Origin of the sequence: Burkholderia sp. RF4-BP95, assembly GCF_001521985.1 — a bacterium.
In the GTDB taxonomy this organism is placed as follows: domain Bacteria; phylum Pseudomonadota; class Gammaproteobacteria; order Burkholderiales; family Burkholderiaceae; genus Burkholderia; species Burkholderia diffusa.
In genome coordinates this window covers 1-46,175 of record NZ_LOSX01000002.1, presented here as the reverse complement: position 1 = coordinate 46,175, position 46,175 = coordinate 1, and the positions used below count along the sequence as shown (strand labels likewise).

At 65.0% G+C, this 46,175-nt stretch carries 38 protein-coding genes; 29 read left to right on the top strand and 9 right to left on the bottom strand.

All coding sequences use genetic code 11. From position 1 onward, the window contains the following. Positions 1-372 precede the first annotated feature (372 nt). Positions 373-2,448, top strand: coding sequence for a molybdopterin-dependent oxidoreductase (locus tag WS46_RS00195; protein ID WP_059535146.1), 2,076 nt, complete (start codon positions 373-375; stop codon positions 2,446-2,448). 136 nt (positions 2,449-2,584) lie between these two features. Next, positions 2,585-4,258: a long-chain fatty acid--CoA ligase gene (locus WS46_RS00190; protein ID WP_059535148.1), complete on the top strand. Its 1,674-nt coding sequence runs from the start codon at positions 2,585-2,587 to the stop codon at positions 4,256-4,258. A gap of 325 nt (positions 4,259-4,583) precedes the next feature. Here WS46_RS00190 and WS46_RS00185 read toward each other — a convergent pair whose 3' ends face one another. Continuing rightward, positions 4,584-5,741 (bottom strand): porin, encoded by a 1,158-nt coding sequence (locus WS46_RS00185; RefSeq protein ID WP_059535150.1) that lies wholly within the window; start codon positions 5,739-5,741, stop codon positions 4,584-4,586. A gap of 277 nt (positions 5,742-6,018) precedes the next feature. On the opposite strand from WS46_RS00185, the gene coq7 reads away from it, so the two are divergent. The 18 genes from coq7 to lpxC all read left to right on the top strand — a co-directional run bounded on the left by coq7 (position 6,019) and on the right by lpxC (position 26,193). Then, positions 6,019-6,645 (top strand): 2-polyprenyl-3-methyl-6-methoxy-1,4-benzoquinone monooxygenase, encoded by a 627-nt coding sequence (gene coq7 / locus WS46_RS00180; protein WP_059688962.1) that lies wholly within the window; start codon positions 6,019-6,021, stop codon positions 6,643-6,645. 387 nt (positions 6,646-7,032) lie between these two features. Further along, complete coding sequence (gene mraZ / locus WS46_RS00175) at positions 7,033-7,461, top strand: division/cell wall cluster transcriptional repressor MraZ (protein WP_006400450.1); 429 nt, start codon at positions 7,033-7,035, stop codon at positions 7,459-7,461. A gap of 23 nt (positions 7,462-7,484) precedes the next feature. Next, entirely contained in the window at positions 7,485-8,426 is a 942-nt protein-coding gene (rsmH, locus tag WS46_RS00170; RefSeq protein ID WP_059535156.1) for a 16S rRNA (cytosine(1402)-N(4))-methyltransferase RsmH, read from the top strand. Beyond that, complete coding sequence (gene ftsL, locus WS46_RS00165) at positions 8,423-8,764, top strand: cell division protein FtsL (RefSeq protein WP_059535158.1); 342 nt, start codon at positions 8,423-8,425, stop codon at positions 8,762-8,764. The genes rsmH and ftsL overlap by 4 nt, the downstream gene beginning before the upstream one ends. Next, positions 8,761-10,608: a penicillin-binding protein 2 gene (locus tag WS46_RS00160; RefSeq protein ID WP_059535159.1), complete on the top strand. Its 1,848-nt coding sequence runs from the start codon at positions 8,761-8,763 to the stop codon at positions 10,606-10,608. The genes ftsL and WS46_RS00160 overlap by 4 nt, the downstream gene beginning before the upstream one ends. Beyond that, entirely contained in the window at positions 10,605-12,143 is a 1,539-nt protein-coding gene (locus WS46_RS00155) for a UDP-N-acetylmuramoyl-L-alanyl-D-glutamate--2,6-diaminopimelate ligase (protein ID WP_059688961.1), read from the top strand. The genes WS46_RS00160 and WS46_RS00155 overlap by 4 nt, the downstream gene beginning before the upstream one ends. Further along, positions 12,140-13,546 (top strand): UDP-N-acetylmuramoyl-tripeptide--D-alanyl-D-alanine ligase, encoded by a 1,407-nt coding sequence (gene murF / locus WS46_RS00150; protein WP_059688960.1) that lies wholly within the window; start codon positions 12,140-12,142, stop codon positions 13,544-13,546. Before WS46_RS00155 ends, murF begins: the two co-directional genes overlap by 4 nt. A 16-nt stretch (positions 13,547-13,562) precedes the next feature. Beyond that, positions 13,563-14,732 (top strand): phospho-N-acetylmuramoyl-pentapeptide-transferase, encoded by a 1,170-nt coding sequence (mraY, locus tag WS46_RS00145; protein ID WP_059451891.1) that lies wholly within the window; start codon positions 13,563-13,565, stop codon positions 14,730-14,732. A 28-nt stretch (positions 14,733-14,760) separates the two neighbouring features. Then, a complete protein-coding gene (gene murD / locus WS46_RS00140; protein WP_059688959.1) occupies positions 14,761-16,272 on the top strand; it encodes a UDP-N-acetylmuramoyl-L-alanine--D-glutamate ligase in 1,512 nt (503 codons plus the stop codon). Then, the gene (gene ftsW / locus WS46_RS00135; RefSeq protein WP_059535166.1) at positions 16,269-17,552 is read left to right on the top strand and encodes a putative lipid II flippase FtsW; all 1,284 of its coding nucleotides are present in this window, start codon (positions 16,269-16,271) and stop codon (positions 17,550-17,552) included. Before murD ends, ftsW begins: the two co-directional genes overlap by 4 nt. Next, positions 17,549-18,652: an undecaprenyldiphospho-muramoylpentapeptide beta-N-acetylglucosaminyltransferase gene (gene murG, locus WS46_RS00130; protein WP_059535168.1), complete on the top strand. Its 1,104-nt coding sequence runs from the start codon at positions 17,549-17,551 to the stop codon at positions 18,650-18,652. Before ftsW ends, murG begins: the two co-directional genes overlap by 4 nt. Beyond that, entirely contained in the window at positions 18,649-20,046 is a 1,398-nt protein-coding gene (gene murC / locus WS46_RS00125; RefSeq protein WP_059688958.1) for a UDP-N-acetylmuramate--L-alanine ligase, read from the top strand. Before murG ends, murC begins: the two co-directional genes overlap by 4 nt. A gap of 1 nt (position 20,047) precedes the next feature. Next, positions 20,048-20,989, top strand: coding sequence for a D-alanine--D-alanine ligase (locus WS46_RS00120; protein WP_059688957.1), 942 nt, complete (start codon positions 20,048-20,050; stop codon positions 20,987-20,989). A 19-nt stretch (positions 20,990-21,008) separates the two neighbouring features. Continuing rightward, positions 21,009-21,761, top strand: a complete 753-nt coding sequence (locus tag WS46_RS00115) for a cell division protein FtsQ/DivIB (RefSeq protein ID WP_057926855.1) — start codon at positions 21,009-21,011, stop codon at positions 21,759-21,761. A 26-nt stretch (positions 21,762-21,787) separates the two neighbouring features. Further along, positions 21,788-23,020 (top strand): cell division protein FtsA, encoded by a 1,233-nt coding sequence (gene ftsA / locus WS46_RS00110; RefSeq protein ID WP_006752447.1) that lies wholly within the window; start codon positions 21,788-21,790, stop codon positions 23,018-23,020. 111 nt (positions 23,021-23,131) lie between these two features. Beyond that, the gene (gene ftsZ / locus WS46_RS00105) at positions 23,132-24,328 is read left to right on the top strand and encodes a cell division protein FtsZ (RefSeq protein WP_011883181.1); all 1,197 of its coding nucleotides are present in this window, start codon (positions 23,132-23,134) and stop codon (positions 24,326-24,328) included. A gap of 200 nt (positions 24,329-24,528) precedes the next feature. After that, positions 24,529-25,035 (top strand): peroxiredoxin, encoded by a 507-nt coding sequence (locus WS46_RS00100; protein ID WP_059535173.1) that lies wholly within the window; start codon positions 24,529-24,531, stop codon positions 25,033-25,035. A 240-nt stretch (positions 25,036-25,275) separates the two neighbouring features. Further along, positions 25,276-26,193: a UDP-3-O-acyl-N-acetylglucosamine deacetylase gene (gene lpxC, locus WS46_RS00095; RefSeq protein WP_059535496.1), complete on the top strand. Its 918-nt coding sequence runs from the start codon at positions 25,276-25,278 to the stop codon at positions 26,191-26,193. An 82-nt stretch (positions 26,194-26,275) separates the two neighbouring features. Here the strand turns inward: lpxC and WS46_RS00090 are convergent, their stop codons facing one another. Further along, positions 26,276-26,755 (bottom strand): DUF721 domain-containing protein, encoded by a 480-nt coding sequence (locus WS46_RS00090; RefSeq protein WP_059535175.1) that lies wholly within the window; start codon positions 26,753-26,755, stop codon positions 26,276-26,278. Positions 26,756-27,022: 267 nt separating this feature from the next. Between WS46_RS00090 and secA the strand changes: the two genes are divergently transcribed. The 4 genes from secA (at position 27,023) to WS46_RS00070 (ending at position 32,535) form a co-directional block, all read left to right on the top strand. Next, positions 27,023-29,821: a preprotein translocase subunit SecA gene (gene secA / locus WS46_RS00085; RefSeq protein ID WP_059535177.1), complete on the top strand. Its 2,799-nt coding sequence runs from the start codon at positions 27,023-27,025 to the stop codon at positions 29,819-29,821. 143 nt (positions 29,822-29,964) lie between these two features. Continuing rightward, a complete protein-coding gene (gene argJ / locus WS46_RS00080) occupies positions 29,965-31,206 on the top strand; it encodes a bifunctional glutamate N-acetyltransferase/amino-acid acetyltransferase ArgJ (protein WP_059688956.1) in 1,242 nt (413 codons plus the stop codon). A 19-nt stretch (positions 31,207-31,225) separates the two neighbouring features. Then, positions 31,226-32,095, top strand: a complete 870-nt coding sequence (locus WS46_RS00075; RefSeq protein WP_059688955.1) for an ATP-binding protein — start codon at positions 31,226-31,228, stop codon at positions 32,093-32,095. After that, the gene (locus WS46_RS00070) at positions 32,092-32,535 is read left to right on the top strand and encodes an NUDIX domain-containing protein (protein WP_059688954.1); all 444 of its coding nucleotides are present in this window, start codon (positions 32,092-32,094) and stop codon (positions 32,533-32,535) included. Before WS46_RS00075 ends, WS46_RS00070 begins: the two co-directional genes overlap by 4 nt. Positions 32,536-32,596: 61 nt before the next feature. Here the strand turns inward: WS46_RS00070 and WS46_RS00065 are convergent, their stop codons facing one another. The 7 genes from WS46_RS00065 to WS46_RS00035 form a co-directional block, all read right to left on the bottom strand. Next, a complete protein-coding gene (locus WS46_RS00065; protein ID WP_039317342.1) occupies positions 32,597-32,797 on the bottom strand; it encodes a DNA gyrase inhibitor YacG in 201 nt (66 codons plus the stop codon). 28 nt (positions 32,798-32,825) lie between these two features. Further along, positions 32,826-33,581, bottom strand: coding sequence for a cell division protein ZapD (zapD, locus tag WS46_RS00060; RefSeq protein ID WP_059535184.1), 756 nt, complete (start codon positions 33,579-33,581; stop codon positions 32,826-32,828). 107 nt (positions 33,582-33,688) lie between these two features. Next, a complete protein-coding gene (gene coaE / locus WS46_RS00055; RefSeq protein ID WP_059688953.1) occupies positions 33,689-34,297 on the bottom strand; it encodes a dephospho-CoA kinase in 609 nt (202 codons plus the stop codon). Between the two features lie 84 nt (positions 34,298-34,381). Next, positions 34,382-35,293: an A24 family peptidase gene (locus tag WS46_RS00050; protein ID WP_059688952.1), complete on the bottom strand. Its 912-nt coding sequence runs from the start codon at positions 35,291-35,293 to the stop codon at positions 34,382-34,384. Between the two features lie 45 nt (positions 35,294-35,338). After that, the gene (locus tag WS46_RS00045) at positions 35,339-36,553 is read right to left on the bottom strand and encodes a type II secretion system F family protein (RefSeq protein WP_059688951.1); all 1,215 of its coding nucleotides are present in this window, start codon (positions 36,551-36,553) and stop codon (positions 35,339-35,341) included. Then, complete coding sequence (locus tag WS46_RS00040; protein WP_059688950.1) at positions 36,550-37,827, bottom strand: GspE/PulE family protein; 1,278 nt, start codon at positions 37,825-37,827, stop codon at positions 36,550-36,552. The genes WS46_RS00045 and WS46_RS00040 overlap by 4 nt, the downstream gene beginning before the upstream one ends. A gap of 82 nt (positions 37,828-37,909) precedes the next feature. Next, a complete protein-coding gene (locus WS46_RS00035) occupies positions 37,910-39,196 on the bottom strand; it encodes an HlyC/CorC family transporter (RefSeq protein WP_081055055.1) in 1,287 nt (428 codons plus the stop codon). Positions 39,197-39,645: 449 nt separating this feature from the next. On the opposite strand from WS46_RS00035, the gene WS46_RS00030 reads away from it, so the two are divergent. The 5 genes from WS46_RS00030 (at position 39,646) to WS46_RS00010 (ending at position 46,102) form a co-directional block, all read left to right on the top strand. Next, positions 39,646-39,975 (top strand): AlpA family transcriptional regulator, encoded by a 330-nt coding sequence (locus WS46_RS00030; protein WP_059688949.1) that lies wholly within the window; start codon positions 39,646-39,648, stop codon positions 39,973-39,975. Positions 39,976-40,359: 384 nt separating this feature from the next. After that, positions 40,360-41,718 carry a DNA cytosine methyltransferase gene (locus tag WS46_RS00025; protein ID WP_059688948.1) on the top strand — a complete coding sequence of 453 codons (1,359 nt, stop codon included), beginning with the start codon at positions 40,360-40,362 and terminating at the stop codon, positions 41,716-41,718. Next, positions 41,715-43,304, top strand: a complete 1,590-nt coding sequence (locus WS46_RS00020; RefSeq protein ID WP_257129890.1) for an ATP-binding protein — start codon at positions 41,715-41,717, stop codon at positions 43,302-43,304. The genes WS46_RS00025 and WS46_RS00020 overlap by 4 nt, the downstream gene beginning before the upstream one ends. Further along, positions 43,301-45,541: a Z1 domain-containing protein gene (locus WS46_RS00015; RefSeq protein WP_059688946.1), complete on the top strand. Its 2,241-nt coding sequence runs from the start codon at positions 43,301-43,303 to the stop codon at positions 45,539-45,541. Before WS46_RS00020 ends, WS46_RS00015 begins: the two co-directional genes overlap by 4 nt. After that, positions 45,542-46,102, top strand: coding sequence for a PD-(D/E)XK motif protein (locus WS46_RS00010; protein WP_257129889.1), 561 nt, complete (start codon positions 45,542-45,544; stop codon positions 46,100-46,102). Positions 46,103-46,175 lie beyond the last annotated feature (73 nt).

Sequence of the window (46,175 nt, the reverse complement as noted above, 5' to 3'; positions counted from 1 at the left end):
CCCCGCCCGACAAGGCGGGGGTTTTTGCATTGGGGCGACGGAAACGCGAGTGCAGGCAATCGAACCTCTCCGTTTGCTGCCCAAGCGCGTCGCCGGAATCCGCCGCTTTCCATCACCCCGGACCCATCACCGGTCGATTCGCTGCGATCTCCAGCCAGGGAGGCGACTCGGGCCGGTTCGGCAAGGCACTTCTAACACCCGCTCCACGTCCGTATCGTCGCATCGGCAATTCGGAGCCGGTCCAGCGTCGATATTTTTCATCCGTCATCCCCGTTTTCTCACTGCACAGGCGGGAAATTCGCGCGAAATGAGTCCTTATTCGGCCCATCCACGTAAAATTTGCGAATCTCCACCCCAGTCGCATCCAGAACGATGAACGCCGCCATTCAGATAGCTCGGGCCGTTTGCCCTCACGATTGTCCGGATACGTGCGCAATGCGCGTGACCGTCGAAAACGGCCGGGCCATCAAGGTGACGGGTGATCCCGATCATCCGCCCACGCAGGGCGTGCTGTGTACGAAAGTCAGCCGATATGCCGACCGCGTTCATCATCCCGACCGGCTCACCGTTCCCCTCAAGCGCATCGGCGCGAAGGGGGAAGGGCGCTTCGTGCCGATCAGCTGGAGCGAAGCACTTGACGAGATCGGTCGTCGTCTCGGGGAAATCGCCGCGCGCGCGCCGGAGGCGATCGTGCCGTACAGCTACGCGGGAACGATGGGACTCGTGCAGGGCGAAGGCATTGCACAGCGGTTCTTCCATAAGCTCGGTGCGTCCCGGCTTGAGCGGACCATCTGCGCCGCAGCCGGTGCAGCGGGGCTGCGCTACACGTATGGTGGAAGCGTCGGCATGCATCTCGAGCATTTCGAGGAAAGCGAACTGATCCTGATCTGGGGCGCCAACCCGATCGCGTCCAGTCTGCATTTCTGGACCCGAGCGCAGGAAGCCAAGCGTCGAGGCGCCCGTCTGGTCGCGATCGATCCCTACCGCTCGCTGACGGCCGAGAAATGCCATCAGCACATCGCGTTGAAACCGGGCACCGACGGCGCGTTCGCGCTCGGCATGATGCATGTGCTGATTACCGAAGATCTGCTCGATCACGACTACATCGCGCGTCATACGCTCGGCTTCGACGCGCTCAAGGCGCGAGCCCTGTCCTATCCGCCGGAACGTGTCGCGCAAATCTGCGGCATCGAAGCGTCGGAACTGATCGAACTCGCACGTCGTTACGGCGCGACCCGCAAGGCGTCGATTCGCCTCAATTACGGCATGCAGCGCGTGCGCGGCGGCGGCAATGCCGTGCGCGCGATTGCGAGCCTGCCCGCGCTGACAGGCGCGTGGCGCGACCGGGCCGGCGGGCTTCTGCTGTCGTCGTCGGAATCCGCACCGGTCAATCAGGCGGGGCTGCTGCGTCCGGATCTGATGCCCGGCTGGCCTCACAAACTGCCGCGCATCATCAACATGAATGCAATCGGCGATGCGCTGCTGCATCCGGGCGACGCCACCTTCGGGCCGAAGCTCGAAGCGGTGATCGTCTACAACTCGAATCCCGTCGCGGTCGCGCCCGACTCGTCGAAAGTTGCCGCCGGGTTCGCGCGCGAAGATCTGTTCACGGTCGTTCTGGAGCACTTCAAGACAGATACGGTTGATTTCGCCGACATTGTGTTGCCGGCCACGACGCAACTCGAGCATCTCGACGTCCACAAGTCGTACGGCCACACCTATGTGATGGCGAATCTACCGGCAATTCCGCCAGTCGGCGACGCACGGCCGAACACGGAAATCTTTCGGGGCATCGCACGCAGCATGGGGCTCGACGAGCCCGCGCTTTATCACAGCGATGAAGAGGTTGCGCAGACGGCGCTCCGTTGGGACGATCCGGCACTCGACAGCGATTGGGACACGTTGAAGCGTGCCGGCTGGCTGAAGCTCAAGGTGGCGGACGCGCCTTTCGCGAATGGCGGCTTTCGCACACCGTCCGGCAAGTGCGAGTTCTACAGTGCGCGGCTCGAGCAGATGGGCATGGACCCGGTGCCTGATTATCTGCCGCCGTTCGAATCGGCGGAGGCCGCGCCTGAACTCGCCGCTCGCTATCCACTGGCGATGATTTCCCCGCCGGCCCGCCACTTCCTGAACAGCACGTTCGTGAACGTGGACAGCCTGCGCAGTACGGAAGGCCAGCCTCACCTCGATATACACCCGGCCGACGCCGACGCGCGCGGCATCGGGGAGGGCGACATCGTGCGCATCTTCAACGACCGCGGATCGATGCAGGCGGTCGCGAGAGTGACCGATCGTGCGCGCGCGGGACTCGTCGTCGGACTGTCGATCTGGTGGAAGAAGCTGTCGGCGGATGGACGGAATGCGAACGAGGTGACGAGCCAGGCGCTGACCGATCTCGGCAACTCGGCGACGTTTTACGACTGTCTGGTGGAAGTTGAGCGGATTTGACAGAACTTCTTGATACCATCAGACGAATGTATCCGAAAGTTCGAAGTGGGCATCTAACCCTGTTGTCTCAGCATGGACGAGCCGCTACGATGCGTTTTAGCACGACCATTCGAAAATCTGTGAGGAGACGCGCAGTATGAACAAAATTTGGCTGAAATCGTACCCACCCGGCGTTCCAGCCGAAATTGACGCGTCCCCGTATCCTTCCATCCCGGATCTCCTCGACGAAAGCTTCAGGCAGTATCGTGACCGCAAGGCGTTCGTCTGCATGGGCAAGAGCATCACGTACGGCGAACTCGATGCGCTGTCGCGCCAGTTCGGCGCGTGGTTGCAGTCGCGCGGCCTGAAGCGCGGCGCGCGCGTCGCGCTCATGATGCCGAACGTGCTGCAGTACCCGGTGGCGATCGTCGCGGTGCTCCGCGCGGGCTTCACCGTCGTCAACGTCAACCCGCTCTATACGCCGCGCGAGCTCGAACATCAGCTGAAGGACAGCGGAGCGGAGGCGATCGTCATTCTCGAGAATTTCGCGTCGACGCTGCAGGCCGTCATCGCCAATACCGCGGTCAAGCATGTCGTGGTCGCGTCGATGGGCGATCTGCTGGGCATCAAGGGCTGGCTCGTCAATTACGTCGTGCGCAACGTGAAGAAGATGGTGCCGGCGTGGCAGCTTCCGTCGTTCACGCGCTTCAAGGCCGCGCTGTCGGAAGGTGCGCGGCAGACCTTCAAGGCAGAGAAGCTCGGCCCCGACGACGTCGCGTTCCTCCAGTACACGGGCGGTACGACGGGTGTCGCGAAGGGCGCGACGCTGCTGCACCGGAACATCGTGTCGAACGTGCTGCAGGCGGGCGCATGGCATCATCCGGCGCACGAGAAGTACCCCGAGGTGAAACAGTTCGTGACGGTTGTCGCGCTGCCGCTCTATCACGTGTTCGCGCTGACGGTCTGCGGCTTCCTGACGATGCGCACGGGCGGCATGGGCGTCCTGATCCCGAATCCGCGCGACATCGGCGGCATGATCAAGGAGTTGAAGGGGTACCAGATCTCGACGATTCCAGCCGTCAACACGCTGTACAACGCACTGCTGAACCATCCCGAATTCAATCAGCTCGACCTGTCGAAGCTCGTGATCGCCAATGGTGGCGGCATGGCGATCCAGGAAGGCGTCGCGAAGCGCTGGTATGAGAAGACCCATACGGCGATCGTCGAGGGCTACGGCCTGTCGGAGACTTCGCCGGTCGCGACCTGCAACCCGGTGACCGCGACCGAATACAGCGGGACGATCGGCCTGCCGCTGCCGTCGACGGAAGTGGCCATCCGCGATGACGCCGGCAACGACGTCGCGCTTGGCGAGCCGGGCGAGATCTGCATCCGCGGGCCGCAGGTCATGGCCGGCTACTGGAACCGTCCAGACGAAACCGCGAAGGTCATGTTCCCGGACGGTTTCTTCAAGACCGGCGACGTCGGCGTGATGGACGCGCGCGGTTACGTGAAGATCGTCGACCGGAAGAAGGACATGATCCTGGTATCCGGTTTCAACGTGTATCCGAACGAGGTCGAGGACGTGGTGGCGTCGCACCCGGGCGTGTTCGAGGTGGCGGCGGTCGGCGTGCCGGACGAGCACTCGGGCGAAGCCGTGAAGCTGTTCGTCGTGAAGAAGGACCCGGCGCTTACCGACAAGGACATCCTCGCGTACTGCAAGGAGCGGCTCACCGGCTACAAGCGGCCGAAACTCGTCGAGTTCCGCACGGAGCTGCCGAAGACGAATGTCGGCAAGATCCTGCGGCGCGAACTGCGCGACGGACGCGCGTAACACCGAAGTCGAATCAACCAGCCCGGCCAGTGCCGGGCTTTTTTATTTGTGGTGCCGGCATCGAGGATGCCGCGTCGTGGTTCGACGGTCGCAGGAACGGCGCGCGTTCTACCGGGATGCGCCGTGGCCGACGGAGCGGCTCGATCGGGCCGCCGCCGGCCCCGATCCGCATGGCGCGGTACCTCGGTGCGTGCCACCCGCCGGCAGCGGCGGCTTCACGTCGATGAGACGTCGCGAACGGTTCGCCGCTCACCGCTTCGCAGCCGCAAAAGAAAAAGGCGCCCGAAGGCGCCTTCAATATGCTGCGGCTTGTCAGTCAAGCTGATTAGAACTTGTGACGGATGCCGACGCGCGCTGCAACCTGGTTGCTGGTGCTCGACGGATCGAGACCGTTGATCGACGCCGTTGCCGGAATGACCTCGCCCTTCGAGTTCAGCGCGTTGCCCGACGCATGCTGGTACACGCCGATCACGTAGACGTCCGTGCGCTTGGACAGGAAGTAGTCGACGCCCAGCGAGCCTTGGTGGTACTTGGCTGCCGAGTTGCCGTCGATCTTGCTGCCTTGCGTGTAGTCGTACGCCGCGCCGACGATCAGCGCCGGGGTCAACTGATACTTGAAGTTGATTTCGCCGTTGTTGAACGTCGCGGTCTGGTTCACGAACGGACCGACCGAGAAGCCCTTGAACTTCGTGTTCGAGTACGTCGCGCCGATCGTTGCTGCGCCGAACGTGTACGCACCGCCCGCACCGATGACCTGGTACGTGTTCGCGCTGTTCGCATATGCGCCGTAGACCGGCGACGACACGGCCGTCGCTGCAGCCGACGCGCCGGTGTTGAACATGCCGCCGAAGTTCGCCGGCGTGCGTGCGTTCAAGTAGCCGACACCCAACACCAGCGGGCCGTTGTTGTAACCGGCGCCGAGCGACCAGACCTGGTTCTTCGAGAACTGGCCGGCTTGACCGCCGAAGCTGTACAGGCCGCCGAACGAGAAGCCGCCGTAGGTCGGGCTCGTGTACTTGACCGCGTTGTTCACGCGATATGCGTTGTTGAAGTTGTCGAGGTCGCCCGGGTGAGCAGCGATGTAGCCGCCCCACTGGTCGCCTGCCTCGAGCGGGCCGACGAAGTCGACGACGGAGTCGTACTGGCGACCCAGCGTGACCGTACCGTACTGGCTCGACAGGCCGACGTAAGCCTGGCGGCCGAACATCAGGCCGCCCTGGCCCAGCTTGCCGGAGTTGACGTCGAAACCGTTTTCGAGCACGAAGATCGCCTTCAGGCCGCTGCCCAGATCTTCGGTGCCGCGCAGGCCGAAGCGGCTGCCTTGCATCACGCCGCTTGCCAGACCGTACAGGTGGCCGCCCTTGGCGTTGTTGTTGAAGATGAAGCCTTCATCGATGATGCCGTAGAGCGTCACGCTGCTTTGCGCATGGGCTGCGCCAGCAAACGCGCCCAGCGCGACGAGCGCGAGAAGCGACTTTTTCATTAACGGATCTCCAAGAAACACTGAATTTTTTTGGCGGGGCGGATAGTTATGTTGTGTTGACGGGCCCCGTCAACTTCGCAAGAAGTTGCACGTAATGTAGCAAAGCCGATTTTTCCGACAAAGCGAAATGCCGTGGCGCAAGGCTGCCATGTTTCCTTTATGCAACAATGGTTAAAATCACGGGTTAACCGCAATTTCCGCTGAATAATCAAGTCGGTTACGCAGCGGAGCACGTGCCTTTGCCGCCCGCGGCAGCACACGCAGCCAGGAGAACAGGATGGTGTTGGATGAACTGATCAGCGAATTCGATCGCGGCCTGCGATCGCTGACCGGCATTAGCCGGATGAGCCGCCCGGTGCCCGCGCCGGCGGAGCCGCCGGCCGGCGAACTGACGCCCGCGGAGCGCACGCACGCCGCCGGGCTGATGCGCGTGAACCATGTCGGCGAGGTCTGCGCGCAGGCGCTTTATCAGGCGCAGAAGCTGACCGCGCGCTCGTCGTCGTCGAAGGCGATGTTCGAGGAAGCCGCGCGCGAGGAGGAGGATCATCTCGCGTGGACCGCGCATCGGCTGAAGGAACTCGATTCGCGTCCGAGCTTGCTCAACCCGCTGTGGTACGCTGGCGCGCTCGCGATCGGCGTCGTCGCCGGCACGCTGGGCGACAAGGTCAGCCTCGGCTTCATGGCGGAGACGGAGCGCCAGGTCGAGAGCCATCTCGACGGGCACCTGTCCGAGCTGCCGCCGACCGACACGGCGTCGCGTGCGATCGTCGAGCAGATGCGGCTCGACGAGGTGAAGCACGGCAAGGTCGCGACCGACGCCGGCGGGATCGAGCTGCCGCTGCCCGCGCGGATGCTGATGCGCGCCGCGTCGAAAGTCATGACGAGCGCTGCATACTATCTCTAACATTTGGGCCGGGGCGGCGCGCGACGCCGTCCTGGTTCGCCGTCCCCGATACCGCCCGTTTTTTCCGCGTTTTCCCGCCCCCGAAAGCCCCGTCCGCACGCCAGTCTGGCCCGCCTTTCTCACGTATCACCTTCACAAGTTGCACTAGCTCATTCATTTATAACGGTTTTTGGTATGAGGGGCCGCATGAGCATGCGCGCGTAAGTCCTTGTTCTAACTAACAAAATTCGTCAAAAAACCGGGCCGCTCCCTTGACCGTGCCAAACCCTTCCACTAAAGTGGGAGACAGTGTGAGAAAGTGTATTTTTGTGTGATTTAGCGGGCCATTCGGGCTAAATTCTTGAGCATTGAGCGGGTGCTTCGGTGCCCTGAACGGGAGAGCGGAAAGTGTTCCAAGGGGCGTCGGCGCTGACGCTCGATGCGAAAGGGCGGATGTCGGTGCCGGCTCGCTATCGCGAAGCGCTGCAAGGACAGGCAGAAGGACGGGTGACTGTGACCAAGCACCCGGACGGCTGCCTGTTGCTGTTTCCGCGCCCCGAATGGGAAGTATTCCGCGCCAAGATCGCCGCGCTGCCGATGGACGCGCATTGGTGGCGGCGAATTTTTCTCGGCAATGCGATGGATGTCGATCTCGACAGCGCAGGCCGGATTCTCGTATCGCCCGAGCTGCGGATGGCGGCCGGACTGGAAAAGGAAGTCATGTTGTTGGGAATGGGTAGTCACTTCGAGCTGTGGGATTCGCAGACCTACATCGCGAAGGAGCAGGCAGCGATGGCGCAGGGCATGCCCGACGCGCTGAAGAACTTCACGTTCTGATTGCGGTGACGGAGACGCCCGCGATGGGAAACGAATTGCAGCATCGGACCGTACTGTTGGACGAAGCGGTCGATTCGCTCGTGACGCGGCCGGACGGCATTTATGTCGACGGCACGTTCGGGCGCGGCGGTCATAGCCGCGCGGTGCTCGCGCGGCTGGCGCCGGGCGGCCGGCTGATCGCGTTCGACAAGGATCCGAGGGCGATCGAGACGGCGCAGCGCATCGAGGATGCGCGCTTCTCGATCGTGCATGACAGCTTTGCATCGATGCGCGACGCGCTTGCGGCGCGCGGTGTCGAGAAGGTGTCGGGTGTGTTGCTGGACCTGGGCGTGTCCTCGCCGCAGGTGGACGATCCGGCGCGCGGCTTCAGCTTTCGCGCGGATGGCCCGCTGGACATGCGAATGGACCCGACGCGCGGCGAATCGGCGGCCGAGTGGCTCGCGCGGGCTTCGGTGCAGGAATTGACGGAGGTGATACGAGATTATGGGGAAGAACGGTTTGCTTTTCAGATTGCAAAGGCGCTTGTTGCTCGCCGGGCAGAGTCCGACCGTCTTGGGCCTCTCGACACCACGGGCGAGCTTGCCCAAATCGTGGGTAACGTCGTCAAAACCCGTGAGAAGGGCAAGGATCCGGCAACCCGCACCTTTCAGGCTATACGGATTCACGTCAATCAAGAGCTTGCGGACCTGCAAGTCGTACTAGACGCGGCATTGTCGTTGCTGGAGCAAGGGGGGCGGCTGGTGGTCATCAGCTTTCATTCACTCGAGGACCGGATCGTCAAGCGATTCATGCAGGCGCACGCGAGTGCGCCCGCGGTCGATCGTCGCCTGCCGATCCGCGCCGTCGACCTCCCGAGCCCGCCGCTCAAGATCATCAGCCGTCAGTTCCCGAGCGAGGCGGAAGTCGCCGCGAATCCGCGCGCCCGGTCGGCCGTGATGCGCATCGCGGAGCGCGTCACGCCATGAGCCGCTTCAACATCTTCCTGCTGATCATCGTGATGGGCTGCGCGCTGTCGGTCGTCAACTCGACGAACCAGCAGCGCCAGATCTTCATTCAGCTGCAGCGCGCGCAGTCGCAGGAGCGTCAGCTCCAGCAGGACTACGCGCAGCTTCAATATCAGCAGAGCGCGCTGTCCAAGACGTCCCGCATCGAGCAGCTCGCGAACGATTCGCTGAAGATGCAGCCGATCACGACGGGTCGCACCCAGTACCTGACGCTGCCGTCGGGCGCCGCGAAGGCGATCGACGCGCCGATTCCCGCGTCGGCCGATACGGCCACCAAGGGCAACGGAGGCGCGCGATGAAGCCGTCGCAAAAGCGCCAGGACGTGAAGTTCTCGTCGAGCCCCGTGCTCGGCGTGCACCTGCCGATGTGGCGCTCGAAACTCGTCGTGTTCCTGCTGTTCATGGCGTTCGTCGCGCTCGCCGCGCGGGCGTTCTGGATCCAGGGCCCCGGCAACGCGTTCTATCAGAAGCAGGGCGAGAGCCGCTACCAGCGCACGATCGAGCTGCCGGCCACGCGCGGCAAGATCCTCGACCGTAACGGGCTCGTGCTCGCGACGAGTCTGCCCGTGCGCGCGATCTGGGCGATTCCGGACGCCGTGCCGGACGATCTCGACGCCGGCAAGGTCAACCAGCTCGGCAAGCTCCTCGGCATGACGCCGAAGGAACTGCGCGTGAAGCTGTCGCAGGACAAGGGTTTCGTCTACGTAAAGCGCCAGGTGCCGATCGACGTCGCGGACAAGGTCGCCGCGCTCGACATTCCCGGTATCTATCAGCGCAACGAATACAAGCGCTTCTATCCGGAAGGCGAGATCACCGCTCACCTGATCGGCTTCACGAACGTCGAGGACGAAGGGCAGGAGGGCGTCGAACTCGGCGACCAGAAGATGCTGTCCGGCACGTCCGGCGTGCGCCGCGTGATCAAGGACCGGATGGGGCACATCGTCGAGGATGTCGCCGAACAGATTCCGCCACACAATGGGACGGACGTCGACCTGTCGATCGACAGCAAGATCCAGTACATCGCGTATGCGAACCTGAAGGCCGCCGTCGAGAAGTTCAAGGCGAAGGCCGGCGCGGCGATGGTCGTCGACGTGCGCACCGGCGAGGTGCTGGCGCTCGTCAACTACCCGACGTACAACCCGAACGACCGCTCGCGCATGACGGGCGAGCAGTTGCGCAACCGGATCATGACCGACGTGTTCGAACCAGGTTCGATCATGAAGCCGTTTACGGTGTCGCTCGCGCTCGACCTGCACCGCGTGACGCCGAACACGCTCGTCGAGACGGGCAACGGGCATTTCGTGCTCGACGGCGCTCCGATCACCGACGACGCAGGTTTCGGCACGCTGACGGTCGGCGGCGTGATCCAGAAGTCGAGCAACATCGGCGCGACGAAGATCGCGATGACGATGCGGCCCGAGGAAATGTGGAATATGTATACGAGCATCGGCCTCGGCCAGGCGCCGAAGGTCGGGTTTCCGGGCGCGGTGGCCGGTCGCCTGCGTCCGTGGAAGAGCTGGCGCCGCATCGAGCAGGCGACGATGTCGTACGGCTACGGCCTGTCGGTGTCGCTGTTCCAGCTCGCGCGCGCCTACACGGCGATCGCGCATGATGGCGAGCTGATGCCCGTGACCATTTTCAAGACCGACCCCAATCAGCCGATCGTGGGCACGCAGGTGTTCAACCCGACCACCGCGCGCGAAGTGCGCGCGATGCTCGAAACGGTGGTGGCGCCGGGCGGCACGTCGCCCGATGCGGCCGTGCCGGGTTATCGCGTCGGCGGCAAGAGCGGTACCGCTTACAAGCATGAAGGCCACGGCTATACGCGCAAGTACCGCGCGTCGTTCGTCGGCATGGCGCCGATGCCGAATCCGCGCGTCGTGATCGCGGTGTCGGTCGACGAGCCGACCGCCGGCAGCCACTTCGGCGGCCAGGTGTCGGGCCCCGTATTCTCGGCGATCGCGGGCGATACGATGCGCGCGCTGAACGTGCCGCCGAACATGCCGATCAAGCAGCTCGTCGTGTCCGACGACGCGCCCGGCGCGCCCGCCGGGACGGGGCCGCAAAAGCTCGCCGCGGGCGGCGGCGCGAAGCATATGATCGTATCCAGCACGACACGTAATTCACCAGGAGTTGTTCGATGAGCGCCGCTCGCAGTTCCCATCCGGCGCATCAGCAGATCGCGGCCGCGCTTGCGTGGCTGCGCCAGCATGTGGCCCCCGCGGCGCAACTGCATGCCGACACGCGCAGCCTGAAGGCCGGCGACGTGTTCCTCGGCTATGCGGTCGACGGGGCAGACAATCGCGCCTTCATTTCCGATGCCGTCGCGCGCGGCGCGGCCGCCGTGCTGTATCAGCCGGAAGGTCTCGAAGCCGCACCGGCCGTGCCCGTCGCACTCGCGGTGCCGGCGCTCGACCAGCTGGCCGGCGAGATCGCCAGCGGCTGGTACGGCGACCCGAGCGACAGCCTGCTCGCCATCGGCGTGACCGGCACCAACGGCAAGACGTCCTGCACGCAATGGATCGCGGCCGCGCTGACAGCGCTGCACCAGCCGTGCGCGCTGATCGGCACGCTCGGCAGCGGCATGCCGGGGCAGCTGGTGCCGACCGGCTTCACGACACCTGACGCGCCGCAGCTGCAGCGCAGCCTCGCGCAACTGCACGACGCGGGCGCGAAGGCCGTCGCGATGGAAGTGTCTTCGCACGCGCTGCATCAGGGCCGCGTGAACGGCACGGCATTCGACATCGCCGTCTTCACGAACCTCACGCAGGATCACCTCGACTATCACGGCACGTTCGACGCGTACGAAGCCGCGAAGTCGAAGCTGTTCGCGTGGCGCGGTCTGCGCGCGGCGGTCGTCAATCGCGACGACGAAGCCGGCCGCCGCCTGCTCGAGAAGCTGGCCGGCCGCGTGCGCACGATCGCATACGGGATCGGCGACGCACAGGCGGCCGACGCCGATCGCGAGCTGGTCGCGCTCGACGTGCGCGCGACCGCCACGGGCACGGCTTTCCGCCTGCGCTCGTCGTGGGGCGACGCGGACGTCGAGGTCGGCACGCTCGGCACGTTCAACGTCAGCAACCTGCTCGCGGTGCTCGGCTCGCTGCTCGCGGCCGACGTGCCGTTCGACGCGGCCGTCGCGGAGATTGCGCGGCTCGAGTCCGTCAACGGGCGCATGCAGCGCCTTGGCGGCCGGCTGCAGAACGACGAACCGCTGGTCGTGATCGACTACGCGCACACGCCCGATGCGCTCGACAAGACGCTCGATGCATTGCGCCCGATCGCGGCGGCGCGCGGCGGGCGGCTCGTCTGCATGTTCGGCTGCGGCGGCGATCGCGACGCGACGAAGCGCCCGCTGATGGGCGCGATCGCCGAGCGGCTCGCCGACGAAGTCGTCGTCACGAGCGACAATCCGCGCAGCGAGGATCCGCAGCGCATCATCGACCAGGTCATCGCGGGGATGACCGCGCCCGATCGCGCACGCCGCATCGAGGATCGCGCGAGCGCGATCCTGCAGGCCGTGCGCGGCGCCGCCCGCGAGGACGTCGTCGTGCTGGCCGGCAAGGGGCACGAGGCGACGCAGGAAATCATGGGCAAGAAGCGCGCGTTCTCCGATCAGGATCACGCGCGGCTCGCGCTCGCGGCACGTGCGACGCACGGCAAGGGAGGCGGCGAATGACGATGCTCAGTCTCGGCGAAGCCGCGCGCCTGATTCCCGGCGCGACCGTCCACGGCGATCCGGACACCACCTTCGAGCGCGTGTCGACGGACAGCCGCACGGTCGGCCCGGGCGACCTGTTCGTCGCGCTGAAGGGCGAGCGCTTCGACGCGCACGACTTCCTCTGCGACGTGGCCGCGCGCGGCGCGGCCGCGGCGCTCGTCGCGCACGCGCCGGCGGGCCTCGCGATGCCGGTCGTAGAGGGCGGTGAAACGCGTGCCGCGCTCGGCGCGCTCGCGCACGGCTGGCGCAAGCGCTTCGCGGTGCCGCTCGTCGCGGTGACGGGCAGCAACGGCAAGACGACCGTCAAGGAAATGATCGCGGCGATCTTTACGGCGGCAGTCGGCGCAGACGCGCGGCTGGCGACGGCCGGCAACCTGAACAACGACATCGGCGTGCCGCTGACGCTGCTGCGCCTGTCGGACGAGCATCGCGTCGCGGTGATCGAGCTCGGGATGAATCACCCGGGCGAGACCGAAGTTCTCGCGCGCATCGCGGCGCCGACCGTCGCGCTCGTCAACAATGCGCAGCGCGAACACCAGGAATTCATGGCGACGGTCGAGGCGGTCGCGCTCGAACACGCGGCCGTGATCCACGCGCTGACGCCGGATGGCGTCGCGGTGTTTCCGGCCGACGACGCGTACGCCGGTATCTGGCGTGTCGCGGCGACCGGCAACCGGATTCTCGATTTCGCGCTGCACGACGCCGAACGGCAGATCGAAGCGCAGGTCACGGGCCGTCTGCACGGCGGCGAGCTTGCGATCGATACGCCATCCGGCTCGGTGACGGTGCGGCTGCGCGCGCTCGGCGAGCACAACGCACGCAACGCGTTGGCGGCCACGGCCGCGACGCTCGCGGCCGGTATCGAGCTGGCCGCGATCAAGCAGGGCCTCGAATCGTTCGAGCCGGTCAAGGGCCGTTTGCAGGTCCGGCGAGCGGACGTCGGCAGCCTCGCGGGCGCGACGGTCGTCGACGACACCTACAACGCGAACCCCGATTCGATGCGCGCGGCGATCGACGTGCTGGCCGCACAACCGGCGCCGCGCGTGCTGGTGATCGGCGACATGGGCGAGGTGGGCGACGAAGGCCCGGCATTTCACCGGGAGATCGGCGCGTATGCGCGCGAGCGCGGCATCGATGCGCTGTTCGCGCTCGGCGATGCCTCGCGTGATGCATGTACCGCGTACGGCGACACGGCCCGCCATTTCGGCGACGTCGGCGCGCTGGTGACGGCGCTGCTCGCGGCAGGCTACGGCGCGCAGGCGACGGTGCTCGTGAAAGGCTCGCGGTACATGAAGATGGAGCGCGTGGTCGACGCGCTGACGAAACAACCCGCGGCGGGCACGGTGCCCGCTGCACACTGAGTAGAAGGAAGGAAGCATGCTGCTGGCGCTGGCGCAATGGCTGCAAGGAGACGCAAGCTTTTTGCGCTTGTTCACGTACCTGACGTTCCGTGCGGTGATGGCTACCATCACCGCGCTCGGGATCGGGCTCGTGTGCGGACCGTGGGTGATCCGCAAGCTGACGCAAATGAAGGTCGGGCAGGCCGTGCGCAAGGACGGCCCGCAGAGCCATCTCGTCAAGTCCGGCACGCCGACGATGGGCGGCGTGCTGATCCTGATCGGCATCGCGGTCGCGACGCTGCTGTGGGGCGACCTGACGAACCGTTTCATCTGGATCGTGATGCTCGTCACGTTCGGCTTCGGCGTCATAGGCTGGGTCGACGACTACCGCAAGGTCGTCTACAAGGACCCGCGCGGGATGTCGTCGCGCGAGAAGTATTTCTGGCAGTCGGTGATCGGGCTGTTCGCGGCGGTCTACCTCGCATTCAGCGTGTCCGAGGCGAACAACGTGCGTGTGTTCGACCTGTTCATGGCGTGGGTGCGCAGCGGCCTGTCGATGGGGCTGCCCGCGCGGGCCGACCTGATGTTGCCGTTCCTGAAGTCGATCAGCTACCCGCTGGGCGTCTGGGGCTTCATCGTGCTGACCTACTTCGTGATCGTCGGCGCGAGCAACGCGGTGAACTTGACCGACGGCCTCGACGGTCTCGTGATCATGCCGGTCGTGCTGGTCGGTGCGTCGCTCGGCGTGTTCGCGTACGTGATGGGCAGCTCGGTCTATTCGAAATACCTGCTGTTCCCGCACATCCCGGGCGCCGGTGAATTGCTGATCTTCTGCTCCGCGATGGGCGGGGCAGGGCTCGCGTTCCTCTGGTACAACACGCACCCCGCGCAGGTATTCATGGGCGACGTCGGCGCGCTGGCGCTCGGCGGCGCGCTCGGCACGGTCGCGGTGATCGTGCGCCAGGAAATCGTGCTGTTCATCATGGGCGGCATCTTCGTCGCGGAAACGCTGTCGGTGATGCTGCAGGTGTCGTGGTTCAAGTACACGAAGAAGCGTTACGGCGAAGGGCGGCGCCTGCTGAAGATGGCACCGCTGCATCACCATTTCGAATTGTCCGGCTGGAAGGAAACGCAGGTGGTGGTGCGTTTCTGGATCATCACGCTGATGCTGTGCCTGTTCGGTCTGTCCACCCTCAAGTTGCGGTAAAGGAAAGGTAACAAGGATGTCTGGCGAGATGTTTGGAGATCGGCAGCGGCCGATGGTGCTCGTACTGGGGCTCGGGGAATCGGGTCTCGCGATCGCGCGATGGTGCGCGAGGCACGGGTGCCGGCTGCGTATTGCCGATACCCGCGAGGCGCCGCCGAACCTTGCCGCGCTGCAGGCCGAAGGCATCGATGCGGAGTTCGTCGGCGGGCCGTTCACGCCTGCGCTGCTCGACGGCGGCGTCGAGATCGTCGGGCTGAGCCCCGGCCTGTCGCCGCTCGAACCGGCACTGGCGGCGCTGATCGCGGCCGCGAACGAGCGCGCGATCGCCGTGTGGGGCGAACTGGAATTCTTCGCGCAGGCGCTGCGCGCGCTCGGCACGAGCGGCTACCAGCCGAAGGTGCTCGCGATCACCGGCACCAACGGCAAGACCACGACGACGAGCCTCACGGGCCTGCTGTGCCAGCGTTCGGGCAAGAAGGTCGCCGTCGCCGGCAACATCAGCCCGGCGATGCTTGACCGGCTCGCGGGCGCGATCGACGATACGGCGTTGCCCGACGTCTGGGTGCTCGAACTGTCGAGCTTCCAGCTCGAGACGGCACGCACGTTCGCGCCGGATGCGGCCGCGATCCTCAACATCACGCAGGATCACCTCGACTGGCACGGCAGCTTCGACGCCTATGCGGCCGCGAAGGGCCGGATCTTCGGCGCGACGACCACGCGCGTGCTCAACCGCGACGATGCGGCCGTGATGAAGTTCGCGCCGGTCGCCGGCGCGGTCGATGCGGCGCGCACGGTCACGTTCGGCTTGAACGAACCAACGCAGGACGGCGACTACGGCCTGTCGCGCGACAACGGCATTGCGTGGCTGGTCGAAGCGGTCGACCGCGACGCGCCGGACGAGACGACGACGAGCCGTCGCCGCAAGCGCGACGGCGCGCATACGCCCGACATCGCGCAGAAGCGCCTGATGCCGGCCGACGCGCTGCGCATCCGCGGGCTGCACAACGCGGCGAACGCGCTGGCCGCGTTCGCGCTTGCGCGCGCGATCGACCTGCCGGCCGCGCCGCTGCTGCACGCGCTGCGCGAATATCGCGGCGAGGCGCATCGCGTCGAAGTGATCGCGACGATCGACGACGTGGACTACGTCGACGACAGCAAGGGAACGAACGTCGGCGCGACGGTGGCCGCGCTCGACGGGCTGGCACAGAAGACCGTGCTGATCGCCGGCGGCGACGGCAAGGGGCAGGATTTCGCGCCACTGGTCGCGCCGGTCGCGCGCTGGTGCCGTGCGGTGATGCTGATCGGCCGCGATGCGCCGGCGATTCGCGACACGCTCGCCGAAACCGGCGTGCCGCTCGCCGACCACGCGACGCTCGAAGGCGCGGTGCATGCCGCCGCCGACCTCGCCGAGCCGGGCGATGCGGTGCTGCTGTCGCCCGCGTGCGCGAGCCTCGACATGTTCAGGAACTACGCCCATCGCGCGGATGTGTTCCGCGCGGCGGTGGATGAAATCGCCATCGACAAAGGAGCGACGCCATGAGCTGGTCCGATCGCCTCGTCTCCCGTTTCAACGACCGGCGCGACACCGGCGGCAATGCCGCTGGCGGCCGCGTCGCGTCGGCCACGCGCGCCGCGACCGGCGGCCTCGCGAGCGTCGTCAACGGCGTGCGGCCGAGCCGCTCGCGGATGCTCGATTTCGACTACTCGCTGCTGTGGGTCGCGATCGCGCTGCTCGGGCTCGGCGTGGTGATGGTGTACTCGGCGTCGATCGCGATGCCCGATTCGCCGAAATACGCGTCGTATCACGACTATGCGTTCCTGATGCGCCACTGCGTGTCGCTTGGCGTCGCGTTCATCGCGGCGGTGATCGCGTTCCGCGTGCCCGTGTCGACCTGGGACAAATACGCGCCGCATCTCTTCCTGATCGCACTGGTCGGCCTCGTGATCGTGCTGATCCCGCACGTCGGCAAGGGGGTGAACGGTGCGCGCCGCTGGATTCCGCTCGGCATCACGAACATGCAGCCGTCGGAAATCATGAAGCTCGCGGTGACGATCTACGCGGCGAACTACACGGTGCGCAAGCAGGAATACATGCAGAGCTTCGCGAAGGGCTTCCTGCCGATGGCGTTCGCGGTCGGTCTCGTCGGCGCGCTGCTGCTGCTCGAGCCGGACATGGGTGCATTCATGGTGGTCGCCGCGATCGCGATGGGCGTGCTGTTCCTCGGCGGCGTGAACGGCAAGCTGTTCGGCGGTCTGGTCGCGACGGCCGTCGGCACCTTCACGATGCTCGTATGGCTGTCGCCGTGGCGTCGCGAGCGGATCTTCGCGTACCTCGATCCGTGGGACGAACGCTATGCGCAGGGCAAGGCGTACCAGCTCACGCACTCGCTGATCGCGTTCGGCCGCGGCGAGTGGTTCGGCGTCGGCCTCGGCGGCAGCGTCGAGAAGCTGAACTACCTGCCCGAAGCGCATACCGACTTCATCCTCGCGGTGATCGGCGAGGAACTCGGCTTCGTCGGCGTGCTGGTCGTGATCCTGCTGTTTTACTGGATCGTGCGCCGCGCGTTCGAGATCGGCCGTCAGGCGCTCGCGCTCGACCGCACGTTCGCGGGCCTGATGGCGAAGGGCATCGGCATCTGGTTCGGCGCGCAGACGTTCATCAACATGGGCGTGAACCTCGGCCTGCTGCCGACCAAGGGCCTGACGCTGCCGCTCGTGAGCTACGGCGGCTCGGGCATCCTGCTGAACTGTGTCGCGCTTGCGGTGCTGTTGCGGGTCGACTATGAAAATCGCGTATTGATGCGGGGAGGGAAGGTATGACCGCGTCGCGACGCACGCTGATGGTGATGGCAGGCGGCACCGGGGGCCACGTGTTCCCGGGGCTCGCCGTCGCGCACCGGATGGAAGCGGCGGGCTGGCGCGTCGTGTGGCTCGGCAATCCGGCCGGGATGGAAGCGACGCTCGTGCCGAAGCACGGCATTCCGATGGAATACGTGCGCTTCGGCGGACTGCGCGGCAAGGGCCTGAAGACCAAGCTGACGCTGCCGTTCAACCTGCTGCGCGCATGCTGGCAGAGTCTCGGCGCGCTGCGCCGCGTGCGGCCGGACGTCGTGCTCGGGATGGGCGGCTACATCACGTTCCCGGCGGGCGTGATGACCGCGCTGTCGGGCCGCCCGCTCGTGCTGCACGAACAGAATTCGATCGCCGGTCTCGCGAACAAGGTGCTCGCGAAATTCGCGAAGCGCGTGCTCGTTGCGTTCCCTGGCGCACTGCCGCACGCGGAATGGACCGGCAACCCGATTCGCGCGGAACTTGCGCGCACGGAAACGCCCAAAGCACGCTATGCGTCGCGCAGCGGCCCGCTGAACGTGCTGGTCGTCGGCGGCAGTCTCGGCGCCGCCGCGCTGAACGAAGTCGTGCCGCGCGCGCTGGCGCTGCTGGCGCCGGGCGAGCGCCCGCGCATCGTGCACCAGGCCGGCGCGAAGCACATCGACGCGCTGAAGGCGAATTACGAAGCGGCCGGATTCACCGGCGGCGACGACGTGCGGCTCGTGCCGTTCATCGACGACATGGCCACCGCGTACGCGGCGGCGGATCTCGTGATCTGTCGCTCCGGCGCGATGACGGTGTCGGAAATCGCGGCGGTGGGCGTGGCGGCGCTGTTCGTGCCGTTCCCGTACGCGGTCGACGACCACCAGACGACCAACGCCGCGTTCCTCGCCGATGCGGGCGCGGCGGTGCTGGTGCAACAACGCGACCTGTCGGCGGAACTGCTTGCCGACTGGCTGCGCGGCCAGTCGCGGGCGTCGCTCGCGGACATGGCGGAGCGTTCGCGCTCGCTGGCGAAGCCCGAGGCCACCGACGAAGTCGCGCGCGTCTGCGCGAAGGTGGCTGGCGCGAACCTGGAACAACTGCAATGAAACACATCGTCAAACACATTCATTTCGTCGGGATCGGCGGCGCGGGCATGAGCGGCATCGCCGAAGTGCTCGTCAACCTCGGTTACGAGGTCAGCGGCTCCGACCTGTCGCGCAACGCGGTGACCGATCGTCTCGCGGCGCTCGGCGCGCGGATCGCGATCGGGCACGACGCGGCGAACATCGAGGGCGCGAACGCGGTCGTCGTGTCGACGGCCGTGCGCTCGGACAACCCCGAAGTGCTCGCCGCGCGCCACCAGCGCGTGCCGATCGTGCAGCGCGCGGTGATGCTCGCGGAGCTGATGCGCCTGAAGCAGGGGATCGCGATCGCCGGCACGCACGGCAAGACCACGACGACGAGCCTCGTCGCGAGCGTGCTCGCGGCGGGCGGGCTGGACCCGACCTTCGTGATCGGCGGCCGGCTGATCAGCGCCGGCGCGAACGCGCGGCTCGGCACGGGCGACTTCATCGTCGCCGAGGCCGACGAGTCGGACGCGTCGTTCCTGAACCTGTATCCGGTGATCGAAGTCATCACGAACATCGACGCCGATCACATGGACACCTACGGCCACGATTTCGCGCGGCTCAAGCAGGCGTTCATCGAATTCACGCAGCGCCTGCCGTTCTACGGCAGCGCGGTGGTGTGCGTCGACGATCCGAACGTGCGGCAGATCATCCCGTTCATCTCGAAGCCGGTCGTGCGCTACGGGCTGTCGCCGGACGCGCAGGTGCGTGCGGAAGACATCGACGCGCGCGACGGCCGCATGCACTTCACGGTGATCCGCGAAGGCCGTGCGCCGCTCGCGGTGGTGCTGAACCTGCCGGGCCTGCACAACGTGCAGAACGCGCTCGCGGCGATCGCGATCGCGACCGATCTCGGCGTGGCGGACGACGCGATCCAGCTGGCGCTGGCGGAATTCAACGGCGTCGGCCGACGCTTCCAGCGCTACGGCGAGGTGCCGAGCGCGGACGGCGGCCACTACACGCTGATCGACGACTACGGCCATCACCCCGTCGAGATGGCCGCGACGATCGCGGCCGCGCGCGGCGCGTTCCCGGGCCGCCGCCTCGTGCTGGCGTTCCAGCCGCACCGCTACACGCGCACGCGCGATTGCTTCGACGACTTCGTCAACGTGCTGTCGACGGTCGACGCGCTGGTGCTGACGGAAGTCTATGCCGCGGGCGAAGCGGCGATCGCGACGGCCAACGGCGACGCGCTGTCGCGTGCGCTGCGCGCGGTGGGCAAGGTTGACCCGGTGTTCGTCGCGACGGTCGACGACGTGCCGGACGCACTGGCCAAGGTCGCGCAGAACGGCGACGTGGTGATCACGATGGGCGCGGGTTCGATCGGCGGCGTGCCGGCGAAGCTCGTGCAACACACACAACAGAAGGCATGACATGAGCGGGATCGATCCGAAACGTTTCGGCAAGGTGGCGGTGTTGTTCGGCGGCGAATCCGCCGAGCGCGAGGTGTCGCTCACCTCGGGCCGTCTCGTGCTGCAGGGCCTGCGTGACGCGGGCGTCGACGCGCATCCGTTCGACCCGGCCGAGCGGCCGTTGTCGGCGCTGAAGGACGAAGGCTTCGTGCGCGCGTTCAACGCGCTGCACGGCGGCTACGGCGAGAACGGCCAGATCCAGGGCGCGCTCGATTTCTACGGGATCCGCTACACGGGCAGCGGCGTGCTCGGCTCGGCGCTCGGCCTCGACAAGTTCCGCACGAAGCTCGTGTGGCAGCAGACGGGCGTGCCGACGCCGCCGTTCGAGACGGTGATGCGCGGCGACGACTACGCGGCGCGCGCGGCTGACATCGTCGCGAAGCTCGGTCTGCCGCTATTCGTGAAGCCGGCGAGCGAGGGCTCGAGCGTCGCGGTGCTGAAGGTGAAGACGGCCGACGCGTTGCCCGCCGCACTGTCGGAAGCGGCGACGCACGACAAGATCGTGATCGTCGAGAAGAGCATCGAAGGCGGCGGCGAATACACCGCGTGCATCGCCGGCGATCTCGACCTGCCGCTGATCAAGATCGTGCCGGCCGGCGAGTTCTACGACTACCACGCGAAGTATGTCGCCGACGATACGCAGTACCTGATTCCGTGCGGGCTGCCCGCGGAACAGGAAACGGAACTGAAGCGCATCGCGCGCCGCGCGTTCGACGTGCTCGGCTGCACCGACTGGGGTCGGGCGGACTTCATGCTCGATGCCGCCGGCAACGCGTATTTCCTGGAAGTGAACACGGCCCCCGGGATGACCGACCACTCGCTGCCGCCGAAGGCCGCGCGGTCGATCGGCATCAGCTATTCGGAGCTGGTCGTGAAGGTGCTGTCGCTTACGCTCAACGACTGACGCAGGAACGGAACGACGTATGTGGAACAACGTTCGCCAACTCAACCTTGCCGCCAGCGCGCTGTACGCGCTGTTGCTGCTCGTGTTGGCGGCGGCCGGCTGCTACTGGCTGATCCAGCGTCCGACGTTCGCGCTGCGCGAAATCCGGATCGACGGCGACACCGAGCACATCAACACGCCGACGGTGCGTGCGGGCGTGGTCGGCCGGCTGAAGGGCAATTTCTTCACGGTCGATCTCGATACGGCGCGTGCCGCGTTCGAGCAGATGCCGTGGGTGCGCCACGCGAGCGTGCGCCGGGTGTGGCCGAATGCGCTGGCTGTCACGCTCGAGGAGTACAAACCGCTCGGAACCTGGGGCAGCGCGCAGCTCGTGAGCGTCGACGGCGAGCTGTTCACCGCGAACCAGGGCGAACTGGATCAGGAACTGCCGGCGTTCGACGGCCCGGAGGGCAGTGCGAAGGAAGTCGTCACGCGGTATCGCGACTTCACGAACTGGTTTGCGCCGCTGAAGGCGGCGCCGGAAGAAGTGACGCTGTCGGCGCGCTACGCGTGGACGGTGAAGCTGTCGAACGGCATGCAGGTCGAGCTGGGCAAGGAGCGCACCAGCGAGACCCTGCATGACCGGAGCCAGCGCCTCGTCGCCGCGTGGCCGGCCGTCACGGAGCGTTGGGGCAACGACATCGAGTACGCGGACCTGCGTTATCCGAACGGATTCGCGATTCGTGCGGCAGGCATGCGGTTCCTGACCGATACCGACAAGCGCAAGAAGTAACGAGAGATCACACGCAAGAGCACTTTATGAGCAAAGACTACAAGGATCTGCTGGTTTCCCTCGACATCGGCACGTCGAAGGTGGTGGCCATCGTCGCCGAGCTGAAGGGCGAAGGCCATTACGAGGTGATCGGCCTCGGCCAGAGCGAATCGAAGGGTCTGAAGAAGGGCGTGGTGGTCAATATCGAGGCCACCGTGCAGTCGATCCAGCGCGCGCTCGAGGAAGCCGAGCTGATGGCCGACTGCAAGATCACCAACGTGTTCACGGGGATTGCCGGCAGCCATATCCGCAGCTTCAATTCGAGCGGGATGGTCGCGATCAAGGACAAGGAAGTCACGCAGACGGACGTCGCGCGCGTGATCGAGACCGCGAAGGCGATCAACATCCCGACCGACCAGCAGGTGCTGCACATCCTCACGCAGGAATTCATCATCGACGGCCAGGAAGACGTGCGCGAGCCGATCGGGATGAGCGGCATCCGCCTCGAGGTGAAGGTGCACATCGTGACGGGCGCGGTCAGTGCCGCGCAGAACATCGTCAAGTGCGTGCGCCGCTGCGGGCTGGAAGTGAACGACCTGATCCTGCAGCCGCTCGCGTCGTCGCTGGCCGTGCTGACGGAAGACGAAAAGGATCTCGGCGTGGTGCTGGTCGACATCGGCGGCGGCACGACCGACATCGCGATCTTCGCCGAAGGCGCGATCCGCCATACCGCGGTGATTCCGATCGCCGGCGACCAGATCACGAGCGACATCGCGATGGCGCTGCGCACGCCGACGCCGGATGCGGAAGACATCAAGGTCGGCTACGGGATCGCGAAGCAGGCGCTCGCCGATCCGGACGAGATGGTCGAAGTGCCGGGCCTCGGCGAACGCGGCCCGCGCACGCTGTCGCGCCAGGCACTCGCGGCCGTGATCGAGCCGCGCGTCGAGGAACTGTTCTCGCTCGTGCAGCAGGTCGTGCGCGAGTCGGGTTACGAAGAACTGCTGAGCTCCGGCGTGGTCATTACCGGCGGGGCTTCGATGATGCCGGGCATGGTCGAGCTCGGCGAAGACATTTTCCTGAAACCGGTGCGCATCGGCGCGCCGGAATACGCAGGCGGCCTCGCCGACGTGGTGCGCAATCCGCGCTACTCGACGGCGATGGGCCTGCTCGTCGAAGGCAGTGCTCAGCGCATGCGCGGCCGCAAGGTCGCCGTGCAGTCCGGCAACGCGGGGCAGATCTTCTCGCGGATGAAGGAATGGTTCCTGAGCAACTTCTGACGAACCGAATCGAAATTCGCGCCGGTGCCGGCGGCTGGCGCGCGACAGGGGGTTGCCCGATCTCCTGCCGAATAACGGCCGAGTAGTTTTATTTTCTTGACGGAGGCAACAATGGAATTCGAAATGCTGGAAACCGAAACCAACGGCACCATCATCAAGGTGGTCGGCGTTGGCGGCGCTGGCGGCAATGCCGTTCAGCACATGATCAACCGTGGCGTACAGGGCGTCGACTTCATCGTGATGAACACCGACGCACAGGCGTTGTCGCGCGCGCGCGCACCGTCCGTGATTCAGCTCGGCAACACCGGCCTCGGCGCCGGCGCGAAGCCGGAAATGGGCAAGGCGGCGGCGGAAGAGGCGCGCGAGCGCATCGCCGACGCGCTGCGTGGCGCGCACATGGTGTTCATCACGGCCGGCATGGGTGGCGGCACGGGCACGGGCGCGGCGCCGGTGGTCGCGCAGATCGCGAAGGAGATGGGCATCCTGACGGTGGGTGTCGTCAGCAAGCCGTTTGAATTCGAAGGCGGCAAGCGCATGCGCGTCGCGGAAGCAGGCTCGCAGCAACTGGAGGATCACGTCGACTCGCTGATCGTCGTCCTGAACGACAAGCTGTTCGACGTGATGGGCGATGACGCCGAGATGGACAAGTGCTTCCAGTGCGCGGACGACGTGTTGAACAACGCGGTTGCAGGCATTGCCGAAATCATCAATGTCGATGGCCTCGTGAACGTCGACTTCGAAGACGTGAAGACCGTGATGGGCGAGCAGGGCAAGGCGATGATGGGCACGGCGACGGTCGCCGGCGTCGATCGCGCACGCCTCGCGGCGGAACAGGCCGTGGCGAGCCCGCTGCTCGAAGGCGTCGATCTGTCGGGCGCGCGCGGCGTGCTGGTCAACATCACGTCGAGCCGTTCGCTGCGCCTGTCGGAAACGCGTGAAGTGATGAACACGATCAAGAGCTACGCGGCGGAAGACGCCACGGTGATCTTCGGTGCGGTGTACGACGACGCAATGGGCGATGCACTGCGCGTGACGGTCGTGGCGACGGGTCTGGGCCGTGCGGCGAAGAAGCAGCAATCGGCTCCGATGACGCTGCTGCGCACGGGTACCGACAACCAGCCGGTCAGTGCGGTCTCGCACGGCTATGCGCAACCGCAGCACGTCAGCACGGCCGACTACGGCGCGCTCGATACGCCGGCGGTGTGGCGCAACTCGCGCGAAACCGCGGCATCGCACGTGCAGGCGCTGCAGGAGAAGGGTGTCGACACGTACGACATCCCGGCTTTCCTGCGCAAGCAGGCTGACTGACGACGCACACACAGGCGAAGCCGCGGCGCGATCGACGAGATTGCCGCGGTAACGCCGGCGTGACGGATGCCACGGACCACGACAGGCCGCGTCGAATGCGACGCCGGGCCGGGAAACGTGCCCTCTTCGCATGAGCGGAGCGGGATGGGACGTGCTGTCCGCAATACGCCGAAAAACCGTATCGCTATGAGGGACCAGCCATGATTCAAGTGGGCGACGCGCTGCCCGACGCGCAACTGTTCGAGTTCATCGACGACGCGCGCGAAGGCTGCACGCTGGGGCCGAATGCCTGCAGCGTGCGCGATCAGGTTGCGGGAAAGCGGGTGGTGATCTTCGGATTGCCGGGCGCTTTCACGCCGACCTGTTCGGCGCAGCATGTGCCGGGCTATGTCGAGCACGCCGAGCAACTGCGCTCGGCGGGCATCGACGAGCTCTGGTGCGTGTCCGTCAACGACGCATTCGTGATGGGCGCATGGGGACGTGATCTGCACACCGCGGGCAAGGTGCGCATGATGGCGGACGGCAGCGCTGCTTTCACTCATGCGCTGGGGCTGACGCAGGATTTGTCCGCGCGTGGCATGGGAATCCGTTCCCTGCGCTACGCGATGGTGGTCGACGACGGTGTGGTCAAGACGCTGGCCGTCGAAGCGCCGGGCAAGTTCGAAGTGAGCGATGCGGCGAGCGTGCTCGCGACGTTGACGTCCTGACCGTGCGGTGCGCCGTTGCCTGCCGGCAACGCTGCGCACCGGCCTCAGGGCAGTTGTAACACGGGCCGATGACCGGAAACGCCTCCGTTCCGGGCATCGGCCCGTCCCGTATCGGCGCGGGTAAACAGTCGAAACAGATTGATACGCAGTTTCAAACAGCGTTGAATAGGGAATTACGCTATAATCCCATCTATCGAATATAACTCCTGATTGATATTCTCAATCAAGATGAAGAACATCATGCTGAAGCAGCGCACCATCAAATCGATCGTGAAGACCGTGGGCATCGGTCTCCACTCGGGCCGCAAGGTCGAACTGACGCTCCGCCCGGCCGCGCCGGGCACGGGGATCGTTTTCTCGCGCGTCGACCTGCCCACGCCCGTCGACATTCCGGCATCCGCGATGTCGATCGGCGACACGCGGCTCGCGTCGGTGCTGCAGAAGGATGGTGCGCGCGTGTCGACCGTCGAACACCTGATGTCGGCGTGTGCCGGCCTCGGCATCGACAACCTCTACGTCGACGTGACGGCCGAGGAAATCCCGATCATGGACGGCAGCGCCGCGTCCTTCGTGTTCCTGATCCAGTCCGCGGGCATCGAGGAGCAGAACGCGCCGAAGCGCTTCATCCAGGTGAAGAAGCCGGTCGAAATCCGCGACGGCGACAAATTCGCGCGTCTCGATCCGTATTTCGGCTTCAAGCTGAAGTTCACGATCGACTTCCGTCACCCGGCCGTCGACAAGACCGGCCAGGAACTCGAGGTCGACTTCGCGAACACGTCGTACGTGCGCGAGATCGCGCGTGCGCGCACGTTCGGTTTTGCCCATGAAGTCGAAATGATGCGCGAGCTGGGTCTCGCACGCGGCGGCAGCATGGACAACGCGATCGTGCTCGACGAATACCGGATCCTGAACAACGACGGGCTGCGCTACGACGACGAATTCGTGAAGCACAAGATGCTCGACGCGATCGGCGACCTGTACGTGGTCGGCCATCCGCTGCTGGCGTCGTACACCGCATACAAGTCGGGTCACGGGCTGAACAACGCGTTGCTGCGCGAACTGCTCGCGCACGAGGACGCGTACGAGATCGTCACGTTCGACGATCCGCAAGCCGCGCCGAGCGGCTTCGCGTTCGACACGCAGACGGCCTTCGCCTGATCGGCGTTCGCCACCCGCGATAAAAAAGCGACCTTCGGGTCGCTTTTTTGTTGGGCGTCAGGCCCGCGGGGGCGGCGCGCACTCAGCGCGACGACTTCGCACCGTGCCGCGCGGCCATTCGCGCGAGTGCAGCCTGCAGTGGCGACGGCTCGAGGTGATCGGCGAGGTCGCGCAACGCGGTGGCGCCGACGGTCGTCATGCGCGCCTGCTTCACATGCGGGGGTTCCGGCGCGTCCTTCGGACGCACGCGCACGCGCAGCGCCGAGACCGGCCAGCCGCGCTTCTGGAGATCGGCGAGCAGGCGCGGCTCGACCTGCCGCAGCCGGGCGGCGAGCGCATTGTGCGCGGCAAAGAGGGTCAGGGTGCCGTCCTTGATGGAGCCCGGTTCGACGTGATTCGCGAGATAGTCGGGCAGCAGCGCGGCCAGGTCGCGCTGCAGCGACGCGACCTGTTCGACGCCGGCGCGCAGCGCCGCGAACGCGTCGGTGCGGTTGAGCACTTCGGACACGGGTTGCGGGCGATACGCGGCGAGCGGGCCGAAACGCTTGGAAAATCGGTTCATCGAGGCATTCTTCGGGCGCGCACGGGCGCGGACGTTGACGCCGATTGTACCCGCGCCGGCTCGCGCACGGGCGGCTTTCGGGCCATGCGCCCGATTGCCTGCACGGGTTTGGCGTGCGGCGCGAGTCCGGCCGGGACACCGGCGCATGCTTCCTCGCGTGCTAAAATTCCTCGTTTGATTCCACTAATTCGCTAAGCCGCCGAGGCTCGGGCGTCGGGGCGCGCAACGCGCGCCGGGCGCCGGTGCTGCGACGCAGGATCCGATCCGATGACAACCGGTTTTCTCCAGAAAATTTTTGGCAGCCGCAACCAGCGGCTCGTCAAGCAATACCAAAAGACCGTCGCGACGATCAATGCGCTCGAAACGCAGATCGAGAAGCTGACGGACGACCAGTTGCGCGGCAAGACGGATGAGTTCCGCCAGCGGATCGCGGGCGGCGAGTCGCTCGACAAGCTGCTGCCCGAGGCGTTCGCGGTCTGCCGGGAGGCGAGCCGCCGCGTGCTGAAGATGCGCCACTTCGACGTGCAGATGATCGGCGGCATGGTGCTCCACTACGGCAAGATCGCGGAAATGCGCACCGGCGAGGGCAAGACGCTCGTCGCGACGCTGCCCGTCTACCTGAATGCGCTGGCCGGCCGTGGCGTGCACGTCGTGACGGTCAACGACTACCTCGCGCAGCGCGACGCCGAATGGATGGCGCGCCTCTACAACTTCCTCGGTCTGTCGGTCGGCATCAACCTGTCCGGCATGGAGCACGACCAGAAGCAGCAGGCCTACGCGTCGGACATCACCTACGGCACGAACAACGAGTTCGGCTTCGACTACCTGCGCGACAACATGGTCTACGAGACCGACGCGCGCGTGCAGCGGGCACTGAACTTCGCGGTCGTCGACGAAGTGGACTCGATCCTGATCGACGAGGCGCGTACGCCGCTGATCATCTCCGGCCAGGCGGAAGATCACACCGAACTGTACGTGCGGATGAACGCGCTGCCGCCGCTGCTCGAGCGCCAGATCGGCGAGGAGAAGGCCGACGGCACGGGCGTCGAGAAGCCGGGCGACTACACGCTCGACGAGAAGGCGCGCCAGGTGTTCCTGACGGAGTCGGGCCACGAGAAGGCCGAGCGGCTGCTCGCCGAGTGGGGCCTGATCGGCGAGGGCGAAAGCCTGTACGCGCCGCAGAACATCACGCTGATGCACCACGTGTACGCCGCGCTGCGCGCGCACACGCTGTTCCACAAGGACCAGCACTACGTCGTGCAGAACGGCGAAGTGGTGATCGTCGACGAATTCACGGGCCGCCTGATGGCGGGCCGTCGCTGGTCCGACGGCCTGCATCAGGCGGTCGAGGCGAAGGAACACGTGAAGATCCAGAGCGAGAACCAGACGCTCGCCTCGATCACGTTCCAGAACTACTTCCGCATGTACGCGAAGCTCGCGGGCATGACCGGTACGGCCGACACCGAAGCGTACGAATTCAACGAGATCTACGGCCTCGAGACGGTCGTGATCCCGACCAACCGCCCGCCGAAGCGGATCGACAAGCAGGACCAGATCTACAAGACGGCCAAGGAGCGCTACGACGCGGTGATCCGCGACATTCGCGACTGCTACGAGCGCGGCCAGCCGGTGCTGGTCGGCACGACGTCGATCGAGAACTCCGAGCTGCTGTCGCACCTGCTGAAGCAGGCAGGCCTGCCGCACGAGGTGCTGAACGCGAAGCAGCACGAGCGTGAAGCCGCGATCGTCGCGGAAGCCGGCCGTCCGAACCGCATCACGATCGCGACCAACATGGCCGGTCGCGGTACCGACATCGTGCTCGGCGGCAACGCCGAGAAGCAGGCTGCGTTCATCGACGCCGACGACGCGATCCCCGCCGACGAAAAAGCGCGCCGCATCAAGCAGCTGCACGACGAGTGGGAAACGCTGCACGAGCAGGTGAAGGCCGCGGGCGGCCTGCACATCATCGGCACCGAGCGCCACGAATCGCGCCGGATCGACAACCAGCTGCGCGGCCGCGCGGGCCGCCAGGGCGACCCGGGCTCGTCGCGCTTCTACCTGTCGCTCGACGATCCGCTGCTGCGCATCTTCGCGGGCGACCGCGTGCGCTCGATCATGGATCGCCTGAAGATGCCGGAAGGCGAGGCGATCGAGGCCGGCATCGTCACGCGTTCGATCGAGTCCGCGCAGCGCAAGGTCGAAGCGCGCAACTTCGACATCCGCAAGCAGCTGCTCGAATACGACGACGTGTCGAACGACCAGCGCAAGGTGATCTATCAGCAGCGCAATGAACTGCTCGAAGCCCACGACATCACCGAGACGATCTCGGCGATGCGTCATGGCGTGATCGCCGAAGTCGTCCACCAGTTCGTGCCGCAAGGCAGCATCGAGGAACAGTGGGACGTGCCCGAGCTCGAGGAAGCGCTGCGCAACGACTGGCAACTCGACCTCGCGATCCAGGAAATGGTGAACGAGTCGTCGTCGATCACGGCCGAGGAGATTCTCGAAGCGGTGACGACCGCCGCCGACGAGCAGTACGAGACGAAGGTCGCGATGGTCGGCCGCGAATCGTTCAGCGCGTTCGAGCGCTCGGTGATGCTGCAGACGGTCGACCGCCTGTGGCGCGAGCACCTCGCGGCGCTCGACCACCTGCGCCAGGGCATCCACCTGCGCGGCTATGCGCAGAAGAACCCGAAGCAGGAATACAAGCGCGAAGCGTTCGAGCTGTTCGCCGCGATGCTCGAGGCGATCAAGCAGGAAGTCACGCGCATCGTGATGAACGTGCAGATCCAGTCGCCGGAGCAGCTCGAGGAAGCCGCCGAGCAGATCGAGGAGCGCGGCGGTCATCTCGAGAACGTCGAGTATCAGCATGCCGACTACGCGGAATCCGGCGCGCCGGTCGCGAACGTCGCAGCCGCCACCGCGGCCACGGCGACGGCCGACATGGTCGGCAGCGCGATGACCCACAGCGGCCCCGGCGGCGAGATGCCGAAGGTCGGCCGCAACGACCCGTGCCCGTGCGGCAGCGGCAAGAAGTACAAGCAATGTCACGGGAAGCTGTCATGATCGGCGGCGGCGCGCATTCGCGTGCCGCTTCGTTCGCAGCTTCGAGTCAGTGATGTGAGTTGCGGCGGCCCGCGCGTGCGGCCGCCGGTTCTTCCAATCGATGCCGGCGCATGCCGGCATTTTCCATCCGGCAGGTGTGCCCCATGGCTGTCAATTTTCCGTCGATCGATCCCGCCCAACTCCATCCCGTCGCCGGCGTCACGCTCGGCTGGGCGGAAGCGAACATCCGCAAGCCGAATCGCAAGGACGTGCTGGTCATCTCCGTCGACGAAGGGGCGACGGTCGCCGGCGTATTCACCGAGAATCGCTTCTGCGCCGCGCCGGTGACGGTGTGCCGCGAGCACCTGGCAAAGGTGCGTGCCGGCGGTGCGGGCATCCGCGCGCTCGTCGTGAACACGGGCAATGCGAATGCGGGCACCGGCGAGCCGGGCCTCGCGAACACGCGCGAGACCTGCTCGGAACTCGCGCGCCTCGCGGGCATCGACGCTGCACAGGTGCTGCCGTTCTCGACTGGCGTGATTCTCGAGCCGCTGCCGATCGACCGCCTGAAGGCCGGGCTGCCGGCAGCGCTCGCAAACCGCAAGGCCGCGAACTGGTACGACGCCGCGCAGGCGATCATGACGACCGACACGCTGCCGAAGGCCACGTCGCGCCAGGTGACGATCGATGGCCACACGGTCACGCTGACGGGCATCAGCAAGGGTGCGGGCATGATCAAGCCGAACATGGCGACGATGCTGGGCTTCCTCGCGTTCGATGCGAACGTGGCGCAGCCGGTGCTCGACACGCTCGTGAAGGAAGTGGCCGACCGCTCGTTCAACTGCATCACGATCGACGGCGACACGTCGACGAACGACTCGTTCATCCTGATCGCGTCGGGCAAGAGCACGCTGCCCGCGATCACGTCGACCGACTCGCCGGCCTATGCGGCGCTGCGCGACGCGGTTACGCAGGTCGCCCAGGTGCTGTCGCAGCTGATCGTGCGCGATGGCGAAGGCGCGACGAAATTCATGACGGTGCAGGTCGAAGGCGGCAAGAGCGTCGCCGAGTGCCGCCAGATCGCGTATGCGATCGGGCACTCGCCGCTTGTGAAGACGGCTTTCTATGCATCCGACCCCAATCTTGGCCGGATTCTCGCGGCGATCGGCTACGCGGGCGTCACGGATCTCGACGTGGGCAAGATCGATCTCTATCTCGACGACGTGCTCGTCGCCAAGGCCGGCGGCCGCAATCCGGCTTACCAGGAGGAGGACGGCCAGCGCGTGATGAAGCAGAGCGAAATCACGATCCGCGTGCTGCTCGGCCGCGGCGACGCGCAGGCAACCGTCTGGACGTGCGATCTTTCGCACGATTACGTGAGCATCAACGCGGATTACCGCTCCTGATCGGGAGCGCTCGAACGACATGGACAAGCTCGAACAGTTTCTGACGCGCGCGGAAGCGCTGCTCGGCCGCCTCGAGGGGATGCTGCCGCCTGCGCCGGCGGCCATCGACTGGAACGCCGCCACCGCGTTCCGCTGGCGCAAGCGCCAGGGGCGCGGCTATCTGCAGCCGGTGCCGGCAGCATCGTCGATCACGCTCGACGACCTGCACAACATCGATCGACAGAAAGGGCTGATCGAGCAGAACACGCGACAGTTCGTCCAGTGCAAGCCGGCGAACAACGTGCTGCTGACCGGTGCGCGCGGCACGGGCAAGTCGTCCCTGATCAAGGCCTGCCTGAACGCGTATGCGAAGGACGGCCTGCGCCTGATCGAAGTCGACAAGGACGACCTGCACGATCTCGGCGACATCGTCGACCTGATCGCGCAGCGTCCGGAGCGGTTCATCGTGTTCTGCGACGACCTGTCGTTCGAGGAGGGCGAGTCGGGCTACAAGGCGCTGAAGGTCGCGCTCGACGGCTCGATCGCCGCGCAGTCCGACAACGTGCTGATCTACGCGACGTCGAACCGCCGCCATCTGCTGCCCGAGTACATGAGCGACAACGAGTCGTACAAGCATCTGCCGGACGGCGAGATCCACCCCGGTGAAGTCGTCGAGGAAAAGATCTCGCTGTCGGAGCGCTTCGGGCTGTGGGTCAGCTTCTACCCGTTCAAGCAGGACGACTACCTCGACATCGTCGCGCATTGGCTGCGCCATTTCGGCTGCGCGGACGCCGAGATCGAGACGGCGCGCGGCGACGCGCTCGTCTGGGCGCTCGAGCGCGGTTCGCGTTCGGGTCGCGTCGCATGGCAGTTCGCGCGCGACTGGTCGGGTCGCAAGGAGCAGGCATGAGTGCGGATTTCGCAGCAGGCGGCGTGCGCGCGCCCGATGGACGCAAGGTGACGGAGGTCGCGGTCGGCGTGATGGTGCAGGCAGACGGTCGTTACCTGCTCGCGCAGCGGCTGCAGGGCAAGCCGTACGAGGGCTACTGGGAGTTTCCCGGCGGCAAGCTGGAGGCCGGGGAGAGCGTGGAGGACGCGCTGGCTCGCGAATTGCATGAGGAGCTCGGCATCGAAGTCACGGCCAGCCACCGCTGGCATACGCTCGAGCACGATTATCCGCACGCGTACGTGCGGCTCTATTTCTGCAAGGTGACGGGCTGGACGGGCGAGCCGCGCAGCAAGGAAGGGCAGGCGTTCGTGTGGCAGCAACTGCCGGTCGAGGTCGCGCCGCTGTTGCCGGCGGCGCTGCCGGTGCTGGAGCTGCTCGAGAAGGAGGCGGCGTCGCAATGACGCCGTGGCGGCTCGCCTGAAAGGCGGGCCACATCGCAGGACGGGCGGTGTCGCGCGCCGCTCAGCTGTCGCGGCGGCCGTCGGTGCCGTCTTCCTCCGACGACGGACCCTCGTCGGAGGACCCGCCGATCCGGTACTTTTCTGCGGCCCATGCGCCGAGGTCGAGCTGCTTGCAGCGGGCCGAACAGAAGGGACGGAACTTGTTTTCAGGCGTCCAGCGCACTTCTGCGCCGCACGAAGGACATTTCACAACGGTAGTCATACGAGAGCGTCGAACCGGCACGCGGCCGTTACAGATTGCACAGTGTCAGGTGGAATGGCACGTCGATGTCCACCGCACGCGGCCGCACGTCGCCGTCCTGCATGGTGAACCGTACCCACAGCATGTATTTGTTGGCGCTCGCTTCGGGAATCACGCGCAGCTCGGGGGGCACGCGCACCTGCATCAGCTGGTAGGTGCGCCCCGACAGCATCTGCTGGTAGCTGCCCTGCATCGCCATCACTTTCGAAGCCTGGCCCGATTCACGCGCGAGCCGCAGCACGATCGCAGCGGCGTCGCGCAACGGCAGCAGCGGCAGGATCCATTTCGCGATGTCCTGGCGCCGCTGTTCCGCGGGCCATTGCTGCCACGCATAGTACGACGGCAGGTCGAACTTGCACGTGCCGCCGGGAATCACCGCGCGGCTGCGGATGCTGGCGAGCCACTCGTTGTCGATCAGATGCTGCCCGGTCTTGCCCTGCATCTGCGCAAGATTGGCGAGCGTCTGCTCGATTTCACCGAGCACGGCCTCGAGCGCATTCTGTTCGATGCCCGGATTGCCGCGAAAGGGGGCGAGCGTCTGGCGTTGACGTTCGAGCTCCTTCATCAGATCCGATTTCAGGTCCGCGCGGCCGGTGACCTCTGCGATTTCGAACAGCGTCGTCAGCGCGACGTGATGTTCACGCGGGTCCTCCTGAGCCAAAAAGAACGCGAAGCGCTCGAACAGGTCTTCGAGGCGCAACAGCGTGCGAATTCGCTCATTGAACGGATACTCGTAAAGAATCAAGCGCGCTCGCCTCTAGGGTAGGGATTGAAACAATGCAGGACATTCTAATGCTCACTGTCTACCCTAGCAACGCACCAATTTCGTACACCATCACGATCGCGCGGCGATCAGTGCGCGGCGGCCGCGAATGCGAGATAACGTTGGTGCAGTGCATCGACCTGTGCGGCGAGAGCTGCGGGCGTCGTCGCGTCGTTGACGATCACGTCGTCGGCCGCAGCGAGACGCGCTTCGCGCGTTGCTTGTCTTGCGATGATCGCTTCGACCTGTTCGCGCGTGAAATCATTGCGCCGCATCACACGTGCGATCTGCGTCTCGACCGGGCAGTCGACGACCAGCACGCGATCGCTGCGCGCCTTCCAGTTACCTGACTCGACGAGCAGCGGCACGACGAAGATCACGTAAGGGCCCTGCGCTTCGCGGGCCTCGCGCTCGGTCTCGGCGCGGATCAGCGGATGCGTGATCGCTTCGAGGCGCCGGCGCGCGTCGTCGTCGCTGAAAATCAGTGCGCGCATCTTTGCACGGTCGAGCGAGCCGTCGGCCGCGACGAAGTCCGGTCCGAATGCATGTTCGATCGCCGGCATCGCGAGGCCGGCCGGTGCGGTGATGCGGTGCGCGATCAGGTCGGTATCGACGATCGATGCACCGCGTGCGGCGAACATGTCGGCGACGGTCGTCTTGCCGCTGCCGATGCCGCCGGTGAGTCCTATTGCAAACATGTGAGCCTCCGCCGTGCCGTCACGAGGCAGCGAAGCGCCTCCCCGCGACGCAGCGAACATGGCGGCCGCCGGCGGTGCGTCATGTCAGCCGCCGAGTGCCGAATAGAAAGGGGTGCCGAAAAACAGCGTCGCGACGCCGCCTGCCGCGAGGAACGGGCCGAACGGAATCGGCTCCTCGAAGCGCATGCGTCCGCGCCAGGTCGCGACGAGCCCGACGAGCGCGCCCGTCACCGCGGCGAACAGCACGACCTGCGGCAGCGCGGCCCAGCCCATCCATGCGCCGAGCGCGGCGAGCAGCTTCAGGTCGCCGAAGCCGATGCCCTCGATGCCGCGCAACCATTTGAACAGCCAGTAGATCGACCACAGGAACAGGTAGCCGGCCATCGCGCCGACCACGGCCGAACGCAGCGACGTGAACGTGCCGCCGAGGTTCAGAGCGAGCCCGGCCCAAAGCAACGGCAGCGTCATCGAATCGGGCAGGTACCCGGTCCGGATATCGATCGCGCTCATTGCCAGCAGTGCCGCGCACAATCCGAACGCGGCGAGTCCGGCGACGGTGGGGCCGAACGCGGCGAGCGAACCGGCGGCGAGCAGCGCACCGGCGAGCTCGACGAGCGGATAGCGTATGCCGATCGCATGGCCGCACTGACGGCAGCGCCCGCGCAACAGCAAGTAGCTGACGAGCGGGATGTTCTCCCACGCACGCAGCACGTGACCGCAATGCGGGCAGGCGCTGCGCGGGCGCCACAGGTCGTAGCGCGGCGGATAGCCGTCGTCCGGCGGCGTGCTTGCACTGCCGGTCGCTTCGGCGATCTCGGCCTGCCAGGCGCGCTGCATCATCACCGGGATCCGGTGCACGACGACGTTCACGAAGCTGCCGACGCACAGGCCGAGCACGACGGCGAACGCATACTGCACCGCGGGCGGCAGCATCGCCAGCGCGAGCAACGTGCTGTCGGGCGAGTCGAATACGGTTATGAGGGGCGCGGACGTCATGGGGCTCGGGTTCGGGCATGAAAGGCGACAGAATCGGTTGCGATGCTACACCACGTTGCCCAGCTGAAGGATGGGCAGATACATCGCGATCACGAGGCCGCCGACGAGTGCGCCCAGCACGATCACGATCAGCGGCTCGCCGAGCGCGGCGAGCGCATCGAGGCGCGCGTCGAGCTGACGCTCGCATAGCGCGGCGATATCGGCGAGCATCGTGTCGAGCGCGCCGGTTTCCTCGGCGACGGCGATCGGTTGCACGACGTCGTCCGGGAAGCATCCCGCCGCGTGCATCGCATCGGCCAGACGCGCGCCGCGCAGCACGCGCGTCGCGATCTGTGCGGTGGCCTGTTCGAATACCGGATGGCCGGCGGTGCGCTCGAGCGTGGCGAACGCATCGGCGAGCGGGACGCCCGCGCCGAGCAGCGTTGCAAGCGAGCGGCACCAGCGTGCGGTCGCGAAGCGTGTGAGCGCGGTGCCGACGAGCGGCAGATTCAACAGATGCCGCGCGACCGTATAGCGCAGCGAAGGCGAGCGCCGCAGCGCGTGGCGCGCGACGAGTCCGGCGCCGGCTGCGCCCGCAACCAACGTGCCACCCCAGGCCGATGTCGCGGACGAGAGGGCGAGCAGGGCGCGGGTTGGTGCCGGCAGCGCCGCGCCGAAACCGTCGAAAATCTGTCGGAACGTCGGCACGACCCACACCATCAGCGCGGCCGAGATCGCGAGCGCGAACACGATGACGGCGACCGGGTATGCGAGTGCGGCACGCAGCTTGCGCCATTGCGCGTCGGCGCGTTCCCGGTGCTCCGCGACGCGGGTCAGTACGGTACCGAGCGCACCCGATGCCTCGCCCACCTCGATCAACTGGCGATACAGCGTGCCGAACTGGGACGGATAGCGTGCGAGCGCGGCGGCGAAGCGTTGCCCGCCGATGATCTCGCGCGCGAGACCGGCGGCGATGCGCGGCAGCCCGTCGCGCGTACGGGTGCGGGCGAGCATCTCGAGCGACGGTGCAAGCGGTAGTCCGGCTTGCAGCAGGCTCGCGAGCTGACGCGTGAAGCGCGTGACCTCTCGTGCGCCGGCCGCTGGCGGTCGGGCCGCGCCGCGGACGTCGAGCGACAGCACCGCGACGCCGTCGCGCGCGAGTGCTGCCCGTGCGGCGGCTGCATCGAAGGCGATGACGTTCCCGCGGCATGGCGTGCCGTCGCGACGACGGCCGCGCCACGCGAAGCAGGTTTCGTTTGGCGGTGCATGCATGGCGATCATGCGTCGGGCGTCGCGGCCAGCGCTTCCGCGATGCTCGTCGTGCCGTCGCAGACGTGCGCGAGTGCCGCGTCGCGCAGACTGCATACGCCCTCGGACGCCGCGCATTGCGCGAGCGTGCCGACGCTTGCGCGTGCGACGATGTGCTCTGCCATTGCCGGTGAAACCGGCATCGTCTGATGCAGGCCGATCCGGCCGCGATAACCGATGCCGTGACAGGCGGCACAGCCGCGCGCGACGAACGGACGCCATCCGGATTCCAGCGCTGCTGAATCGCAGCCTGCTTCGCGTAGCGCGCGTGCCGATGCGTCCGAGCGCACGCGGCAGACGGTGCACAGGCGCCGGACGAGGCGTTGCGCGGTGACGAGGCGCAATGCGGCCGCCAGGTTGTATGGTGCGACGCCGATGTCGAGCAGTCGCGCGACGGCTGTCGGCGCGTCGTTCGTGTGCAGCGTCGACAGCACGAGGTGCCCGGTCTGCGCGGCCTTGATCGCGACGTCGGCCGTCTCCGCATCGCGAATCTCGCCGACCATGATGACGTCCGGGTCCTGCCGCAGCAGCGCACGCAGCGCAGTGGCGAAAGTGAGCCCGGCTTTTTCGGCCACGCCGACCTGGTTGATCCCGTCGAGCTGAATCTCGGCCGGATCCTCGACCGTGCACACGTTGTGCGCATCGCGGTCGAGCATCTGCAGCGCGCAGTAGAGCGACAGCGTCTTGCCGCTTCCGGTCGGCCCGGTGACGAGCACGAGACCGTGCGGCGCGCGAATCGCGGCCTCCATCGCCGCGGCCTGACGCGCGTCGAAGCCGAGGCGCGCGAGCGTGAGGTCGGGCGGTAATATCTCCAGGCGGCGCAACACGAGCTTCTCGCCGAACAGCGTGGGCAGCGAGCTGACACGGTAGTCGCCTCGCATGCCGCCGTCGACCGCGATGCGCAGCCGGCCGTCTTGCGGAAGCCGACGCTCGGCGATGTCCATGCGGGCGAGCACCTTGATGCGTGTCACGAGTGCGTCGCGCAGATGAGTTGGCGGCCGCGCGTGTTCATGCAGGACGCCGTCGATGCGCAGGCGGATGCGCCAGCCTCCTTCGAACGGCTCGACGTGGATGTCGGACGCGTTGCGCACGCGGGCGGCGTGCAACGTGTCGGTCAGCAGCCGTACGGCGGGCGAGTCGTCGAGTTGCGCCGCATCGAGCGGCCGGGGCGTTTCAGCGGGCGATGCGTCGAGGGAGGCAGGCGGCCGCTGCGTGCGCGGCGGCGCCCCGGGAGGTGGGAAGTGCATGTGAGCCGGCGCTCGGCCGCCTGTTGATCGTGACCAGCAAATGGTCGCGTATCGCGAGCGGCGCCGACAGTCGGCCGTTCGGCTAGCGCGCGGCGCGTGCGCGCGTGCTGCGCGGCTTGAAGAGCTTGACGGTGCGCACGGCCTGATCGTCGCTGCGCATGACCTCGAGCATCACGTCACGGATTTTCAGGCACACGTCGCCTTCGGGAATTTCCTCGAGGATTTCGAGGATGAGGCCGTTCAGCGTCTTCGGTCCGTCGGTTGGCAATTGCAGGTGCAGCCAGCGGTTCAGTTCGCGCAGCGGCATGCTGGCGGCGACGATGCATTCGCCGTTCTGGTCCCAGCCGCCCGCGCGTTCGCCGCGCGGCATCGACGTCGTGAATTCGCCGATCAGTTCCTCGATGATGTCCTCGGGCGTGACGAGCCCCTCGAGTTCGCCGTACTCGTTGACGACGAGCGCGGTTCGCTGCCGGCTTTCCTGAAAATACTGGAGCTGCTGGACGACCGGCGTGCCCGACGGCACGTAGTACGGCTCGGCGAGCAGCGTGCGCAACGTTTCGCGGTCGAAATCCTGGTTGTGCAGTGCGGTGAGTGTCTTCCGGACGTGCAGCACGCCGAGCACCTTGTCGATGTCGCCTTCGTAGACGACCAGGCGGTTGTGATAGCAGGTCTCGAGCTGATGCAGGATGTCGTCGAGCGGCGCGTAGAAGTTGAGCGATTCGATTTGCCGGCGCGGCACCATCACGTCGTCGACCGTGATGTTCTCGAGGTCGAACAGGTTGAGCAGGATGCTGCGGTGCTTGGTCGGCATGAAGCTGCTCGATTCGAGCACGATCGCGCGCAGCTCGTCGGCCGACATCCGCTGATCGCGGCCCTTCTTCGTGTTGATGCGCAGCACCCAGAGCACGCCGTTCGCGAGCGCGTTGACGAACCAGACGACCGGCTTGAACACGCGCATCAGCGGCGCGATCACGAGACTGGCGGGCAGCGCGATGCGCTCGGGAAAGGTTGCGCCGACGATCTTCGGCGCGATTTCCGCGAACACGATGATCAGGAACGCGACGATGCCGGTCGCGATCGACAGCGCGAGGTTGTTACGGCCGAACGTATGCAGCGCGAGCGAGGTCGTCAGAACCGGGATGATCGTGTTGAACAGATTGTTGCCGATCAGGATCACGCTGAGCAGCAGGTCGGTGCGCGTGAGAAGACCCTGCGTGGTTTTCGCGCCGAGCACGCCCTGGCCGGCGAGATGCTTCAGCCGATGGCGGTTGAGCGCCATCATCGCGGTCTCGGAAATGGAAAAGAAGCTGGAGCAGAGGAGAAGCAGGAAAACGGCGCCGATTTGCGCCCATAAGGGAATTTGGTCCACGCGTCAGAAGGGCAGTGAAGGACAGGGATGGAGGGAATATAGCAGAGGCCGGCGGCCGGGATGTGTCGCACGCGGCATCGGGCCCGTGCGACCGGGCAAAACGGAGGCAAAAAAAAACCGTGCACATGGTGCACGGTTTTTTCAAATCTGGTCGGGGTGAGAGGATTCGAACCTCCGGCCTCTACGTCCCGAACGCGATTTCCCCGCCTGATACGGTGTTCCGGATTGCGGTCGTTGCATTATAAATCAATGGCTTGCGCTTGGCTTCGCTCCGTTTCGCGCACCTGCGCGCAGTGGCAATACGACGTGAGTTGCCACTGATTTGCCACTGACTTCGTCGGCCGTAGCAAGTATATGGGTGCGGCTGGTCGTCGATTTCGCGAAATAGTTCGGGCCATGCTCTGTGGGCCTTGCTATACGCCCAGACCTCAACATCGACGCGCCTCATCATGGCCACTCATCAGGAATCTTTCACGCCTCTTACGAAGCAGGCGGTAGCCGACGTCCTGGGTATTTCTGTCCGGTCCGTGGAGAACTGGATAAACGACGGTACCTTGCCGGCGCCGGTGAAGCTGGGCAATCGCGTTTACTGGCACCCCGAGGTGTTTTTCGGGTGGCTGTCGCGGCGGTTGCTTGAGCCAGTCGCGGAAGGGGCAGCGGAGACGCCCGCAGCAGCCCCCGCACCTCCGAAGGCGGTCGCCAAGCGGCCCGAATCAGTTGCGGCGGGCCTGCGAGCTAGTACGGATAAGAAACTGGCGCGCTTGCAGGGCGACCGCTGACACCCAGCGTGGTTTGAGCGGCGCGGTCTTGGGTGCTCTCGGTACATTGGGGACAGTGCGCCAATGCATCTCCCGGCTCAATGCTGCAGCGGATGACGTACCGGTTGCCCTCATCGTTGAACATGGAAGCCATTGCCTCGACGGCGGGTGGGACTGAACTTCCCGATTTCCCCGCCGATAACCCGGTCTGAAGGGCTTCCCGACCGGCCGAGGGGTGTACAAAAGGCATGTATGGATATACAGTGGTGATGGCGCGCCCGCCCATGTTCAGCGCGGGTTGATGAAGTGCGTGCTGTAGATGGCATAATGGCGAGCGCGCAGCGCCTGCGCGCGAAGCGATGGGCCGTATCCAATGAAAACTAATCTCGACGCTTTGTGGCGCAAATGAAGTCTTTCCGTTTCGTCGACTTGTTCGCAGGGCTCGGCGGCTTTCACCTGGCGCTTCAGCGTCTAGGCGGAACCTGTGTCTTTGCTGCTGAATGGCAGGAGCACCTTCGCGACCTGTATGAGGTCAATTTCGGGCTGAGGCCGAAAGGTGATATTACGCTGATATCACCGGAGGACGTCCCGAGTCATGACGTGCTGACCGCGGGTTTTCCGTGCCAGCCGTTTTCAAAAGCGGGTGACCAACTCGGCTTTGAGTGCACGAAGCAAGGTAATCTGTTTTTCAACGTCGAGGCCATCTTGAAAGAGAAGATGCCTCGGTTTTTTATTCTTGAAAATGTCCCGAATCTGCTTAAGCACGATGGCGGGCGGACATGGGAAAAGATTCAGGAAAAATTGGGCCTTGATGGATTGGGCTATCACATCAGAGCCGAGAAATTGTCGCCCCACAATTTCGGCATACCGCAGATTCGAGAGCGCGTTTATATCGTGGGCTCGACAGAGCCGCTGACCAGCTTTCAGTGGCCGGAAATGATTGACGCTACGACGTCTATCGAGACCATTCTGGATGAAAATCCAGACGACGCGAGACAGCTTTCCGCGCAGGTAACCGAGTGCCTGGAGGTGTGGAATGACTTCCTGGCTCGTAGTCCACTTACAGTCGAATTGCCATCGTTTCCGCTATGGTCGATGGAGTGGGGGGCAACTTACCCGTTCGAAGAATCAACGCCGTATGCCGTGCTGGTCGAAAAGGGAAAGCGTGGTCTGTTTGATATGCGTGGGTCACATGGCGTTCGCCTGGGTGACTGGGAATCCGTGGATGACCGCTGGGCTGCATTGCCCAGCCATGCTCGCACGGAGCAGTTTGAGTTTCCTAAGTGGAAGCGCGACTTTATCCGGCAAAATCGAAAGTTTTACGCCGATAACAAGAAGTGGATTGACCCTTGGCTTCCGAAGATTCTCAAATTCCCTTCCAGCCTGCAGAAGCTCGAGTGGAACGTGAAGGGCGGCGAGCGAAACATCTGGGCGTACGTGTTGCAATTCAGAGCATCAGGCGTGCGTGTAAAGCGCCGGACCACGGCTCCCAGCCTGATTGCAATGACCGACACCCAGGTGCCCATTATTGGCTGGGAGCAGCGATACATGACGCCACGGGAGTGTGCGCGACTTCAAAGCCTAGAAGGACTGGAGCAGTTGCCGGCTACGCCTACCAAAGCTTTCCATGCATTGGGGAACGCCGTAAATTCCAGAGTGGTCGAGTTTGTCGCAGCCGCGCTGTTGAACGGCACCCGGCGGGCGAATCTGCCAACCGCGCGTGGTAGCCGGGCAGACCGTCACCCAGCGGAGACACAGGCGTGACAGGTGAGAGCTATGAGCACGTGACGAAGGTCGGCATTCGGCCGAAGGTATCGATGCTCTCGGTACTGTCGAGACTGAACTACAAAGCCTGGTTCGCCGTAGCTGAGTTTGTCGACAACAGCATTCAGAGCTATTTCGCAAACCGGCAGCAGTTGCAGCGCCTGCATGGAGACAACTTCGTCCTCAAGGTTGTCATCCGGTTGGACGCCGCGAGCCGACTTATCGAAATCACTGACAACGCCGCAGGCATTCTCGGTCGCGACTTCCCGCGAGCCTTCCGCCCGGCCGAAGTGCCACCGGACCGCAGCGGACTGTCCGAATTTGGCATGGGAATGAAGACTGCTGCCTGCTGGTTCACGAATACGTGGAGCGTCAGGACGAAAGCTCTTGGCGAGCCGGTGGAGCGAACGGTCCGGTTCGACATTCACGACATCCTTGAGGCAAATCTGGATGACCTGAACGTCCAGGAGACGCGGGCGAATCCGTTGTCTCACTACACCGTGGTTCGGCTCGAAAACCTGGGTAAGAAATTTCCGCAGACGAAGACACAAAAGAAGCTGCGTGACCACCTCGCCAGCATCTACCGGGTCTATATCCGCACGGGAGAAGTCGAACTCTATTTCGGCGACGACAACTCGCGGTTGATGTATGAAGAGCCGGAGAGCCTTGTCGCACCGCCGCACAATGCCCCCAACTCGCTGCCTGTGCAGTGGCGAAAGGAAATCAATTTCGACTTGCCCGGTGGCCGGCGCGTATGGGGCTTTGCAGCGCTGAGGCGTGAGGCATCCACATCACATGCCGGCTTTGCCCTGTTTCGTCGAAATCGATTGATAGTGGGCAGCGATGATGAGACATACCGGCCGCACGAAGTCTTCGGCAATACAAATAGCTATCGCTATCAGCGGCTTTTTGGAGAACTGCACGTCGAAGGTTTCGAGGTCAGCCATACGAAGGACGGATTCAGTTGGGACGAGTACGAGGAGGAATTCCTTGATAGCCTACGAGACCATCTGGAGGCTGAACCGCTGAATCTCTTGAGGCAAGCCGAGCAGTATCGCGCTCGCCCGTCCAAAACAGCACTGCAACCTCTGCTCAACGCCGCATCGCGGTCATTGGCTCTCGACATGGAGCACCGCGGCGGGCAAGCGCTTTCCGGCGACTCGGATTCTGAGGGCTCCTCGGACGAGGGCGTCATACAGGAGCCGGGTCTAACGGAAGACGCGGCGGCACCTCTGGTCGCGACAGAGAAGGCATTCTCCGTCCTAGTCGACGGTGCGGTGTGGAATGTCGCCGTGCGAACATTGGTTGACCCCTCCATCACGGATTGGCTCAAGGTTGGCAAAACCGAGCGCTCCCAATTGGGGCAGTTGCCGGTCAATGACGTTGCAATTGATGTGTCGATGGCGCACCCATTTGTGCAGCAATTCATCGGCCCCAAAAACGAAAATGCCGAGCTTTTTCTTCGATTTGCGGTTGGGGTCGCCTTGGCAGCAGTAAAGGCGAGCCGTGGAGGCTACCCGTCCGCGCCTATGTTGAGCTGGATGAACCGGCTCCTGCGTGAATCGCTCACTGGAGATAGCGAATGAGCGTTGTGGTCAAAGAGTTGAAGGATGTGCGGCCGCCACTGCTGTGGGAGCCGGCGGTCGGCGCGGAAACTGACGACTTCCTTAAGCGGAAGCAGGCAAACGACCAGATTCCGCCGGAGGCGCTGCAGCGGGTCGTTTTCGAAGCTCAGCAAATCTTGGGCCGGTGCGTGAACCCGGGCGAACCACCCGAGGGTGCGACTGGCCTGGCCGTCGGCTATGTGCAGAGTGGCAAGACCCTGTCGTTCACGACGTTGGCTGCACTTGCCCGCGACAACGGCTATGGAATGGTGGTGCTCATCGCTGGCGTGCTCGACAACCTGCTCAAGCAGACGCTCACGCGCCTGACGACCGACCTCAATCTTGCCGGTGGGCTAGCCCGGCCGTGGGTACTGATTGATAGGCCAACGCCAGACAAAGCATCCGAGACGCAGTTGCGGCAGCATCTCGCGAAGTGGAGCGACCCGAGCCTTTCGCCCCTGAAGAAGCGCACGGTGATGGTTGTCGTGCTGAAGAACCACAAGCGCATGGGAAATCTTCGGGCTTGCCTGAAGGGCCTCGACCTAAGCGCGGTTCCGACTCTGGTCATCGACGATGAGGCAGACCAGGCGAGCCTGAATAACTTCGCTTACGCGAACAGACGCAATGGAAGCAATAAGAAGAGTTCGAACTATAGCGAAGTTACGGCACTGAAGGCGCTTCTGCCGCACCATACCTACGTTCAGTACACAGCGACGCCCCAGGCGCCGCTGCTTGTCGGGCTTTCGGATGCACTATCGCCGAGCTTCGCGGAGCTACTAAGCCCTGGCGACGGCTACGTCGGCGGCAAAGTGCTCTTCGCTCCGCTCGCGAAATATTCACGGGCCATTCCTGACGCCGAAGCGGATGCCTCGCTTGCCACGTCTCCTGACGGACCGCCAAAGACGCTTGTTGATGCGCTTCGGATTTTTCTCTTGGGCGCATGCGCGGTCGAGGCCTCAGGGAAAGTCGCTCATCGCACGATGATGATTCACCCATCGCAGCAAACTGTGTTTCACAACGACTACCAGGTCTGGATTGCTGACCTCATGGATGCCTGGCGCCCCATGGCTAGCGACGAGGCCCTGAAGGACGAGTTCTTCGAGGATTTTCGCAAGGCACATACCGACCTTGCAGAGACCGTCGGCGACACGCTTCCCTCGTTGGAGGAACTGGTGTTGCACATGCCGTACGTCCTCAAGACAGTGAACTATCGAGAAGTCAATTCTACGGGCCCGGGCTCCGAGCCCGTGGACTGGTCTGGGTGCGAATATTGGATTCTGGTCGGCGGAGCAAAGCTCGACCGCGGCTTCACCGTCGAGGGTCTCACTGTTACCTACATGCCCCGTCCGATAGGAACCGGCAATGCGGACAATCTCCAGCAGCGTGCGCGGTTCTATGGCTATAAGCAGAAGTACATCGGCTACTGCCGCGTGTACCTGAGACGAGAGGTTAAGGATGCCTTCCGTAACTACGTTGAGCACGAAGAAGCGATACACGAGAGCCTCCGGAAGACTCGAGGCGAGCCGCTGAGCAAGTGGAACCGCCAGTTCACGCTCGACGGGGCTATGAATCCCACCAGGCGGAATGTCATTGGCATTCCCTTGGACGAGGTTGTCGCGTCGAACTGGGTCTACCCGAAAGCGGCGCATGTGGACCCACACTGCGTTGAAGACAATCGCCAAGTCTTCACGGACTTCATCGCGCAATTGGGAGGGCTCGACAATGGAGTCGCCGCCAACGATGTGGACCCCGACCGCTACATCGACAAGCGCGCAGGCAAGAAGAACATCCTGTTCGAGAATGTGTCTCTTGAGTCGGTCATCGATGGTCTACTTGAACGGCTGCGAATGGGCGACGGCGATGACGCCGTGCTGAGGGTCGGCTGCGTTCTCGCATTGCGCCAACTCATCAAGGATGGGCAGACGCACGCTGATGTTTTCATCATTGGCGAACTGGCTGCGCAAAATCGTAGTAAGAAGGCCGGGGCGATTAACCAGGTTTTCCAGGGCAAGAATCCCGACACTACTGACCGCTCTCAGTTGCTGTACGGAGGTGACCGAGAGTTCGTATCGGCGAGCCGAGTTTCTCTGCATCTTCGGACTTTCAATCTGCTGAACGCGAATACGAAGGTGCCGGAAGAGCGGGATGTACCATGGTTCGCGATGCACGTGCCCGAATCGCTCAAGAAGCGGTTGCTGATACAGGCGGAGGGCGTGTAAGTGCAGGCTTCCTTGTGGCAGCAGTTCCAGGCGCTTAAAAAATCTAACGATAGCGAGGCGTCTGGGACAATCCGGTGCGGCGCAGGAAAACGGCATCTCCTGCTGAAAGGCGAGCACGACGAGCCGATTCTTTTGCTCGCGACGGCACAAAGGCGCTCGCCTCGGGCGCCTATCAGGCTTAAGCACGTTAGCATCCAGTTCGATGCTCGCTACGAGGTGACCGCCACTGAAACCGGGGAGTCGTCGAGCGAATGGTTTTGCAAGGTGGCGTGTGATGCCAGTAGCGCATCGTTACATGGCTACTTTGTCGAACTGCTTGCGGCGACAGCGAATTCCCTTCCCGACCAGCTCGATGATTCGGCAGTCGATGAGGCCGTCGAAGCGCTGATGGAGTTGTTCCGAAAAATGGCAATGCCGTCGCGGGCATCCATGACGGGACTCTGGGGAGAATTGCTTCTCATCAATGCCTCATCGTCACCACAGAGGATGGTGGACGCGTGGCATGTTGCGCCAACCGACGATTTCGATTTTGCCGCCGATGCGTTCCGGATTGAGGTGTAAGCGTGTCCCCAGCACCGTCTCGACGATGTGAAAGGAAGTTGCCAGAGTAGTCCCCACCAAAGTAGTGGGGACC

Coding starts and splice junctions, on each gene's coding strand:
- WS46_RS00195 (WP_059535146.1), top strand. CDS start 373: ATGAACGCCGCCATTCAGATAGCTCGGGCCGTTTGCCCTCACGATTGT.
- WS46_RS00190 (WP_059535148.1), top strand. CDS start 2,585: ATGAACAAAATTTGGCTGAAATCGTACCCACCCGGCGTTCCAGCCGAA.
- WS46_RS00185 (WP_059535150.1), bottom strand. CDS start 5,741: ATGAAAAAGTCGCTTCTCGCGCTCGTCGCGCTGGGCGCGTTTGCTGGC.
- coq7 (WP_059688962.1), top strand. CDS start 6,019: ATGGTGTTGGATGAACTGATCAGCGAATTCGATCGCGGCCTGCGATCG.
- rsmH (WP_059535156.1), top strand. CDS start 7,485: ATGGGAAACGAATTGCAGCATCGGACCGTACTGTTGGACGAAGCGGTC.
- ftsL (WP_059535158.1), top strand. CDS start 8,423: ATGAGCCGCTTCAACATCTTCCTGCTGATCATCGTGATGGGCTGCGCG.
- WS46_RS00160 (WP_059535159.1), top strand. CDS start 8,761: ATGAAGCCGTCGCAAAAGCGCCAGGACGTGAAGTTCTCGTCGAGCCCC.
- WS46_RS00155 (WP_059688961.1), top strand. CDS start 10,605: ATGAGCGCCGCTCGCAGTTCCCATCCGGCGCATCAGCAGATCGCGGCC.
- murF (WP_059688960.1), top strand. CDS start 12,140: ATGACGATGCTCAGTCTCGGCGAAGCCGCGCGCCTGATTCCCGGCGCG.
- mraY (WP_059451891.1), top strand. CDS start 13,563: ATGCTGCTGGCGCTGGCGCAATGGCTGCAAGGAGACGCAAGCTTTTTG.
- murD (WP_059688959.1), top strand. CDS start 14,761: ATGTTTGGAGATCGGCAGCGGCCGATGGTGCTCGTACTGGGGCTCGGG.
- ftsW (WP_059535166.1), top strand. CDS start 16,269: ATGAGCTGGTCCGATCGCCTCGTCTCCCGTTTCAACGACCGGCGCGAC.
- murG (WP_059535168.1), top strand. CDS start 17,549: ATGACCGCGTCGCGACGCACGCTGATGGTGATGGCAGGCGGCACCGGG.
- murC (WP_059688958.1), top strand. CDS start 18,649: ATGAAACACATCGTCAAACACATTCATTTCGTCGGGATCGGCGGCGCG.
- WS46_RS00120 (WP_059688957.1), top strand. CDS start 20,048: ATGAGCGGGATCGATCCGAAACGTTTCGGCAAGGTGGCGGTGTTGTTC.
- WS46_RS00115 (WP_057926855.1), top strand. CDS start 21,009: ATGTGGAACAACGTTCGCCAACTCAACCTTGCCGCCAGCGCGCTGTAC.
- ftsA (WP_006752447.1), top strand. CDS start 21,788: ATGAGCAAAGACTACAAGGATCTGCTGGTTTCCCTCGACATCGGCACG.
- ftsZ (WP_011883181.1), top strand. CDS start 23,132: ATGGAATTCGAAATGCTGGAAACCGAAACCAACGGCACCATCATCAAG.
- WS46_RS00100 (WP_059535173.1), top strand. CDS start 24,529: ATGATTCAAGTGGGCGACGCGCTGCCCGACGCGCAACTGTTCGAGTTC.
- lpxC (WP_059535496.1), top strand. CDS start 25,276: ATGCTGAAGCAGCGCACCATCAAATCGATCGTGAAGACCGTGGGCATC.
- WS46_RS00090 (WP_059535175.1), bottom strand. CDS start 26,755: ATGAACCGATTTTCCAAGCGTTTCGGCCCGCTCGCCGCGTATCGCCCG.
- secA (WP_059535177.1), top strand. CDS start 27,023: ATGACAACCGGTTTTCTCCAGAAAATTTTTGGCAGCCGCAACCAGCGG.
- argJ (WP_059688956.1), top strand. CDS start 29,965: ATGGCTGTCAATTTTCCGTCGATCGATCCCGCCCAACTCCATCCCGTC.
- WS46_RS00075 (WP_059688955.1), top strand. CDS start 31,226: ATGGACAAGCTCGAACAGTTTCTGACGCGCGCGGAAGCGCTGCTCGGC.
- WS46_RS00070 (WP_059688954.1), top strand. CDS start 32,092: ATGAGTGCGGATTTCGCAGCAGGCGGCGTGCGCGCGCCCGATGGACGC.
- WS46_RS00065 (WP_039317342.1), bottom strand. CDS start 32,797: ATGACTACCGTTGTGAAATGTCCTTCGTGCGGCGCAGAAGTGCGCTGG.
- coaE (WP_059688953.1), bottom strand. CDS start 34,297: ATGTTTGCAATAGGACTCACCGGCGGCATCGGCAGCGGCAAGACGACC.
- WS46_RS00050 (WP_059688952.1), bottom strand. CDS start 35,293: ATGACGTCCGCGCCCCTCATAACCGTATTCGACTCGCCCGACAGCACG.
- WS46_RS00045 (WP_059688951.1), bottom strand. CDS start 36,553: ATGATCGCCATGCATGCACCGCCAAACGAAACCTGCTTCGCGTGGCGC.
- WS46_RS00040 (WP_059688950.1), bottom strand. CDS start 37,827: ATGCACTTCCCACCTCCCGGGGCGCCGCCGCGCACGCAGCGGCCGCCT.
- WS46_RS00030 (WP_059688949.1), top strand. CDS start 39,646: ATGGCCACTCATCAGGAATCTTTCACGCCTCTTACGAAGCAGGCGGTA.
- WS46_RS00025 (WP_059688948.1), top strand. CDS start 40,360: ATGAAGTCTTTCCGTTTCGTCGACTTGTTCGCAGGGCTCGGCGGCTTT.
- WS46_RS00015 (WP_059688946.1), top strand. CDS start 43,301: ATGAGCGTTGTGGTCAAAGAGTTGAAGGATGTGCGGCCGCCACTGCTG.